Origin of the sequence: Thauera butanivorans NBRC 103042 (assembly GCF_001591165.1) — a bacterium.
Lineage (GTDB): Bacteria > Pseudomonadota > Gammaproteobacteria > Burkholderiales > Rhodocyclaceae > Thauera > Thauera butanivorans.
The window spans coordinates 1-55,138 of the sequence record NZ_BCUG01000028.1; the positions used below are offsets into that span (position 1 = coordinate 1).

55 protein-coding genes and 1 pseudogene (1 of these 56 cut by a window edge) are annotated in these 55,138 nt (G+C 66.8%); 8 read left to right on the plus strand and 48 right to left on the minus strand.

The features are described 5' to 3' along the window. The 10 genes and pseudogenes from TBU01S_RS25100 to coxB form a co-directional block, all read right to left on the minus strand. A pseudogene (locus tag TBU01S_RS25100) lies at positions 1–141 on the minus strand (heme o synthase); the annotation flags it as partial. Continuing rightward, entirely contained in the window at positions 138–1,247 is a 1,110-nt protein-coding gene (locus TBU01S_RS12300) for a COX15/CtaA family protein (protein ID WP_217999613.1), read from the minus strand. The pseudogene TBU01S_RS25100 and the gene TBU01S_RS12300, both read right to left, overlap by 4 nt. Further along, positions 1,247–1,912 carry a redox-active disulfide-containing membrane protein gene (locus TBU01S_RS12305; protein WP_245650915.1) on the minus strand — a complete coding sequence of 222 codons (666 nt, stop codon included), beginning with the start codon at positions 1,910–1,912 and terminating at the stop codon, positions 1,247–1,249. The genes TBU01S_RS12300 and TBU01S_RS12305 overlap by 1 nt, the downstream gene beginning before the upstream one ends. Then, the gene (locus TBU01S_RS12310) at positions 1,881–2,717 is read right to left on the minus strand and encodes an SURF1 family protein (RefSeq protein WP_068636927.1); all 837 of its coding nucleotides are present in this window, start codon (positions 2,715–2,717) and stop codon (positions 1,881–1,883) included. The genes TBU01S_RS12305 and TBU01S_RS12310 overlap by 32 nt, the downstream gene beginning before the upstream one ends. Before the next feature lie 19 nt (positions 2,718–2,736). Then, positions 2,737–3,612, minus strand: coding sequence for a cytochrome c oxidase subunit 3 (locus TBU01S_RS12315; RefSeq protein WP_068636928.1), 876 nt, complete (start codon positions 3,610–3,612; stop codon positions 2,737–2,739). Between the two features lie 34 nt (positions 3,613–3,646). Next, complete coding sequence (locus TBU01S_RS23065; protein ID WP_369404206.1) at positions 3,647–3,871, minus strand: DUF2970 domain-containing protein; 225 nt, start codon at positions 3,869–3,871, stop codon at positions 3,647–3,649. Between the two features lie 3 nt (positions 3,872–3,874). Continuing rightward, positions 3,875–4,480, minus strand: a complete 606-nt coding sequence (locus TBU01S_RS12320; protein ID WP_068636929.1) for a cytochrome c oxidase assembly protein — start codon at positions 4,478–4,480, stop codon at positions 3,875–3,877. Continuing rightward, positions 4,477–4,593, minus strand: coding sequence for a cytochrome oxidase small assembly protein (locus tag TBU01S_RS24505; protein ID WP_217999611.1), 117 nt, complete (start codon positions 4,591–4,593; stop codon positions 4,477–4,479). The genes TBU01S_RS12320 and TBU01S_RS24505 overlap by 4 nt, the downstream gene beginning before the upstream one ends. A 110-nt stretch (positions 4,594–4,703) precedes the next feature. Beyond that, entirely contained in the window at positions 4,704–6,284 is a 1,581-nt protein-coding gene (gene ctaD / locus TBU01S_RS12325) for a cytochrome c oxidase subunit I (RefSeq protein ID WP_068636930.1), read from the minus strand. Positions 6,285–6,321: 37 nt separating this feature from the next. Then, the gene (coxB, locus tag TBU01S_RS12330) at positions 6,322–7,104 is read right to left on the minus strand and encodes a cytochrome c oxidase subunit II (RefSeq protein WP_088178874.1); all 783 of its coding nucleotides are present in this window, start codon (positions 7,102–7,104) and stop codon (positions 6,322–6,324) included. Positions 7,105–7,531: 427 nt separating this feature from the next. On the opposite strand from coxB, the gene TBU01S_RS12335 reads away from it, so the two are divergent. Together TBU01S_RS12335 and recQ are read left to right on the plus strand one after the other, a co-directional pair. Then, positions 7,532–9,139, plus strand: coding sequence for a Na/Pi cotransporter family protein (locus tag TBU01S_RS12335; protein ID WP_068636997.1), 1,608 nt, complete (start codon positions 7,532–7,534; stop codon positions 9,137–9,139). A gap of 109 nt (positions 9,140–9,248) precedes the next feature. Beyond that, complete coding sequence (gene recQ / locus TBU01S_RS12340; protein WP_088178875.1) at positions 9,249–11,114, plus strand: DNA helicase RecQ; 1,866 nt, start codon at positions 9,249–9,251, stop codon at positions 11,112–11,114. Positions 11,115–11,266: 152 nt separating this feature from the next. On the opposite strand, the gene groL is transcribed toward recQ, so the two are convergent. The 5 genes from groL to TBU01S_RS12365 all read right to left on the minus strand — a co-directional run bounded on the left by groL (position 11,267) and on the right by TBU01S_RS12365 (position 15,456). Further along, positions 11,267–12,889, minus strand: a complete 1,623-nt coding sequence (gene groL, locus TBU01S_RS12345; RefSeq protein WP_068636933.1) for a chaperonin GroEL — start codon at positions 12,887–12,889, stop codon at positions 11,267–11,269. Between the two features lie 31 nt (positions 12,890–12,920). Further along, a complete protein-coding gene (locus tag TBU01S_RS12350; protein WP_068636934.1) occupies positions 12,921–13,238 on the minus strand; it encodes a co-chaperone GroES in 318 nt (105 codons plus the stop codon). A 210-nt stretch (positions 13,239–13,448) separates the two neighbouring features. Beyond that, positions 13,449–14,081 (minus strand): diguanylate cyclase, encoded by a 633-nt coding sequence (locus TBU01S_RS12355; protein WP_068636935.1) that lies wholly within the window; start codon positions 14,079–14,081, stop codon positions 13,449–13,451. Positions 14,082–14,205: 124 nt separating this feature from the next. Further along, positions 14,206–14,514 (minus strand): chaperone modulator CbpM, encoded by a 309-nt coding sequence (locus TBU01S_RS12360; protein ID WP_068636936.1) that lies wholly within the window; start codon positions 14,512–14,514, stop codon positions 14,206–14,208. A gap of 3 nt (positions 14,515–14,517) precedes the next feature. Next, positions 14,518–15,456: a DnaJ C-terminal domain-containing protein gene (locus TBU01S_RS12365; RefSeq protein WP_068636937.1), complete on the minus strand. Its 939-nt coding sequence runs from the start codon at positions 15,454–15,456 to the stop codon at positions 14,518–14,520. A 155-nt stretch (positions 15,457–15,611) separates the two neighbouring features. Between TBU01S_RS12365 and TBU01S_RS12370 the strand changes: the two genes are divergently transcribed. Genes TBU01S_RS12370 through TBU01S_RS12380 form a run of 3 tightly spaced genes read left to right on the plus strand, consistent with a single transcriptional unit; the run spans position 15,612 to position 17,005 of the window. Further along, the gene (locus tag TBU01S_RS12370) at positions 15,612–16,043 is read left to right on the plus strand and encodes an Hsp20/alpha crystallin family protein (protein WP_068636938.1); all 432 of its coding nucleotides are present in this window, start codon (positions 15,612–15,614) and stop codon (positions 16,041–16,043) included. Between the two features lie 16 nt (positions 16,044–16,059). Beyond that, positions 16,060–16,443, plus strand: coding sequence for an Hsp20/alpha crystallin family protein (locus tag TBU01S_RS12375; RefSeq protein ID WP_068636939.1), 384 nt, complete (start codon positions 16,060–16,062; stop codon positions 16,441–16,443). 55 nt (positions 16,444–16,498) lie between these two features. Further along, a complete protein-coding gene (locus tag TBU01S_RS12380) occupies positions 16,499–17,005 on the plus strand; it encodes an Hsp20/alpha crystallin family protein (protein WP_068636940.1) in 507 nt (168 codons plus the stop codon). 109 nt (positions 17,006–17,114) lie between these two features. Here the strand turns inward: TBU01S_RS12380 and TBU01S_RS12385 are convergent, their stop codons facing one another. Both TBU01S_RS12385 and TBU01S_RS12390 read right to left on the minus strand, forming a co-directional pair. Continuing rightward, entirely contained in the window at positions 17,115–18,164 is a 1,050-nt protein-coding gene (locus tag TBU01S_RS12385; RefSeq protein ID WP_068636941.1) for a Glu/Leu/Phe/Val dehydrogenase dimerization domain-containing protein, read from the minus strand. Positions 18,165–18,280: 116 nt separating this feature from the next. Next, positions 18,281–21,868, minus strand: coding sequence for an indolepyruvate ferredoxin oxidoreductase family protein (locus tag TBU01S_RS12390; protein ID WP_068636942.1), 3,588 nt, complete (start codon positions 21,866–21,868; stop codon positions 18,281–18,283). Between the two features lie 454 nt (positions 21,869–22,322). On the opposite strand from TBU01S_RS12390, the gene TBU01S_RS12395 reads away from it, so the two are divergent. Then, the gene (locus TBU01S_RS12395) at positions 22,323–23,669 is read left to right on the plus strand and encodes a sodium-dependent transporter (protein ID WP_068636943.1); all 1,347 of its coding nucleotides are present in this window, start codon (positions 22,323–22,325) and stop codon (positions 23,667–23,669) included. 37 nt (positions 23,670–23,706) lie between these two features. Here TBU01S_RS12395 and TBU01S_RS12400 read toward each other — a convergent pair whose 3' ends face one another. The 14 genes from TBU01S_RS12400 to TBU01S_RS24315 all read right to left on the minus strand — a co-directional run bounded on the left by TBU01S_RS12400 (position 23,707) and on the right by TBU01S_RS24315 (position 38,080). Further along, a complete protein-coding gene (locus TBU01S_RS12400; protein WP_068636944.1) occupies positions 23,707–24,165 on the minus strand; it encodes an Lrp/AsnC family transcriptional regulator in 459 nt (152 codons plus the stop codon). Between the two features lie 79 nt (positions 24,166–24,244). Beyond that, on the minus strand, positions 24,245–24,589 hold the full coding sequence (locus TBU01S_RS12405) for an FKBP-type peptidyl-prolyl cis-trans isomerase (protein WP_068636945.1): 345 nt from the start codon (positions 24,587–24,589) through the stop codon (positions 24,245–24,247). 70 nt (positions 24,590–24,659) lie between these two features. Beyond that, positions 24,660–25,229 (minus strand): peptide-methionine (S)-S-oxide reductase MsrA, encoded by a 570-nt coding sequence (gene msrA / locus TBU01S_RS12410; protein WP_169802971.1) that lies wholly within the window; start codon positions 25,227–25,229, stop codon positions 24,660–24,662. A 31-nt stretch (positions 25,230–25,260) separates the two neighbouring features. After that, positions 25,261–29,421 carry a translocation/assembly module TamB domain-containing protein gene (locus TBU01S_RS12415; protein WP_068636946.1) on the minus strand — a complete coding sequence of 1,387 codons (4,161 nt, stop codon included), beginning with the start codon at positions 29,419–29,421 and terminating at the stop codon, positions 25,261–25,263. Between the two features lie 124 nt (positions 29,422–29,545). Next, complete coding sequence (gene trpC, locus TBU01S_RS12420; RefSeq protein ID WP_068636947.1) at positions 29,546–30,343, minus strand: indole-3-glycerol phosphate synthase TrpC; 798 nt, start codon at positions 30,341–30,343, stop codon at positions 29,546–29,548. Beyond that, positions 30,340–31,386, minus strand: a complete 1,047-nt coding sequence (gene trpD / locus TBU01S_RS12425; protein WP_068636999.1) for an anthranilate phosphoribosyltransferase — start codon at positions 31,384–31,386, stop codon at positions 30,340–30,342. The genes trpC and trpD overlap by 4 nt, the downstream gene beginning before the upstream one ends. Positions 31,387–31,400: 14 nt before the next feature. Beyond that, positions 31,401–31,988: an aminodeoxychorismate/anthranilate synthase component II gene (locus TBU01S_RS12430; protein ID WP_068636948.1), complete on the minus strand. Its 588-nt coding sequence runs from the start codon at positions 31,986–31,988 to the stop codon at positions 31,401–31,403. A 572-nt stretch (positions 31,989–32,560) separates the two neighbouring features. Beyond that, the gene (locus TBU01S_RS24790; protein WP_068636949.1) at positions 32,561–32,779 is read right to left on the minus strand and encodes a hypothetical protein; all 219 of its coding nucleotides are present in this window, start codon (positions 32,777–32,779) and stop codon (positions 32,561–32,563) included. A 33-nt stretch (positions 32,780–32,812) separates the two neighbouring features. Beyond that, positions 32,813–33,358 carry a CoA-transferase gene (locus tag TBU01S_RS24795; protein WP_068636950.1) on the minus strand — a complete coding sequence of 182 codons (546 nt, stop codon included), beginning with the start codon at positions 33,356–33,358 and terminating at the stop codon, positions 32,813–32,815. Positions 33,359–33,370: 12 nt separating this feature from the next. Further along, entirely contained in the window at positions 33,371–34,153 is a 783-nt protein-coding gene (locus tag TBU01S_RS12445) for a 3-hydroxybutyrate dehydrogenase (protein WP_068636951.1), read from the minus strand. Positions 34,154–34,355: 202 nt separating this feature from the next. Beyond that, positions 34,356–35,288, minus strand: coding sequence for a 3,5-dioxohexanoate:acetyl-CoA acetone transferase (kce, locus tag TBU01S_RS12450; RefSeq protein ID WP_068636952.1), 933 nt, complete (start codon positions 35,286–35,288; stop codon positions 34,356–34,358). Positions 35,289–35,295: 7 nt separating this feature from the next. Beyond that, complete coding sequence (locus TBU01S_RS12455; protein ID WP_068636953.1) at positions 35,296–36,348, minus strand: ketopantoate reductase family protein; 1,053 nt, start codon at positions 36,346–36,348, stop codon at positions 35,296–35,298. Continuing rightward, a complete protein-coding gene (locus TBU01S_RS12460) occupies positions 36,345–37,937 on the minus strand; it encodes a sodium:solute symporter family protein (protein ID WP_068636954.1) in 1,593 nt (530 codons plus the stop codon). Before TBU01S_RS12460 ends, TBU01S_RS12455 begins: the two co-directional genes overlap by 4 nt. Then, complete coding sequence (locus tag TBU01S_RS24315; RefSeq protein ID WP_169802972.1) at positions 37,934–38,080, minus strand: hypothetical protein; 147 nt, start codon at positions 38,078–38,080, stop codon at positions 37,934–37,936. The genes TBU01S_RS12460 and TBU01S_RS24315 overlap by 4 nt, the downstream gene beginning before the upstream one ends. A 222-nt stretch (positions 38,081–38,302) precedes the next feature. Between TBU01S_RS24315 and TBU01S_RS12465 the strand changes: the two genes are divergently transcribed. Then, entirely contained in the window at positions 38,303–39,328 is a 1,026-nt protein-coding gene (locus TBU01S_RS12465; protein WP_068636955.1) for an AraC family transcriptional regulator, read from the plus strand. A gap of 90 nt (positions 39,329–39,418) precedes the next feature. Here TBU01S_RS12465 and TBU01S_RS12470 read toward each other — a convergent pair whose 3' ends face one another. The 10 genes from TBU01S_RS12470 to TBU01S_RS12515 form a co-directional block, all read right to left on the minus strand. After that, entirely contained in the window at positions 39,419–42,046 is a 2,628-nt protein-coding gene (locus tag TBU01S_RS12470; RefSeq protein WP_068636956.1) for an EAL domain-containing protein, read from the minus strand. 310 nt (positions 42,047–42,356) lie between these two features. Then, positions 42,357–43,829 (minus strand): anthranilate synthase component I, encoded by a 1,473-nt coding sequence (gene trpE / locus TBU01S_RS12475; protein ID WP_068636957.1) that lies wholly within the window; start codon positions 43,827–43,829, stop codon positions 42,357–42,359. 253 nt (positions 43,830–44,082) lie between these two features. After that, the gene (locus tag TBU01S_RS12480; RefSeq protein ID WP_068636958.1) at positions 44,083–44,766 is read right to left on the minus strand and encodes a phosphoglycolate phosphatase; all 684 of its coding nucleotides are present in this window, start codon (positions 44,764–44,766) and stop codon (positions 44,083–44,085) included. Continuing rightward, positions 44,763–45,458 carry a ribulose-phosphate 3-epimerase gene (gene rpe / locus TBU01S_RS12485; RefSeq protein ID WP_068636959.1) on the minus strand — a complete coding sequence of 232 codons (696 nt, stop codon included), beginning with the start codon at positions 45,456–45,458 and terminating at the stop codon, positions 44,763–44,765. Before rpe ends, TBU01S_RS12480 begins: the two co-directional genes overlap by 4 nt. 53 nt (positions 45,459–45,511) lie before the next feature. Further along, the gene (locus TBU01S_RS12490; RefSeq protein ID WP_068636960.1) at positions 45,512–46,279 is read right to left on the minus strand and encodes a 3',5'-cyclic-nucleotide phosphodiesterase; all 768 of its coding nucleotides are present in this window, start codon (positions 46,277–46,279) and stop codon (positions 45,512–45,514) included. A 129-nt stretch (positions 46,280–46,408) separates the two neighbouring features. After that, positions 46,409–47,131, minus strand: a complete 723-nt coding sequence (locus TBU01S_RS12495; RefSeq protein ID WP_068636961.1) for an FHA domain-containing protein — start codon at positions 47,129–47,131, stop codon at positions 46,409–46,411. A 115-nt stretch (positions 47,132–47,246) separates the two neighbouring features. Next, positions 47,247–48,140, minus strand: a complete 894-nt coding sequence (gene sucD / locus TBU01S_RS12500; protein WP_068636962.1) for a succinate--CoA ligase subunit alpha — start codon at positions 48,138–48,140, stop codon at positions 47,247–47,249. A gap of 12 nt (positions 48,141–48,152) precedes the next feature. Next, on the minus strand, positions 48,153–49,313 hold the full coding sequence (gene sucC, locus TBU01S_RS12505) for an ADP-forming succinate--CoA ligase subunit beta (protein ID WP_068636963.1): 1,161 nt from the start codon (positions 49,311–49,313) through the stop codon (positions 48,153–48,155). Between the two features lie 223 nt (positions 49,314–49,536). Beyond that, a complete protein-coding gene (locus TBU01S_RS12510) occupies positions 49,537–50,091 on the minus strand; it encodes a DUF2889 domain-containing protein (protein WP_068636964.1) in 555 nt (184 codons plus the stop codon). A 61-nt stretch (positions 50,092–50,152) separates the two neighbouring features. After that, positions 50,153–50,902 (minus strand): Nif3-like dinuclear metal center hexameric protein, encoded by a 750-nt coding sequence (locus TBU01S_RS12515; RefSeq protein ID WP_068636965.1) that lies wholly within the window; start codon positions 50,900–50,902, stop codon positions 50,153–50,155. Between the two features lie 74 nt (positions 50,903–50,976). On the opposite strand from TBU01S_RS12515, the gene TBU01S_RS12520 reads away from it, so the two are divergent. Further along, positions 50,977–52,134 (plus strand): Do family serine endopeptidase, encoded by a 1,158-nt coding sequence (locus TBU01S_RS12520; protein ID WP_068636966.1) that lies wholly within the window; start codon positions 50,977–50,979, stop codon positions 52,132–52,134. A gap of 117 nt (positions 52,135–52,251) precedes the next feature. On the opposite strand, the gene tatC is transcribed toward TBU01S_RS12520, so the two are convergent. From tatC to hisF, 7 genes are all read right to left on the minus strand, one after another. Next, complete coding sequence (gene tatC, locus TBU01S_RS12525) at positions 52,252–53,067, minus strand: twin-arginine translocase subunit TatC (protein ID WP_068636967.1); 816 nt, start codon at positions 53,065–53,067, stop codon at positions 52,252–52,254. Then, positions 53,064–53,489, minus strand: coding sequence for a Sec-independent protein translocase protein TatB (tatB, locus tag TBU01S_RS12530; RefSeq protein WP_068636968.1), 426 nt, complete (start codon positions 53,487–53,489; stop codon positions 53,064–53,066). Before tatB ends, tatC begins: the two co-directional genes overlap by 4 nt. Positions 53,490–53,580: 91 nt before the next feature. Further along, positions 53,581–53,808, minus strand: a complete 228-nt coding sequence (gene tatA, locus TBU01S_RS12535) for a Sec-independent protein translocase subunit TatA (RefSeq protein WP_068636969.1) — start codon at positions 53,806–53,808, stop codon at positions 53,581–53,583. A gap of 10 nt (positions 53,809–53,818) precedes the next feature. After that, positions 53,819–54,166: a histidine triad nucleotide-binding protein gene (locus TBU01S_RS12540; protein ID WP_068636970.1), complete on the minus strand. Its 348-nt coding sequence runs from the start codon at positions 54,164–54,166 to the stop codon at positions 53,819–53,821. After that, positions 54,163–54,489 (minus strand): phosphoribosyl-ATP diphosphatase, encoded by a 327-nt coding sequence (locus TBU01S_RS12545; RefSeq protein ID WP_068636971.1) that lies wholly within the window; start codon positions 54,487–54,489, stop codon positions 54,163–54,165. The genes TBU01S_RS12540 and TBU01S_RS12545 overlap by 4 nt, the downstream gene beginning before the upstream one ends. Next, on the minus strand, positions 54,486–54,875 hold the full coding sequence (gene hisI, locus TBU01S_RS12550; RefSeq protein ID WP_217999612.1) for a phosphoribosyl-AMP cyclohydrolase: 390 nt from the start codon (positions 54,873–54,875) through the stop codon (positions 54,486–54,488). Before hisI ends, TBU01S_RS12545 begins: the two co-directional genes overlap by 4 nt. Before the next feature lie 2 nt (positions 54,876–54,877). After that, on the minus strand, positions 54,878–55,138 hold the 3' portion of the coding sequence (hisF, locus tag TBU01S_RS12555; protein ID WP_068636973.1) for an imidazole glycerol phosphate synthase subunit HisF. It continues 498 nt past the right edge of the window; 261 of the gene's 759 nt are visible here — the last part of the coding sequence; its start codon lies off the right edge, out of view; the stop codon is at positions 54,878–54,880.

The window sequence follows — 55,138 nt, forward strand, 5'->3', positions numbered from 1 at the left end:
ATCCGGCAGCCCCGCCGGCACGGCGAGAAACATGCCGATCACCGCACAGAACACGATCAGCGTGTTCACCTTGGGCTTGGTCAGAACGTAGAAAGCTCGCAGACGGCCGGCACGCGCCGTTCCCAGGGCAAATGTCTTCATGGTCTCCCCTCCTCGAACACGACCGGCAGCGTGCCATGACGCCGCCGCGCCGGCAGCGCCACGACACCCGGCGCAGCCAGCCGGAAATTCACCCACACCATGATGCCGACCAGCAGGGCGGCACCCGCGTTGTGCGCCGCCGCCAGCGGCAAGGGCAGCGACAGCAGCACATTGGCGATGCCCAGCCCGATCTGCAGCACCAGCGCCGCCAGCAGCGTCGCACCGGCATCGAAAGTGTCCTGCCGCCGGCAAAGCGCCCAACCCAGCAGCAGCAGAGCCCCGCCGGCCACCAGCGCGCCGATGCGGTGCGACCAGTGGATGGCGGTGAGCGCGGCGTTCGACAGCAGTTCGCCATCGGCCGTCATGCCCAGCTCGCGCACGACGTGGAAGGCATTGGCATAATCGGCCTCGGGCGCGAAGCTGCCGTGGCAGGTCGGGAAGTCCGTACAGGCGAGCGCGGCGTAATTGGTGCTGGTCCAGCCGCCGAGGGCAACCTGGATGACGAGCAGCACGAAAGCCAGCCGCGCCCCGACCGACAGCATTGGCGTAGATCGCAGGCCATCGCGCCCCGGGCCGATGCGTCCCGGGCCTTCCCGGCTCGCCCTTGCATGGGCTTGCCCCGCGCCACAGGCGCGCAGCGCCAGCCAGGCCAGCAGCGCCAGCGTGGTCAGCCCGCCGAGCAGGTGTGCAGTGACGATGGCCGGCTTCAGCAGCAGCGTCACCGTCCATTTGCCGAGCAGGCCCTGGAACACCACCACGCCGACCAGCGCCAGCGCCACCCCGGGCGCGGCGCGCGGATGGTCGCGCAGACGCCATGCCAGCACGGCAATGGCAAGGATGAGCAGGCCGAGGCTGGCGGCCAGATAGCGGTGGATCATCTCCTTCCACGCCTTTGCCAGGCTGACCGGCCCGTGGGGTTCGGCGGCATGCACGTCGCGGATGACATCGGCGGCATGGGCCGGCGTCAGCTTGCCATAGCAACCCGGCCAGTCCGGGCAGCCGAGGCCGGCGTCGGCCAGGCGGACGTAGGCGCCGAAGACGACGACGACGAAGGTCAGCAGCAGCGCACCGAGCGCGAGCCGGCGATACCAGGCGAGCATGGCCATCACGGCCGCTCTCCCCTGCCCAGCGCCGAGTACTTCAGCAGGCGCTGCAGATCCTTGGTCAGCGCACGCGCCGCTTCGGTGACGTCGAGCCGGTCGTCGAAACGCATCATCACCTTGCCCAGCGGATCGACGAGATAGATCGTCCCCGTCAGACTGCCGGACGCCGGCGGCGGCAGCGCAGCCAGCCAACCGGCATCGGCGCGGACGACGTGCAGCGCATCGGCCAGCGAGGAACCGGGCAACTGCCCTTCGGCGGGTTTGCCGTCGTCGGTCAGCAGCCATACGCGGGTGACACGCTCCATCTCGCGGGCCTGCGCCAGGCGGGCCTGCCGCGACACGTAGAGCGCACGGGCACACGCACTGTCGCAGATCGACGGCGCCGCGAGCAGCAGGGTCCAGCGCCCCTGCAAATCGGCGCGGCCCAGCGCCGGCTGGCCGTCGACGCCCTGCAGGCGGGAATCCGGCAGCGGCACCGGTTCGAGCAGCGTGCCGTTGTTCACCCGCCCCTCCGGCTGCCAGACGTAGAACATCAGGTAGGACGCGAGCACCGGCAGCACACAAACCAGCGCGAGCAGCAGCAGGGTCCGGCGTGCCCTGCTTCGTTCCTTGGGCGCAAGCGCGGAGCGGCCGTGCTCAGCGTCCGGCGAGGCGAGGCTTCCGTTCATCGTCGGGTCTCCGCAGGAAAAGGCGCCGGGCGTAGGCGCAGCTCAGCACGGTGGCAAGCGCGGCCAGCGCGTACCATTGAAAAGCGTAGCCGTGATGGCGTTCGACGCCGGCCGACGGCGCCGGCCAGTCGCGCACCAGGCCATCGGCCGCTGCAGAGGTCTGCAGCACCAGCCAGGGGGCGAAGCAGGCCCCGGCCTGCCCCCTTTCCCCTGCCCGCGCGCTGCAGAGCGGCAGGCCCGGACGCTCCGTCAGCGTTGTCACGCCGCCGCCGATGTCCGTCCGCGCGGCCAGTCGGGCGATGTCCAGCACCTGCCACAAGCGGCCTTGCTCGAACTCGCCGTCCCGTGCCAGCGTGAACGCGCCTGCTTCCGGTATCTGCGCCCGCCCTTCCAGCGTCACACGGCCCGATCCGGCCGGCACCACGGGCAGGATCGCGCGATCGGCGCCGGCCGGAACCCAGCCCCGGTTGACCAGCACCACCCCGGAAGCGTCGGCCAGCCGCAAGGGCATCAGCACCTGATAGCCGGCGCGGCCGGCATGGGTGCGGTTGTCGAGAAAGATGCCCGCCGCCGGCAGCCATTCGCCTTCGAGCCTGACGCGCTGGCCGGGCATCACGCCCGCGCCTTCCGCCAGGGTGTCGAGCACCAGCGCCGGGCGCTGCGCGGCGGCGTCGAGCACGGCCTGCAGTGCCTGCTTTTCTTCGGCACGGCGCACCTGCCAGTTGCCGAGCGCCAGCGTGACGGCGGCCACCAGCGCGCCTGCCAGCAAGGGCAGCAACAGGCGGAGGCGGGCAGCAGCAGGCATCGCATCGGCTCCCGGGCAGCTACAGCAGGTAGACGACGACGAACAGGATCAGCCACACCACATCGACGAAATGCCAGTACCAGGCTGCGGCTTCGAAACCGAAGTGGCGCTGCGGGCTGAAATGGCCGGCCAGCGCACGGCCCAGCATCACCGTCAGCATGATCACGCCGACGGTGACGTGCAGGCCGTGGAAGCCGGTGAGCAGGTAGAAGGTCGTGCCGTAGATGCCGCTGTCGAGCCGCAGGTTGAGTTCGGCATAGGCATGCCCGTACTCATAGATCTGCAGGCCGAGGAACACCAGGCCGAGCGCGATGGTGAGCAGCAGCCCCAGCTTGAGCTGGCCGCGCCGCTCGGCGCGCAGGCCATGGTGCGCCCAGGTCAGCGTGGCGCCCGAAGTCAGCAGGATCAGCGTGTTGATCGCCGGAATGCCCCAGGCGCCCATCGGCGTGAAAGCCTCGGCGCCGCTCGGCGTGTAAGGCCCGGCGGTGGGCCAGGCGCTGCTGAAGCCCTGCCACAGCAGCGCCTCGTTGTCGCCCGAGGCCAGCCAGGGCACGGACAGCACGCGGGCGTAGAACAGCGCACCGAAGAAGGCGGCGAAGAACATCACTTCCGAGAAGATGAACCAGCCCATCGACCATCGGAAGGACTTGCCCACCCGCCAGCCGTAGCGGCCGGACTCGGATTCCCGCACCACCTGGCCGAACCAGCCGAACAGCATGTAGATCAGGACCGCCACGCCGGCAAGGAAAATCCACGGCCCGGACGGTACGTCGTTGAGCCACAGCGCGGCCCCGGCGCCGAACAGCAGCAGCGCAACCGAGCCGAAGAGGGGATAGGTCGACGGTTCGGGCACGAAGTAGTGGTCGAACCCCCGAGCGGCTGTTGTCTGACTCATGGCTTTCTCCCTGTTCGAACCCCGTTCGGTGCCGCTAGGCGAGCACCACCTGCACGACGACGACGATGGTGATGATGAAGATCGCCCCCGCCAGCACGCCGGCGGCGGCGACCGCAAGCGGATTCAGCGATCCGGCATCGTCCAGCCAGGCCTGCCGCTTGCGCACGCCGAAGAAGGACCACAGCACGGCACGCATCGTCGCCCAGAAACCGGCCTGGCGCGGCGTTCCAGGCCTGGCTCCGTCGCGCCCCGCGCCCACCGCTCAGCCTCCCGGCACCGGTGCTGCCGCTGCGCTGCCCGGCACCGCGGCCGTCGTGTTGCGCCCCTGCAGCTCGAAGAAGGTGTACGACAGCGTGATGACCGTGACCTCCTCCGGCAGCGCGGGGTCGATGACGAACACCACCGGCATGACGCGGCGCTCGCCCGGCGCCAGCGTCTGCTGGGCGAAGCAGAAGCAGTCCAGCTTGTTGAAGTGGCGCCCGGCGACCTGCGGGCCGTAGCTCGGTACCGCCTGGCCGGTGACCGGCACGTCGCGCGTGTTCGACACTTCGTATTCGACCTGGACCAACTGGCCCGGATGCACCTCGATCGAGCGCTGCAACGGCTGGAAACGCCACGGCAGATCGTGCAGATTGGCGTCGAACTGGACCAGGATGCTGCGGCTGGCATCGACCTGCGTATTGACCGCGCGCGCGCCCTGCTCGGCTTCCGGGCGCAGGAAATTGTTGATGCCGGTGACTTCGCAGATCTTCTCGTAGAAGGGCACGAGCAGGAAACCGAAGCCGAACATCACCACCGCCGATATGGCCAGGCGCAACAACAGGCGGCGGTTGTCCGCGGCGAGGCGGCGGTTCGCATGCGCACTCATTGGCCGAACACCTTGTACTTGAGGATCACGAACGCGAAGAAGGCGAAAGCGACCGCGGCCAGCACCAGGCCGGTGCGCCGGTTGGCTGCCCTGCGGTCGTCGCTGCGCGTCATGTCGTCCATCCTCGTCATGCTGGCGGTGAGGCGGAGAGCAAGCCTCCCTCTCCCGGTCGTCTCCACCCTCGCTCTCCGCTCACCCCGAACCCTGTCCATGCGGCGCCGGCTCACTTCACGACCGGCGCCTCCTCGAAGGTGTGGTGCGGCGCCGGCGAAGGCACCGTCCATTCCAGCCCCTCGGCACCTTCCCAGGCACGTGCTGCCGCACGTTCGCCACTGCCGCGCGCGCACTTGAGCACCACGGCGATGAAGATCAGCTGCGACAGCCCGAAGCCGAACGCACCCACCGAAGCCATGGCGTTGAAATCGGCGAACTGCAGCGCATAGTCGGGAATGCGGCGCGGCATGCCGGCGAGGCCGAGGAAGTGCATCGGGAAAAAGGTGATGTTGAAGAACACCATCGAACACCAGAAATGCAGCTTGCCGAGACGCTCGCTGGGCATGCGGCCGGTCCACTTGGGCAGCCAGTAGTAGGCAGCGGCGAACAGCGCGAACAGCGACCCCGCCACCAGCACATAGTGGAAATGCGCGACGACGTAATAGGTGTCCTGCACCTGGATGTCGATCGGCGCGATGGCACAGATGAGGCCGGTGAAGCCGCCGATCGTGAACACGAAGATGAAGCCGGTGGCCCACAGCATCGGCGTCTCGAAGCTCATCGCGCCGCGCCACATCGTCGCCACCCAGTTGAACACCTTCACGCCGGTGGGCACCGCGATCAGCATCGTCGCGTACATGAAGAAGAGCTGGCCTGCGGCCGGCATGCCGGTGGCGAACATGTGGTGCGCCCACACGGCGAAGGACAGGATGGCGATGGAAGCCGTGGCATAGACCATCGAGGCGTAGCCGAACAGCGGCTTGCGCGCGAAGGCGGGGATGATGTGGCTGACGATGCCGAAGGCCGGGAGGATCATGATGTACACCTCCGGATGGCCGAAGAACCAGAAGATGTGCTGGTACATCACCGGATCGCCGCCGCCCGCGGCGTTGAAGAAACTGGTGCCGAAGTGGCGGTCGGTCAGGATCATCGTCACCGCGCCGGCCAGCACCGGCATCACCGCGATCAGCAGGTAGGCGGTGATCAGCCAGGTCCAGCAGAACATCGGCATCTTCATCAGCGTCATGCCGGGCGCGCGCATGTTGAGCACGGTGACGACGATGTTGATCGCGCCCATGATCGAGCTGATGCCCATGATGTGGATGGCGAAGATCGCCATGTCCATGCCCATGCCCATCTGCACCGACAGCGGCGCGTACAGCGTCCAGCCCGCGGCCGAAGCGCCGCCGGGCACGAAGAAGGAGCCGAGCAGCAGGATCGCGGCCGGCGGCAGCAGCCAGAAGCTCCAGTTGTTCATGCGCGCGAAAGCCATGTCGCTGGCGCCGATCATCAGCGGGATCATCCAGTTCGCAAAGCCGACGAAGGCCGGCATGATGGCGCCGAATACCATCACCAGCCCGTGCATGGTCGTGAGCTGGTTGAAGAATTCCGGCTGCACCACCTGCAGACCGGGCTGGAACAGCTCGGCGCGGATCGTCAGCGCCATCACGCCCCCGGACAGGAACATGATGAAGCTGAAGATCATGTACAGCGTGCCGATGTCCTTGTGGTTGGTCGTCGTGAGCCAGCGCATCAAGCCGGTCGGGCCGGGGTGATGGGCCTGGATCTGATCATGTGTGACGGCGGCCATGCGAAGGTCCTCCTGTCAAACGGCGGCGGGACAGCGGCTACAGGGCCGGCGGCTGCGGCGCCAGCGATGCCTGCTCCACGCCGGCGGTCGCGGCCTGCTGCTGGCGTACCCATTCGGTGTACTTCTCGGCCGACACCACGTGGACCTCGATCGGCATGAAGCCATGATCGCGGCCGCACAGCTCGGCACAGTTGCCCCGGTAGACGCCTTCCTTGTCGGCACGGAACCAGGTGTCGCGGATGAAGCCGGGAATGGCATCCTGCTTGACGCCGAAAGCCGGCACCCACCACGAATGGATGACATCGTTGGCCGTCAGCAGCACCCGTACCTTCTTGCCGACCGGCACCACCAGCGGCTTGTCGACTTCCAGCAGATAGGCTTCGCCCTTGGGCGCACCGCCTTCGATCTGCTCGCGCGGCGTGGACAGGCTGGACAGGAAGCGGATGCCTTCGCCTTCGCCCTGCAGGTAGTCGTAGCCCCATTTCCACTGGTAGCCGGTGGCCTTGACCGTGATGTCGGGATTGGAGGTGTCCTTCATCTCGATCACGGTCCGGGTCGCGGGCCAGGCCATGCCGAGCAGGATCAGGATGGGGATGATGGTCCACGCGATCTCGACCGCGGTGTTCTCATGGAAATTGGCCGCGACCGCGCCCCTGGACTTGCGGTGGTTGAACACCGCCCAGAACATCACGCCGAACACGCCGATGAAGATGATCAGGCAGATCACCAGCATCAGGGTATGCATGTCGTTGATCTGCTCGGCGATGCCGGTGACCGGCGCCTGGAGGTTGTAGCGCGCCGGCGTTTCCTGTGCAGACACAGGCCAAGCAGCGCCGGCAGCTAGCAGAGCGCCCGTGATGCGACTGGCACGTTCCATGACCACCCCCTACACAATGTAGTTTCGGCCTGTGCGATCGATGGTGCCATAGCAAAAATCATATCCGCAACATGGGATTTTGATAAAAATCAAGTTTCCGCACTGCAATATTTGCTAGGAGCCGTGGCATACGTGCGCTTTCGCCGCGGCTTCGGGGTTTTCCCATAGGCTCGTTTCCCGCGACGCAGCAATACGGCACGGCATGTGCGTCCGCCCTTCTCGATACCGTGCCCGCTTTGCGGCGGCCGCTATCGGTATTACGCTTGGCTGCCCCAAGCCACGCCGGAGAGCCGTCCTGGAAACCGCCGCCGCCACGCCCTTCGCCCTGTTCGCCGCGCTCGTCGGCGGCATCGGCCTGTTCCTGATCGGCATGAACATGATGACCGAGGGACTGAAGCTGGCCGCCGGCCGCGCCCTGGAAGGCCTGCTCGAACGCGGTACCGCCACTGCTCCGCGCGGCCTGGCGGCCGGCTACCTGATCACCGCGCTGGTGCAGTCATCCACCGCCGTCACCATTGCCAGCATCGGTTTCGTCAATACCGGCCTGCTGCCGCTGAAGAACGCCTTGTGGGTCATATTCGGCTCGAACCTCGGCTCGACGATGAACGCGTGGCTGGTAGCGATACTCGGCTTCGGTTTCAAGATCGACACTTTTTCCCTGCCTTTCGTCGGTATCGGCGCCATGCTGATGCTGGCCGGCCGGACACTGCGCGCGCGCTCGCTGGGGCAGGCGCTGGCCGGCTTCGGCATCCTGTTCCTCGGCATCGGCGTGCTCAAGGATGGTTTCTCCGGCATCGGCGGCATGGTGGACCTGCAGGATTTCATCGCACCGGGTCTTGCCGGCTGGCTGATACTGATCGGCATCGGCACGCTGCTCACCGTCCTGATGCAGACTTCGGCGGCAGTCGTCGCCATCGTCATCACGGCGGCACAAGGTGGCCTGCTCTCGGTGGAAGCGGCCTGCGCGATCGTGATCGGCACCAACATCGGCACCACCTCCACCGCCGTACTGGCGGCCATCGGCGCCACCGCCGCCGCACGCCGGCTGGCGGCGGCGCACGTATTGTTCAATGTGGTGACCGGTATCGCAGCGCTGTTGCTGCTGCCAGCGCTGATCGGCCTGGCGGACTGGCTGCGCGGCGTGCTCGAACAACCGGCGACGCCGGCGCTGATGATCGTGCTGTTCCACACCACCTTCAACGTGCTCGGCGTGCTGCTGATGGTACCGCTGGCGCCCGGCATGCCGCGCCTGCTCGAGCGCCTGTTCCGTACCCGCGAAGAAGAGGCGGCCCGGCCGCGGTACCTGGATGCGAACTCGCTGACGGTCCCCGATCTCGCCATGCGCGCGCTGCGCCTGGAGTTGTCGCGCTCGCAGGAGTTCGCCGTGGCCGGGCTGACGGCGATTACGCACCAGCCACCGGATGAGGCTGGCGTCAGGCGCGAAACCGCGTCCTTGCAGGCTCTGGCGCCGGCAATCAGCGACTATGCCCATCGGCTCAGTGGCGCACGGCTTCCGCTCGCACTCGTCGAACAGCTCGCCCACAGCCTGCGCACGCTGCGCTACCAGGAGACCGCCGTGGTGCTGCTGCAGGAAGTCGCCGGCCTGGCCGGAGAGCTGGACCTCCCGGACTCGACGGTGCCGGGCTTTCGTACCGAGGCCGAAGCCTTCCGCCATGCCCTCACCAATCTGGCCGAGGCTGCCGTCCCCCTGCGCGACGCTTTCAGCTCCGGCGCGGTATCGGTGCGCCTCGACGAAATGGAAACGTCTTATCAGGCCCTGAAGGAAGCCCTGTTCCTCGCCGGCGCGCATGCCCGCCTGGACATCCGAACGATGCAGGACTGGCTACGGCTTGCGAGCCTCACCCGCCGCGCCGCGCGGCAGATCGCCAAAGCCGCACGCATGATTGCGGCCCTGGGAGAAGGCAGCTCGGCTGCGGAGGCGGCACAGAACGCGGAGGCCGAAGAAGGCACGGACTGAGCCGGGCGCACTCTTCCGCGCCTCTCTCCCGCGACAAAAATTGCAGACGTCATGAAATCGACCTGGCGCGCCACCATGCCAGGACCGTGAAGCCGGTACAATACGCGCCATGGACACTGCGTTCGCCTCTTCTCCCCCCGTGCCGTCTTCCCCCCCGACCCAGCCCGGCGGCGCGCTGCACATCCTCGAACACGTCTTCGGCTATTCCGCCTTCCGCGGCGAGCAGCAGGCCATCGTCGAGCAGGTCGCGGCCGGCGGCGACGCGCTGGTGCTGATGCCCACCGGCGGCGGCAAGTCGCTGTGCTACCAGATTCCCGCGCTGCTGCGCGAAGGCACGGCGATCGTGGTGTCGCCGCTGATCGCGCTGATGCAGGACCAGGTCAGCGCCTTGGTCGAGGCCGGCGTGAAGGCGGCCTACCTCAATTCCAGCCTCGGCGCCGACGAGGCCCGCGCGGTCGAGCGTGCGCTGCACGCAGGCGGGCTAGACCTGCTCTACGTCGCGCCCGAGCGCCTGATGACGCCGCGCTTTCTCGACCAGCTCGACCATCTGCGCGACACCGGCCGGCTCGCACTGTTCGCCATCGACGAAGCACACTGCGTCTCGCAATGGGGCCACGACTTCCGCCCCGAATACCTGCAGTTGTCGATCCTGCCGGAGCGCTACCCGGCCATCCCGCGCATCGCGCTGACCGCCACCGCCGACCGCCAGACCCGCGAGGAGATCGCCCAGCGGCTGAACCTGCAGCATGCGCGCCGCTTCGTCTCCAGCTTCGACCGCCCGAACATCCGCTACACCATCGTCGACAAGGACGACCCACGCCGCCAGTTGCTGCACTTCATCCGCGAGGAATGCGCCTCCGAGGCCGGCATCGTGTACTGCCTGTCGCGGCGCAAGGTGGAAGAAACCGCCGCCTGGCTGCAGGAACAGGGGCTGAAGGCCCTGCCCTACCACGCCGGCATGACGCAGGACGTGCGCGCCGAACACCAGACCCGCTTCCTGCGCGAGGACGGCCTGATCATGGTGGCGACGATCGCCTTCGGCATGGGCATCGACAAGCCCGACGTGCGCTTCGTCGCCCACCTCGACCTGCCGCGCTCGATCGAGGGCTATTACCAGGAAACCGGCCGCGCCGGCCGCGACGGCCTGCCGGCGCAGGCCTGGATGGCCTGGGGTGCGCAGGATGTGGTGCAGCAGCGCCGCATGATCGACGAGTCCGAGGCCGGCGAGGAATTCAAGCGCCTGGCGCGCAACCGGCTCGACGTGCTGGTCGGCCTGGTCGAGGCCACCACCTGCCGCCGCCAGCACCTGCTGGCCTACTTCGGCGAGGATTCCGGCCCCTGCGGCAACTGCGACAACTGCCTGAATCCGCCGCAGACCTGGGATGCGACCGAGGCCGCGCGCAAGGCGCTGAGCTGCGTCTACCGCACCGGCCAGCGCTACGGCGCAGGGCACCTGATCGACGTGCTGCGCGGCGAACTGACCGACAAGGTCGTCGAACGCGGCCACCAGGACATCACCACTTTCGGCATCGGCAGCGATCTGGACGAAAAGCGCTGGCGCACGATCTTCCGCCAGTTGGTCGCGCGCGAATTCATCGCTGTGGACCACGAGCGCTACAACGCACTGCGCCTGACCGACGCCGCCCGCCCGCTGCTGCGCGGCGAAGCCGCGTTCCACCTGCGCCTGGAACGCGAAAAGAGCCGCAGCCGCGGCAAGCGCCGCAGCGCCGCCCCGCTCGACATCCCGGGCGGCATCCCGACCACGCTGTTCGACCGCCTGCGCGCCTGGCGCGTGGCAACGGCAAAAGAGCGCAACGTACCGGCCTACGTCGTCTTCCAGGACGCCACGCTGCGCGAGATCGCCATCACCCGGCCGCAGTCGCTGGCCGAACTGGCCGGCATCAGCGGCGTCGGCGACCGCAAGCTGGAAGCCTACGGCGAGGCCATCCTCGGCATCGTCGCCGAGACGACCTGAACCCTGCCGGCCGCTGCGCACGGGAGATGCACGCGCACCGCAGGCCTTGCAGGTGCCCGCACGGACAAAAAAACCCGGGAGGGGCCGAAACCCCGTCCCGGGTCGCGCAGGACTTCACGCCCGCCGCCGCCCACGGGCGGGGGGCAAGACGCTCAATAGTCCATGTCGGGCATGGCCGGCGCCGCGGCCTTGGCCTCCTTCGGCGCCTCGGCCACCGTGGCATCGGTGGTGAGGATCAGGCCGGCGACCGACGCGGCGTTCTGCAGCGCGGTGCGGGTGACCTTGGTCGGGTCGATGACGCCCGTTTCCACCAGGTCGCCGTATTCGCCGCTGGCCGCGTCGTAGCCGAAGTTGCCCTGGCCGGCCTCGACCTTGGCGACCACCACCGAGGGTTCGTCGCCGGCGTTGGCCGCGATCGCGCGCAGCGGCTCTTCGAGCGCGCGCAGCACGATCTTGATGCCGGCATCCTGATCGTGGTTGCTCCCCTTCAGCGCCTTGATCGCGGCGCGGGCGCGCAGCAGCGCGACGCCGCCGCCCGGCACGATGCCTTCTTCCACCGCCGCGCGGGTGGCGTGCAGCGCATCGTCGACGCGGTCCTTCTTCTCCTTCATCTCGACTTCGGTGGCAGCGCCGACCTTGATCACGGCGACGCCGCCGGCGAGCTTGGCCACGCGCTCCTGCAGCTTCTCGCGGTCGTAGTCGGAGGTGGTGTCCTCGATCTGGCGCTGAATCGCCGCCACGCGGGCCTTGATCCTGTCCTCTTCGCCGGCGCCGTCGATGATGGTGGTGCTTTCCTTGTGCACCTCCACCCGCTTGGCGCGGCCGAGGTCGGCCAGCGTCGCCTTTTCGAGCTGCTTGCCGGTTTCTTCGGAGATCACCGTGGCGCCGGTCAGGATGGCGATGTCCTCCAGCATGGCCTTGCGGCGGTCGCCGAAACCCGGCGCCTTCACCGCGGCCACCTTCAGCACGCCGCGCATGCTGTTGACCACCAGCGTGGCGAGCGCCTCGCCATCGACGTCCTCGGCGATGATCAGCAGCGGACGGCCGGCCTTGGCCACTTCTTCCAGCACCGGCAGCAGGTCGCGGATGTTGGAGATCTTCTTGTCGTACAGCAGGACCAGCGGCTCTTCGAGCACGGCGACCTGCTTGTCGGGATCGTTGATGAAGTAGGGGCTGATGTAGCCGCGGTCGAACTGCATGCCCTCGACGACGTCGAGCTCGTTCTCCAGCGACTTGCCGTCCTCGACGGTGATCACCCCTTCCTTGCCGACCTTGGCCATGGCCTCGGCGATGATGTCGCCGATCGCGCCGTCGGAGTTGGCCGAGATCGACGCGACCTGGGCGATTTCCTTGTTGGTCGAGCAGAGCCTGGACAGCTTCTTCAACTCGTCGACGGTGACGGCGACGGCCTTGTCGATACCGCGCTTCAGGTCCATCGGGTTCATGCCGGCGGCCACGTATTTCATGCCCTCGGCGACGATGGCCTGGGCCAGCACGGTCGCGGTGGTGGTGCCGTCGCCGGCGATGTCGGCGGTCTTGGACGCGACCTGCTTCACCATCTGCGCGCCCATGTTCTCCAGCTTGTCCTTCAGCTCGATTTCCTTGGCCACCGAGACGCCGTCCTTGGTGATCAGCGGCGCGCCGAAACTGCGATCGAGCACCACGTTGCGCCCCTTCGGGCCAAGCGTGACCTTGACCGCATTGGCCAGGGTGTTGACGCCCTTCACGATGCGTTCGCGGGCTTCGTCATGAAACTGGACGATCTTTGCTGCCATGTCTGTTGGTCTCCTGCAATGCGTGTGGGGATCAGGCGGCCTTCTTCAGCGCCGCGGCCTCGCGCTCGACGACGCCCATGACGTCGTCCTCGCGCATAACGAGCAGTTCCTCGCCATCGACCTTGATCGTCTGTCCGGCGTACTTGCCGAACAGCACCAGGTCGCCGGCCTTCACTTCCATCGGGATCAGCTCGCCCTTGTCGTCGCGGCGGCCGGGGCCGACGGCGACGACCTCGCCCTGCTCGGGCTTTTCGGCCGCGGAGTCGGGAATCACGATGCCGGATGCCGTCGTGCGCTGCGCTTCGATTCGCTTGACGATAATCCGGTCGCGGAGGGGACGAATGTGCATCTCTATCTCCTTTACGAGTTCATATCACCAATGGGATCGGCCGCTCCAAGGCTGCGCGCATCCGCAGCGGAGCGGCCGATCCGGGGCCGGCTGCCCGCCGGCGGAAATCGATCTGGGGACGTGTCGGAGCGATTTCAAGAGGGGCTGCATGGAAAATGCGAAAGGCCTGGCCAGGCGGCAGACTCCGGCGCCCGGCCTGCGGCATGGGCATCAGGGCAGGACGATGCGGGTCACCCTGCCGAGGCGATACACGAGCGGCACGCCGCGCCGGCCCTGGCCGGACCTGGGCGCCACCGGGCACGGCGGTTCGCGGCCGCCGTCGGGGCGCAGCGTGTCGTCCTCGGCGACCGTGCGCCACACGCCGCCGCGCACCGGACGGAACAGCCAGCGCACATAGCCCTTCGCCGCGGCGAAATGCATCATCTCGCTGCGGTCGGGGGCCTCGGCCAGCAGATGCGATTCGTCGCCGGGCGCCAGCGGATTGGCGCCGAAAGCCTGGCGGCATTCGACCGTCTCCTGCTCGGGCGCACCCACGCGCGCGCAGGCGCGCCGGGCGTGCCGTTCCATGTCCCAGGCACCGAGCTGCCAGGCCGCATCGAGCATCGCGGCATCGATTTCCTCCAGCGCCCACCAGCGCGCATTGAGCTGCAGCGCCGACCCCGGCACCGGCCGCCGGCGCGTCAGCGGGTCGCCGGCGGGCATCCGCTCGTCGCGGCGAAAGCCGTGCCAGTGCAGTATCAGCAAGAGCGGCGTGTCCGGCCGCGGCAGCGCGGTGACCGTCACTGCGTAGAGCGGCAGCCGCACGGTATCGACCTGGGCGATGATGCTTTGCAGTATCTCCATGGCGATCCTCCAAATGGGCAGGGGCGATGAAAACAGCGCAGGGAAACGGCACAGTCTTCATCCTCCGGCGCGCCGAGCGTCAGCGCAAGAAGGTGCCGGCCGGTTGCGCTGGCAGGGCTGCGCTTCAATCGAGGCCCGCGCGGCGCAGCCTCGCACGCGCCGCATCGAGCTCTTCCAGCAGATCGGCCACCAGCGCCGCCAGTTCCGGCACGGCCTCGAAGTCGCGCTCGATCCGGCGCATGCGACGCGCCCTCGTCAGCGCGGCGGCGGAAAACCGCCATACGCCGGACACGCTCTCGGTGTGCGGAAACAGCCCCTCGTCGAGGTGGTGGCGCAGCCAGTCGGGCTCCACCGCGCAGGCGGCAGCGAGCTGCTCCAGGGTCATCCAGGTTTCTTCCAGCAGACTGCCGATCAGGACGTCTTCGTCGCGCATGGCCTAGGCCCTCCCAGCGTCGCGCGGGTCGAATGCGAGCTCCCGCGCCATCGTTTCGTATAGCTGGCGTGCCTTGGGCGTGTCGGCGCGCGGCAGCACCACCTGGATGTCGAGCAGCAGATCACCCGCCGGCGAACCCGGAATGCCCTTGCCGCGCACACGCAGCTGGCGGCCACTCTGCGAGCCTTCCGGGATGCGCACCTTGAGCGTACCGGCAGGCAACTGCACCGGCACAACCGCGCCCAGCGCCGCTTCCCACGGCGCCACCGGCAGCGCCATGTGCAGGTTGCGGCCCTCGGCCCGCAGCCGGGCGTGCGGGCGGAAACGCACTTCCAGCAGCAGATCGCCGGCCGGACCGCCGGTGCCCGGCTCGCCCTGCCCCGCCAAGCGGATGATCTGGCCCTCGCGCACGCCCGGCGGAATTTTCACGTTGAGCGTGCGCGTCGCCAGCGTGACGCGGCCCTGGGCATCGGCCTGCGGCTGCTGCAGGCTGAGCTGGCGGGTGGCGCCGGTGAAGGCATCCTCGATGTCGAGCAGCACCTGGGCACGATGGTCGGCGCCGCGGCTGCGGAAGCCGCGCGGCTGGCGGCCGAAGCCGCCCAGGCCGCCGAACAGCTGGCTGAAGAAATCGCTGAACTCGGTTGCTTCGTCGGGCGAAAAACCGTGGCTGCCGAAGTGAAACTCGCCGCCCCAGTCCGGCGGCGGGCGGAATTCCTCGCCGGCATGCCAGCCCTGGCCGAGGCGGTCGTAGGCTGCGCGCTTTTCCGGATCGGACAGCACGGTGTAGGCCTCGTTGACCTCTTGCATACGCGCCTCGGCGTCGGCTTCCTTCGAGACGTCCGGGTGGTACTTGCGCGCCAGCCGGCGGAAAGCCTTCTTGATTTCCTCCGGCCCGGCGTCCCGGCTCACTCCGAGGATCTGGTAGTAATCCTGGTATTTCATGACAAGAACCCCGCTTGCGTGAGTTTGCCCATCTCTTCTGAAGATGGCGAAAAACACGCTCCGAATCAAGACCTTGAAATTTCTCTCCGATGCCCTAAATAGCCAATCGGGGCGTCGGCGCAAGGCGCCCGTGGCTCTGACGAAAGGAGGCAAGCATGTACTACCGTTCCCTGTTTCCCCGCGACGTGTTCGCGGAACTGGACCGGCTGCAACGCGAAATGCAGCAGGCTTTCGATGTCGGCCCCAACATCCGCGGGCTGACGCGCGGCTTTCCGGCGCTGAACGTGGGCGGCACGCCGCTCACGGTGGATATCTACGCCTTTGCGCCGGGACTGGACCCGGCCACGCTGGATGTCCAGCTGGAGAAAGGCACGCTCGCCATCGCCGGCGAGCGCAAGGCGGCCGAGGTGCCGGAAAAGGCAGCGGTCCACATCGACGAGCGTTTCGCCGGGCGCTTCCGCCGTGTCGTGTCATTGCCCGACGACGTCGATCCCAATGCGATCGAGGCCAAGTACCGCGACGGCGTGCTGCACATCCGCATCCAGCGCAAGGAAGAAGCGCAGCCGCGGCGCATCGCCATCCAGTAAGCGAGGAGGACGAACCATGAACGACAACACCAAGCTCACCCGGACGACGGACGAAACCCCGCGCACCGAACCGGCCCTGCTGCCGGCGGTGGACGTCATCGAGGACGCGAGCGGCATCACGCTGCATGCCGACATGCCCGGCGTGCCGAAGGACAATCTCTCGCTGCAGGTCGAGGCCGACACGCTGACCATCGAGGGCACGCTGGCCCTGGATCTGCCCGAAGGCATGGAAGCGAGCCACGCGGAAGTCAAGCTGCCGCGCTACCGGCGGGTGTTCACCTTGTCGAAGGAACTCGACACCGGGAAGGTAAGCGCCGAATTCCGCCACGGCGTGCTGACGCTGCGCATCCCGAAGGCCGAGCATGCACAGCCGCGGCGCATCGAGGTGCAGGTCGCCTGAGGGGCAGGCAACACGACGGCGGGGCACCGGGTGCGTCCCGCCCAGGAGGCTGAACATGAAACTGGAATCCCTGAAGGAAAACGTCGGTTCGCTGCTGGACAATCTCGCCGAAGGCTGGCGCCACCTCACCCGCTTCGCCGCCAGCGCGCTGACCCGCTTCAAGGCCGGAGAGCAGACGAACCTGCCAGCGAAGGCCGAGGTGGACGATCTGTCCTACCTGCCCACCCGCGGCTGGGCGATCCTGGGCGGTGAACTGTTCGAGGACGGGCAGCGGCTGGTCGTGAAGCTCGAGGTGCCCGGGCTGGAGAAGGAAGACCTCGACATCCGGGTGCAGGGCGATTCACTGGTCGTGGAAGGCGAAAAGCGCTTCGAGCGCGAGAGCACCGAGGGCCGCTGGCGCGTGATGCAATGCGCCTACGGCAGCTTCCGGCGCGTGGTGGCACTGCCCGTGCCGGTACTGGCCGATGCCGCCCGCGCCAGCTACCGCAACGGCGTGCTGCGGGTGGAGATGCCCAAGAGCCGGCCCGGCACGCCACAGCCGGTCACGATCCGGGTGGAATAGATGCGGCGCCGGGCGCCGACGATGGCGTCCGTCGTGCCGGGCTGCAGGCCGTGCAGGCAAAGACGGGAGCCGGACCGGCCCCCGTCGATAGCATGCGCACCGCGGGCAATCAACGCTTGAAGCGTTCCTCCGCGATCGCATCGGCCACTTCGCCGGTGGGGCGTTCCTCCTTGCGGGCGCGCTCGAAGATTTCCATCAGGTTGTCGTGGATGCCTTCGATGTGGCTGAGCAGGGCCTTGCGGTCGAAGCCGATGCGCTCGTGGTAGACGTCGATGATGCCGCCGGCGTTGATGACGTAGTCGGGCGCGTAGAGGATGCCGCGCGTCATCAGTTCGACGCCGTGGCGGGCTTCGGCAAGCTGGTTGTTGGCGGCGCCGGCGACGATGCCGGCCTTCAGTTGCGGGATGGTCTGGTCGTTGAGGACGGCGCCCAGCGCGCAGGGGGCGAAGACGTCGACGTCGAGGCCGAAGATATCCTCCGGCGCGACCACGGTGGCGCCGAGTTCCTTCGCCGCGCGGGTCAGCGCGTCGCGGTGGATGTCGGTCACCCACAGGCTGGCGCCGGCTTCCTTCAGCTGGCGGGCGAGGTCGAAGCCGACGTTGCCCACGCCCTGCACGGCTACGCGCAGCCCTTCCAGCGAATCGCGGCCAAGCCGGTCCTTCACCGCGGCCCTGATGCCGATGAAAGTGCCGTAGGCGGTGGCCGGCGACGGGTCGCCGCTGCGGGTGCCTTCATCGGAAGGCTTGTCGACGATGCCGGCGACGTGCGGCGTGAATTGCGCCATGTACTTCATGTCGGCGACGCTGGTGCCGGAGTCTTCGGCGGCGATGTAGCGGCCGTTCAACTGCTGCAGCGCGCGGGCGAAGGCGGCGAGCAGTTCGGGCGTCTTCTGCGTGCGTGGGTTGCCGATGATCACCGACTTGCCGCCGCCCAGCTTCAGGTTGGCCATCGCCGACTTGTAGGTCATGCCGCGCGACAGGCGCAGCACGTCGCGGATCGCTTCCTCCTCGGTGGCATAGGGCCACATGCGGCAGCCGCCCAGCGCGGGGCCGAGATTGGAATTGTGGACGGCGATGATCGCCTTCAGTCCGCTCCTGTCGTCGCTGACGAATACGACCTGCTCGTGGTCGGCGAAATCGCTCAGTGAAAAAACAGCCATGCTTGTCTCCTTCCTCATGGGAACGTCGAAATGTGCCGCCCGCGCCGGCACCGCTGATGGCGGCGCCGGCAACGGCCAGCGGTTTGAATCGGTGGATGGCGGCGCAGCGGGCCGGCTCAGCCGGCGAGCACCGGAATGACCTTGCGGCCGACGACCACTGCCGGCCCGGCGGCCGGCTGGCGGCGGCGGAAGGCGTCGAGCAACTCCGCCTGGCGCTTGCGCGCGCCGGCCAGGTAGCGTTCGCGGACGTGGCCGAAGCCACGGATCTCCTCGGGCAGGGAAGCCAGCGCCACCGCGGTTTCGTGGTTGGCCGGCTCCAGCCCGGCGAGTATCTCGTCGACCACGCGCTCGTAGTCGGCGATCAGCTCGCGGTCCAGCTTGCGGTCGTGGCTGCGGGCGAAGGGGTCGAGCACCGAGCCGCGCAGGTGGCGGAACTTCGCCAGCACGCGCATCGCCTTCAGCATCCACGGGCCGTAGGTCTTCTTCTGCAGCTCGCCGGTCTGCGGGTCCTTGTCGGCCAGCGTCGGCGGGGCGAGGTGGAAGACGAGCTTGTAGTCGCCTTCGAACTGTTCCTCGACGCGCTCGAGGAAGTCGCTGTCGGTGTAGAGCCGCGCCACCTCGTATTCGTCCTTGTAGGCGAGCAGCTTGTGGTAGCCGCGCGCCACCGCCTCGGTGAGCAGCGTGATGCCGGGGGCGACGCGCGCTTCGGCCGTCTGCACGCGCGCGACCAGCTTCGCATAGCGCCCGGCATAGGCGGCGTCCTGGTAGTCGGCGAGGTGGGCCTTGCGGCGGGCGATCACCTCGTCGACGCTGGTCGACAGCCGGTGGTGTTCCGGCCTGCCGTGCTGCGGCTTCGCGGCGTCGGCCACGGCCTTCGGGTCGACCGCGGCGCGGCGGCCCCACTGGAAGGCGGCCTTGTTGGCCTCGACCGCGGCGCCGTTGATCTCGATGGCGCGCAGGATGGCTTCGCCGCTCAGCGGCACCAGCCCCTTCTGCCAGGCGTAGCCGAGCATGAACAGGTTGGTGGCGATGGAATCGCCCAGCAGCGCGGTGGCGATGTTGGTGGCGTCGAGGAATTCGGCGCGGCCGGCACCGACGGCGTCGACGATCTGCGCCTCCATCGAATGCGCGGGGAACTGCGGGTCGGGGTTGGCGCCGACGTCGCCGCTGCGCGACTGGGCGGCGAAGCCGCGCACGAAGTCGCTGGTCATGGTCTGGTCGCGGTTGATGACGGCGCGGGTGAGGCCGTGCTGCATCTTCGCCAGCGACTCGTCGCTCGCCGCCACCACGAGGTCGCAGCCGATCACCGCGTCGGCTTCGCCGGCGGCGACGCGGGCGGCATGGAGCTGATCGGGACGATCGGCGATGCGCACGTGCGACCACACCGCGCCGCCCTTCTGCGCCAGCCCGGCCATGTCGAGCACCGACACGCCCTTGCCTTCCAGGTGCGCGGCCATGCCCAGCAGCGCGCCGATGGTGACCACGCCGGTGCCGCCGACGCCGGTGACGAGGATGCCCCACGGCGCGGCGGTGTCCGGCAGCTGCGGCTGCGGCAGGTCGGCGAATGCGTTCGCCGTGCCGCCGACGGCCTTGCCCTTCCTGAGCTTGCCGCCCTCGATGGTGACGAAGCTGGGGCAGAAGCCCTTCACGCAGGAATAGTCTTTGTTGCACGAGGACTGGTCGATCGTGCGCTTGCGCCCGAACTCGGTCTCGACCGAGGCCACCGACATGCAGTTGGACTTCTCGCTGCAGTCGCCGCAGCCTTCGCACACGAGGTCGTTGATGACCACGCGCCTGGCCGGATCGGGGAACTTGCCGCGCTTCCTGCGGCGGCGCTTCTCGGCGGCGCAGGTCTGGTCGTAGATGATCGCGGTGGCGCCCGGCACGGTGCGCAGTTCGCGCTGCACCGCGTCCATCTCGTCGCGGTGGCGGATCGGCACGCCGTGCGGCAGGTCGGCCGGGCCGTAGGCGCGCGCCGTGCCGTCATTGACGACGACGACGCTGCCGACGCCTTCGGCGAGCAGCTGGCGGGCGATGATCGGCACCGACAGCGTGCCGTCGTGCGGCTGGCCGCCGGTCATCGCCACGGCGTCGTTGTAGAGGATCTTGTAGGTGATGTTCACCCTCGCCGCCACCGCGGCGCGGATGGCGAGGATGCCCGAGTGCATGTAGGTGCCGTCGCCCAGGTTGGCGAACACGTGCGGCGTCTTCGTGAACGGCGCCTGGCCGACCCAGGGCACGCCTTCGCCGCCCATCTGGCAGAAGGTCTGCGTCGATTCGGGCGACAGCCAGGTCGCCATGTAGTGGCAGCCGATGCCGGCGATCGCGCGCGAGCCCTGCGGCACCTTGGTCGAGGTGTTGTGCGGGCAGCCGGAACAGTAGTGCGGCACGCGCTGGATCGACAGCCGCGGCTTGGCCAGCGCGGCTTCCTTGGCCTCGATGAAGGCGAGCCGCGCCTTGATGCGGTCCGAGGTGTAGAAGCGGGCGATGCGCGCGGCGATGGCGCGGGCGATCATCGCCGGCGTCAGCTCGCCAGCCGCCGGCAGCAGCCAGTCGCCGTGCGGCAGCCCCCATTCGCCCTTCTCGTCGAACTTGCCGATCACGCGCGGGCGCACGTCCTCCTTCCAGTTGTAGAGCTCTTCCTTGAGCTGGTATTCGAGGAACTGGCGCTTCTCCTCGATCACCAGGATCTCTTCCAGACCGTCGGCGAAGCGGCGCACGCCCTCGGCCTCGAGCGGCCACACCATGCCGACCTTGAACACGCGCAGGCCGATCGCCGAGGCGGTGTCGTCGTCGATGCCGAGGTCCTCGAGCGCCTGGCGCACGTCGAGATAGCTCTTGCCGCTGGTGATGATGCCGAGCCGGGCGCTGGGGCTGTCGATCACGCTGCGGTTCAGGCCGTTGGCGCGGCAGTAGGCCAGCGCGGCATACAGCTTGTGGTGCAGCAGGCGCTTTTCCTGAACCAGCGGCGGGTCGGGCCAGCGCAGGTTGAGGCCGTCGGCCGGCAGCGGGAAGTCGTCGGCGGACGGGATCACGGTGCGCACGCGGAACGGGTCGACGTCGACCGAAGCGGAGGTCTCCACCGTGTCGGTCAGCGCCTTGAACGCCACCCAGCAGCCCGAATAGCGCGACAGCGCGAAGCCGTGCAGGCCGTATTCCAGGTATTCCTGGATGCCGGCCGGCGCCAGCACCGGCATCATCAGGGCCTTGAACACGTGCTCGGTCTGGTGCGGCAGCGTGGACGACTTGGCTGCGTGGTCGTCGCCGGCGATCACCAGCACGCCGCCGTGCTTCGAGGTGCCGGCGGCATTGGCGTGGCGGAACACGTCGCCGGTGCGGTCCACGCCCGGGCCCTTGCCGTACCAGATCGAGAACACGCCATCGTAGAGCGCATCGGGGTCGAGATCGACCTGCTGCGTGCCCCACACCGCGGTCGCCGCCAGGTCCTCGTTGAGGCCTGGCTGGAAGCGGATGTGCATCGGCTCGAGGAATTTCTTCGCCTTCCAGAATTCCTGGTCGACGTTGCCCAGCGGCGAACCGCGGTAGCCGGTGACGAAGCCGGCGGTGTTCAGCCCCGCGGCCTGGTCGCGCATGCGCTGCATCATCGGCAGGCGCACCAGGGCCTGGATGCCGGTCATGTAGGCGCGGCCGGTGCCGAGGGTATACTTGTCGTCGAGGGTGACGGGGGGCAGTGTGTTCGACATGGTGGCGTGAACCGCCGCAGGCTTGTGCGCCACGCTGATGGCGTGCGCAAGCGGCCTGTCGGCGTTGTCTCCTTGATGAATGGTTGGTTTGGCACGTTCGCAGCACCGAACGCCAGCTCCGCATGCTACGGAGCAGCGAAGAAAAATTTTTCCTGAATCGACGCCAAAACCCGATCAATAAGAAAAATTTTTTCACTCATCACAAATACTATTCAGCACCGCCCCGGCCACGCCACCTGCGGCCGGGAAGGCCCCGGAACAGGGCGTGGGCACACATCGCCCGGCTCCCAGCGCCATACCGGCGCGGGAAATCATTCAGCCCTGACCACTTCGCGCCACGAGCGCCATCAATAAAACGAGGAGACCACCATGATTCCCATTGCCGCCCGTTCCTGCCGGCCGTCCGGAAGGCCCCGTCCATCCTGCTCCATCAGCCCGGCCGGGGGGCGATGACATGGCGACGACAGCACTTCCCCACGCCCAATGGTCTTCGCGGCTGGGCTTCATCCTCGCGGCCACCGGTTCCGCGGTCGGCCTGGGCAACATCTGGAAGTTTCCCTACATGGTCGGGCAGAGCGGCGGCGCAGCCTTCGTGCTCGTCTATCTCGCCTGCATCGCCTTCATCGGCGTGCCCATCCTGGTCTCGGAATGGCTGCTCGGCCGCCGCGGGCAGAAGAATCCGATCAACACCATGTCGGCCCTGGCCCGCGAGCACGGCCACCACCGCAACTGGGCGCTGGTGGGGGCGATCGGCATCCTCGGCGCCTTCCTGATCCTGTCCTTCTACAGCGTGATCGGCGGCTGGGCGCTGGCCTACATCCGCGATGCCGCCCTCGGCGGCTTCAGCGGGCTCGACAAGGCCGCGATCGGCGCCGCCTTCGACGCCTTCCTCGCCCGCCCGGGCGAACTGCTCGTCTGGCATTCGCTGTTCATGCTGCTGACCATCGGCGTGGTCGCACTGGGCGTCACCGGCGGCCTGGAGCGCGGCTCCAAGCTGATGATGCCGGCGCTGGGCCTGATCCTGATCGTGCTCGTGGGCTACGGCATCACCACCGGCAGCTTCGGCGAGGCCGTGGCCTATCTGTTCAATCCCGACTGGAGCAAGCTCGACGGCAAGGTGCTGCTGGCCGCGCTCGGCCACGCCTTCTTCACGCTGTCGCTGGGCATGGGCGTGATGATGGCCTACGGTTCGTATCTCGGCGAGGAGGTCAATCTGCTGCGCGCTGCCCGCACCGTGGTGATCCTCGACACCACCTTCGCCCTGTGCGCCGGCCTGGCGATCTTCCCGATCGTGTTCGCCAACGGCCTGGACCCGGCCGCCGGCCCCGGCTTGGTGTTCGTCACCCTGCCGCTGGCCTTCGGCAACATCTCCGGCGGTCTGGTACTGGGTACCCTGTTCTTCCTGCTGCTGACCTTCGCCGCGCTGACGTCTTCGATCTCGCTGCTGGAGCCGGTGGTGGAACTGCTGGAAGAGCGCACGCCGCTCAAGCGCATCGGCGCCACCGTCATCGCCGGACTGACGATCTGGGCCCTGGGCATCGCCGCGCTGCTGTCCTTCAATCTGTGGGGCGACGTCAAGTTCGCCGGCTTGAACATCTTCGACCTGCTCGACTACATCACCAGCAAGTTCATGCTGCCGCTCGCCGGCCTCGGCGCGATCGTTTTCGTTGCCTGGAAACTGGAGCAGGAAAGCGTGCGCCGGGAATTGCGCCTGGGCAATGGCGGCTTTGCGATATGGAAGCTGCTGACGCGTTACGTGGCGCCGATCGCCGTGCTGTTCGTGTTCTGGCACAACCTCTGACAGACCGCCGCGGGCCATCCCGGACGGCGCTGCCGCCTCACAGCGGCAGCGCCGTTTCGTTCTTGATCTCGCGCAGCGCCACGCTGGAATGGGTGACGTCGATCTCGGGGATCTTCAGCAGGAAGCTGTGCATGAACACCGACAAGGCTTCGAGATTGGGCAGGTAGAGCTTGAGCAGGCAATCCGTCTCGCCCAGCAGTTCGTAGCATTCGACGACTTCGTCGCAGGCCTTGACCACGCGCTCGAAGCGTTCGAGCACATCGGCGCCGTGCTGCTTGAGCTTGACCCTGACCCACACACAGGTGCCCAATCCCAGCTTCTGCCGGTCGACCAGCGCGACATACCCGCGGATCAGGCCGGCCTCTTCCATTTCCCTGACCCGCCGCCAGCATGGCGTGGGCGACATGCCGACCTTCTCTGCCAGCGACTGGGTGCTGAGGGTGGAGTCCTTCTGCAGCAGGGTGAGGATCTGGCGCTGCGCCTGGTCGAGTTTCATGTTCTCCCCCTTTCTTCTCCACATCGACCGGCCTGCGCCGGTCCCCGTCCGCGGCCGGCAAGGCCGGCCCGGCTGCAACTCACAGCACTTTCAGCAGTTCGACCTCGAACACCAGCGTGGCGTTGGGCGGGATCACGCCGCCGGCGCCGCGGGCACCATAGCCCAGCTCCGGCGGAATCGTCAGCTTGCGCTTGCCGCCTTCCTGCATGCCCTGCACGCCTTCGTCCCAGCCGCGGATGACGTGGCCGGCACCGAGCGGGAAGTTGAACGGGTCGTTGCGATCCTTCGACGAATCGAACTTGCGGCCATCGGTCAGCCAGCCGGTGTAATGCACCGACACCATCTTGCCCTTGACGGCGGTTTCGCCGCTGCCGGTTTCGAGGTCGTCGATGACGAGGCCGCTGGCGGTGGTGGTCTGGGTCATGCTCTTCTCCTGCTCCGGGGGATAAAGGCTGGGATTCTACCTGCCAGTGCGGCCTTCCAGCCGCCGCAGGCTATCTGTCGCGGCGGCGGCCGGCGAAGCGGGCGCGGAACTTGGCCAGCTTGGGCGCCACCACGTACTGGCAGTACGGCTGCTCGCCGTTGCGGGCGTAGTAGTCGTGATGCTCGGCTTCGGCCGGCCAGAACGCAGGCGCGGCTTCCACCGTGGTGACGATCGGATCGGCGAAGACGTGCTCCGCTTCCAGTTCGGTGATCATCGCCGATGCGGCCTGGCGCTGCGCCCCGCTGGTGGCGAAGATCGCCGAGCGGTACTGCGGGCCGCGGTCGTTGCCCTGGCGGTCCGGCGTGGTCGGGTCGTGGATGGCGAAGAAGATTTCGAGCAAATCGCGGTAGGTGATCACTGCGGGGTCGAAGTCGATTTTCACCACCTCGGCATGGCCAGTCGTGCCGGTACAGACCTGGCGGTAGCTCGGCGAGTCGACATGGCCGCCGCAGTAGCCGGACATCACGGCGTGGACGCCTTCGGTTTCGAGGAAGACCGCTTCCAGACACCAGAAGCAGCCGCCACCGAAAATGGCGGTTTCGAAGCCCGGATTCGCATTCGTTTCAGTCGTCATGATCATGCTCCCTTGCCTGGCAGACCCGCCGGCACGCTCAGCGGAAGGAAAAACCGTAGTGGAGGTCCAGCGAGGTATCGGTGCCGCCGCGCGCCACCACCGACAAGCGCCGCGACAACTGGTAGCTGAGCTTGACCAGGGTTTCGGCACCTCCCAGGCTCTGTTCGAAGGACAGGAACAGCTCGGGACTCAGGCGCTTGCCCACGCTCAGCACCTGGCCGGCCACCGACGGATCGCTGGCGACGGTCGAACCGCTGCCGAGCACACGGCTGCTGGCTGCGCGCGAGGTGCTGTTGAGCTCGCCCTGCCCGATCGAGAAGCTGTCGAAGCCCAGGCTGCGCGACAACTCCTCCGTCATGCCGCCGCCCGGACCGCCAAGCAGGGCCTGCGCAGCCGGCAGCAGCAGGCCGAGGTCGGCGCCGGAGCCGGAATCGGGCGCGCGGCCGAGCACGATCCACGACAGCTTGTCGGGGTCGGGCACGTTCGGCTCGGACACCAGTCGTATCTGCGGCCGCTTGGCGCTGCCGGTGACGGCCACGCCCGCCTCGACCGCCAGCCCCTTGCGCAGCGCGACGATGTCCAGCCCCGGCGCATCCAGCGGCCCCTGGAAGTTGACCACGCCGCGGTCGATGACGAGGCTCTGGCCGTAGCCGCGGTAGGAGCCGCCGACGGTGGCGATGCTGCCGATCGCCGACATCGGCAGGCCGGGACGCAGGCGCAGCTTCAATTCGCCCGCCAGCCGGGTCTCCAGCCCCATCGCCGACAGGTAGAGCGCATTGCCCAGGCTGACGCCGACGTCGGCACTGAGCGCGAAGCCGCCCTCTTTCGGCTCCTCGTCGCGGCCGAGCACGACGACGTCGTCCGACAGGCTGGGCGGCGGCGTTTCGGCAAATTCGATGTAGCCGGCATCGGCGCGGAAATCCGCATTCAGCACCAGCGAGGTCCAGGTGCTGCGCGCCGTGCCTTCGCCCGACAGCAGCATCCAGCGGTCGTCGCGCTGCAGCAGCGGCAGGCGGTCGGCGCGGAAGCTGAAATCGCCGTCGCCGCTGTCGAGCCGTACTTCGCCACTGGCGTTGAAACTGCCCGGCGTCGCGGTCAGGCGATCGAAGGGAATGCGCTTCTCGCGCGGGCGCACGCGGTTCGGCGACACGAAGGCCAGCCGTTCGAGACGCACGCGATCGTTGTCGAAGCTGGCATCGAATTCGCCGCCGGACAGGTGCAGCCCCTGATCGATCAGCGCAATCTCCAGCGAGCGGCCGCTGACGCGGCCGGAAGCGCGCGGCGCGGCCAGCGTGCCGCCCAGTTCGACACGGCCCTTCAGGCTGCCGCCCGCCTCGACGCTCTCGGGCGTCAGGCGGCCCAGCCAGCTGATCGAGGGCATGTCGAGTTCGGCCGCGCCCGACAGCGCAGCGTCCGGCGGCAGCGACCACATGCCGTCCGCGCCGCGCTGCGCCTGCAGCCCGGCACTGGCCTGCACGCTGCCGATTTCGCTGCCGCGCGCCTGGGCCGTCAGGCTCAGGCGGTTGCCGCTGGCCTTCAGCACCGCCTCCAGCGTCTCCAGGCCGAGCCGGGTGCGGGTTTCGCCTTCGATGGTGATGTCGCCCGACTCGCGGAACACGCGCGCCTGGCCGTCCAGTGTCGTGCCGACGCTCAGATTCCAGTCGGCACCGAGCACCAGCGGGCCGGGGCCCCGCCTCGGCTGGCCATCGGCGCGGGTCAACGGACCGAAGGCGAGGCCGGTCAGCGTACCGCGCGTCACACTCTGCTGCGGCGACCAGGCGGTTTCCTGCAGGTGCAGACGGCCCTTTTCGCCCAGATCGAGCCGTGCCTCGCCGATGCTGGCGGCCTCGGGCGACAGATCGAGCCGTGCCGGCGCCAGCAGCCGGGCGGCAAAGCGGCCGGCGCTCTCCAGTGCGCTCAGTTCGCCCAGCCAGCGCGGGCCGGGCCGCTGCGCGGTCGGCGTCTGCACGCCCCCCTTCAGGCTCAGCTTCAGCGTGTCGCCGGCACCGTCCAGCTCCGGCGTGGCGAGATCGAGCTCGATGTCGTGGCGCGCCCGGGTGCCCGAGGCGGACAGGCGGGCATTGGCCAGCCAGTCGGGCTGCACCCTGCCATCGGCGTCCCTTGCGGTCGGCCCCAGCCCGGACAGCCCCATCGACAGCTGGAACGGGCCATCGGCGCCGGCATCGAGCCGGCCGACACCATTGACGCCGAGCAGGCGCACGCCGCCCGGCAGCCGCAGCGCCTCGCCGAAGAACTGCAGTTCGCCCGACGGCAGCTCCAGCGTGCCGCCCAGTTGTCCGCTGGCACTGGCCTTGCCGGCCAGGCCATGGCCGAGCGCGTCGAGTTTCAAGGCGTCGAGAGCGAACTTGAGCACATCGCCGGGGGCGCCCCAGGCGCCTTCGGCCACCAGAGAATTGCCGGCGATGTTCAGATCGAGCGCCACTTCGGGCAGACGCTCGCCCTCCAGCCTCAAGCGGCCCTTGCCGCCGAGCGCGAGATCTTCGAGGCTGCTGTCGGGAATCTGGAAGACGAGTCGTACCGCCTGCGGCAGGCCGGCTTCCGGCAGTTCGCCGGAGGCATCGAGATCGAGATTGAGGCGTGCTTTCGGCGCTTCAGGGAGCAGCGCGCGCGGGTCGACTTCGCGCAGGCGGGCGTTGACCGAAAAACGCCGTGGGGGCGCAGCGGCAACGGTTTCGCCTGCGGCCGGAGCGCCGCCGCCGGCCGCCGGTTTGCCGGCCGCCGAAGCGTCGGCCACGGCTCCTCCTGCCGCCTGCGCAAGCAGTTCGGCTCGCGCATCGATCCTGGCTGTACCGAGCGTCAGCGCCAGCTCTGCCTGTTGGCGCTGCGCATCCGCCTCGGCGTCGATGCGGCCCGCCAGGCGCTGCCTGGGCAGGCGGGTATCGAGGGCGCGGGTATCGATGCCGGCAAGCTCGAGCACGGCAACGAGCTGCCCGATGTCCGCCATCCTGGACTGCCCTGCTCGATCCGTCTCCGCGCCCGCATCGCTGGCAGCCGGCGGCTGCCAGGCAAGCCGGCCACCGATGCGGCCATCGCCCGGCAGGCGGATGTCGAGCGCGTCGACGCTGATCGCGGCGGGTTTCAGGTCCAGCCGGCCGGACACTGAAGCGACCGGAATGCCGCCCGCATCCACGGCTGCCGGCTTGCGATTCAGCAGGCGGAACGGCCCGGCCAGGTTAGGCCCGGCCGATTGCGGCTCGGCCGGCAGACTGCCGTCATCGGCGACAGCCGCGAGTTCGGCTTCGAGCCGCAGCACGGCGTGCGGCAAGCCTTCGGCAAAAGCCGAAGGATCGATTTCGCCCGCTTCCAGCTTCAGTGCACGCAGCGGCATCGGCTCGAAGGGCGCGGCTTCGGCCACCGCATGGGCGTTCAGGCCTTCGGCTGCGGCCGTGAGCTCGACGTGCGGTGCGAGCAGTGTGCCGGAAGCGGCAAGCCTGGCCTCGAGCGGGCGCTCTTCGATGACGCCATCGAAACGGATGCCACCCGTCAGCGCGAAAGGCTTGAGGCCGTCGAGCGCGGCTTCGAGCATGACCTGGCCTTGCGGCAGTTTCAGCGCCAGTTCGCGTACCTGGTGGTGCCTGCCGTCGCTGCCGAGCACAGCGCTCAGTTCGGCGATCCAGAAACCTTCCGCGGGCGGCGCATCGCCCTCCTGCGGCTCCGGCGCCCATTCGTGCAGCTCGAAACGCCCCAGCTCCAGCCGGCCCAGCTCGATCGCGAGCGGAATCTGCAAATCCTCGGGCGACACCAGCGGTGCGCGCTCGGCATCGTCCTTTTCCTCGTTGCGCTGGGCGAAATCGATGCGTTCGACCGCAAGGCGATCGACGACCAGCTTGCGCCCGAGCAGGGCTGCGGGCTGCCAGGCCAGCTCCAGCGCCTGCAGGTCCAGGCGCAGATCCTCCGTGTGGTAATGCAGCGCATCGATCTTCAAGGGCCCGAGCAGGCGCCCTCGCGCGCCTTCGATCCGCAGCGCGCCATCCGTCGCGCGCTGGCCGAGGGAGATCGCGGCATCCAGCCCCGAGCGCGTGCCGAGCAGCCAGGCGGACGCGGCCAGCACCAGCGCCACCACGGCGAGCACGGTGATCAGCCCGCCGACCAGCCAGGCGCGCAGGCCGCGCCGGCGGCCGGCCGCCGGCGACGGCCCCGCTTGCGCCTTGGTCGAAGACTGTTCCGGTTTGTCCATGAACTTTCAGACTGACGGTTTGGTGGGACACATGCTGCCGCCGCTGCGGCCCAGGACCAGCCGGGCCGGCACCGATGCACCACCGGAGGCGGCGACCAGCGCCCCCTCGGCGACCGGGCGCGGTTCAGCCGAACAGGGCGCGCAGGCCCTCGCCGGGCTCGTCGACACGCATGAAGGCCTCGCCGACGAGGAAGGTCTGCACCGCGTTGCCGCGCATCAGCGCAACGTCCTCGGGTTTCAGGATGCCCGATTCGGTGACGACGATACGGCCGGCGCCTGCTCTGGCGATGCGCGGCAGCAGGTCCAGCGTGGTCTGCAGCGAGACTTCGAAAGTACGCAGGTTACGGTTGTTGATGCCGATCAGCGGCGTCTGCAGCCGCAAGGCGTTTTCCAGTTCGTCCGCATCGTGTACCTCGACCAGCACCGCCATGCCGAGTTCACCGGCGATCGCTTCCATGTCGCGCATCTGCGCCAGATCCAGGCAGGCGGCGATCAGCAGGATGGCGTCGGCCCCCATCGCGCGGGCTTCGAACACCTGGTAGGGATCGACGAGAAAGTCCTTGCGCAGCACCGGCAAGGCGCAGGCGGCGCGCGCGGCCTGCAGGTATTCGGGCGCGCCCTGGAAGAATTCGCGGTCGGTCAGCACCGACAGGCAGGCCGCGCCGGCCTGCTCGTAGGAGCGGGCGATGTCGGCGGGACGGAAATCGGCGCGGATCACGCCCTTGGATGGACTGGCCTTCTTGATCTCGGCGATCACCGCCGGCCGCCCGGCGACATGGCGGGCGCGGATGGCGCCGACGAAATCGCGCGCGGCCGGCCCGGCCTCGGCCGCAGCCCGGACGACGGACGGCGGCCTGTCGGCAACGGCGGCAGCGACCTCCTCGACCTTGACCGCGCAGATTTTCTTCAGGATGTCACTCATTGCACGTTCCGGAACTGTTGGGTGAAGCGCACGAACTCATCCAGCCGCGCGCGTGCCGCGCCGCTGGCGATGATTTCGCGCGCACGCTGGACGCCGGCGCCGATCGAATCCACCAGATTGGCGGCGTACAAGGCCACGCCGGCATTGAACACGACGATGTCGCGTGCCGGGCCGGGGCGGTTGTCGAGCACGCCGAGCAGCATCTCGCGCGATTCGACGGCATTCCCGACACGCAGGTTGCGGCTGCTGGCCATCGGGATGTCGAAGTCTTCCGGGTGGATTTCGTATTCGCTGACCTTGCCGTCCTTGAGTTCGCCCACCAGCGTGGCGCCGCCGAGGCTGGCCTCGTCCATGCCGTCCAGGCCATGCACGACCAGCACGTGGTTGGCGCCGAGGCGCTCCATGACGCGGGCCTGGATGCCGACGAGATCCGGATGGAACACGCCCATCAGCGTATTGGGCGCGCCAGCCGGATTGGTCAGCGGGCCGAGAATGTTGAACAGCGTGCGCACGCCCATCTCGCGCCGCACCGGGGCGACGTTCTTCATCGCGCTGTGGTGGGCCGGCGCATACATGAAGCCGATGCCGGTGGCTTCGATGCACGCGGCGACCTGGGCCGGCGTGAGGTCGAGATTGACCCCGAGCGCCTCGATGACGTCGGCCGCGCCGGATTTCGACGACACGCCGCGCCCGCCATGCTTGGCGACGCGCGCGCCTGCCGCCGCGGCGACGAAGATCGTGGTGGTGGAAATGTTGAAGGTGTTGGCGCCATCGCCGCCGGTGCCGACGACGTCGAGGAAATGCTCGTGCGGCGGTGCGACCTCGACCTTGGTCGACATTTCGCGCATGACGATGGCGGCGGCGGCGATCTCGCCGATGGTTTCCTTCTTGACCCGCAGACCGGTCAGGATCGCGGCGGTCATCACCGGCGACACCTCGCCGGCCATGATCTGGCGCATCAGCGACAGCATCTCGTCGAAGAAGATTTCGCGGTGTTCGATCGTGCGTTGCAGGGCTTGCTGGGGCGTGATCATGTCGGGCATCGTTTCGTTCGGCATCAGGCGGCAGCGGGCACGGGCGCACTGCGGTCGAGGAAGTTGCGCAGCAGCTCGTGGCCGTGCTCGGTCAGGATCGATTCGGGGTGGAACTGCACGCCCTCGACGTCGAGCGTCCTGTGGCGCACCCCCATGATTTCACCGTCTTCGGTCCAGGCCGTCACTTCCAGACAATCGGGCAGGCTGTCGCGTTCAATCGCGAGCGAGTGATAGCGCGTGCACACCAGCGGATCGGGCAGGCCGCGGAACACGCCGGCACCATGGTGGCGCACCGGCGAAGTCTTGCCGTGCATGAGCTTTTGCGCATGCACCACCCGGCCGCCGAAAGCCGCGCCGATGCTCTGGTGGCCGAGGCAGACGCCGAGAATGGGCAGTTTGCCGGCAAAAGCCTTGATCGCCGACACCGAGATGCCGGCTTCGGCCGGCGAGCATGGCCCGGGCGAGATCACGAGCCGGTCGGGCTTCATTGCCGCGATCTGCTCGAGCGTGATCTCGTCGTTGCGGAACACCTTGACCTCGGCGCCAAGCTCGCCGAAATACTGCACCAGGTTGTAGGTGAAGCTGTCGTAGTTGTCGATCATCAGCAGCATAAGCGGTCTATCCTCTTGATTTCATTAGGGCTTGTGCCGCTCATTCGCGGTTGATACCCACGTGGATACCCGCTTTTTCGTTCGATACCCCGCGCCGATGATCCAGCTGCCCGCAGCAAGCGCCGCATTTTCGCACGTATCGTCCATCGCACAAACCGTCAGTCAATCAGCCCTACAAATGAGCCAGATATGAGTTGATCCGAGCTGATCGGAGAATTACGCACGCTATCGCCTGACGATGGGGCAAGTCCGTCGGTGGCTTACGGCGAGTCGGCTGCAGTAGCCGCCCCGATCCAACTATGTACGCGCACTGCACAGGCGGCAGGGAGCCAGAATCATCATCTGTTCGAACTGCCCGGCGCGAGGCGCTGGCACCAAGGCCGCACCTTGGCCGGCATGGTGGTCGCTACGGATTTGCCTTCAACCGCCCAGGGGCACTTGGGTCGCCTTGCCATGCGACAGCACGGTGTCCGGTTTCCCGCCCCCTTGTCCGACCGAATGCAGATCCGTATTTACTGGATGATTTGCTGCCTCCCGGGCCAAAACGGACTGGCACCGCGTGGGCATGGAAATCATCCGCCATGGGCAGCCGTCTGCATGGCCGCCAGGCTCTCCACCGCCTCCGCTTCACTCTCGAAGATATACGGCGCCAGCTTGCGCCGCGACAGCGTTTCGCCCAGCTTGGCGCGCATGAAGGCGCTGGTGGTGAAGCGCGTGACGCTGGAGTAATAGCGCTGCACGCAGCCGCGCACCATCTCCGCATAGCGGTCCTCGAGGTCGCGGTCGAGCACGAAGCCTTCGTAATTGACGACGGCCCTGCCGGATCAAGGGCTCGCAGACCTGTGCGACCCGGGCGCCAATCGCATCCACGTCTTGCGGCGTCTTGATCTCCAGGTGCTCCACCTGCACGATGACCAGGCCGCCGCTGTGCGCGCGGCCATGGCGATGGACAGCGTCTCCAGTGTCAGCGCCTCGCGTTCCATGGTGATGTTGCCGTCGGGGTCGGCCGTGGAGCCGCGCACGATGGCCACGTCGATCGGCATGGCCGGATAGAACAGGTATTCCTCGCCGCGCACCTGCATCAGGCTCACCAGGTCTTCGGTGGTGCGCGCATTGAGCTTGCCGCCGCCCTGGCCGGCGGCATACAGCAGGGTAAGGCCGCCGGGCTTCTCGTCGGCGGGCACTGCGGGATCGAGGTACAGTTCTTCGAGCGCGGCGGCGACGGCCTCGGGAAAGCCGATGCCGACGAAGCCGCCGGTGGCCACCGTATTGCCGGGTCGGATCAGGCGCACGGCATCTGCGGCAGAAACGACCTTGCTGGAGTCGCCCTTGGAGAGCCCGGCGACCGTTTCTCTTTGCAAACCAGCCATGGCGGTATCCTTTCAGCGCGCGGTCCAGCCGCCTTCCACCGGCAATGCGATGCCGGTAATGGAATCGGCCGCCGGGGAACACAGGAACAGCACGATGTCGCCGATCGCCTGCGATTCGACGAAGCGCTTGTTGAGCTGCGAGGCGAGGATCACTTCGCGCACCACGCGGTCCTCGCTCATGCCATGGGCCTTGGCCTGGTCGCGGATCTGGCCTTCGACCAGCGGCGTCTTCACGTAGCCGGGGCAGATCGCGTTGCAGGTGATCGCAGCCTCGGCGGCTTCCAGCGCCACGGTCTTGGTCAACCCCAGCACGCCGTGCTTGGCCGCCACGTAGGCCGACTTGAACGGCGAGGCCACCAGGCCATGGGCCGAGGCGATGTTGACGATGCGGCCCCAGCCACGCGACTTCATGCCCGGCAGCGCGGCGCGGATGGTGTAGAAATTGGAGGAAAGATTGATCGAGAGGATCTGCTCCCATTTGGCCGGCGGGAATTCATCCACCGGCGAGACGAACTGGATGCCGGCGTTATTGACCAGGATGTCCACCGCGCCGAGTTCGCGCTCGGTCTCCTCGACCATCGCGACGATCTCCTCGGGCTGGCTCATGTCGGCGCCGCTGTAGCGCACCGGCACGCCGAATTCCTGCGCCAGCCCCGCGCGCAGCTTCTCGATCTCGGCGGCATCGCCGAAGCCGTTGAGCATCACCGCCGCGCCCGAACCGGCGAGCTGGCGGGCCACCGCCAGGCCGATGCCGCTGGTCGAGCCGGTGACGAGGGCAACTTTGCCTTGCACCATGGAACGCACTCCTTTTTGAATTCTGCTTTTCTTTCGCACTGAAAGCTGCGCTCTGCATCCTGCAGCCGCAGTCCTTCGCACCCGAGGGCTCCCGTGCCGGGTCCGCACGCACGCCAGCCGTGATCCGGCCGCCGATCGGCCGCGGCGACCGGGGCCGGAATCACAGGCGTGACAGGCATGCGCCCTGCAGGCACCCGCCTTGTCAGAACTTCACGTTCTGCTTCCCCTTGAGCTGCAGGATTTCACGCGCATCATCGGGCGTGGCGATCTCCGCACCCAGTTCCTCGACGATGCGGCGGATCTTGGCCACTTGCTGGGCGTTGGATTCAGCCAGCTTGCCGCGCGAGATCAGCAGCGAATCCTCCAGCCCCACGCGGACGTTGCCGCCCATCTGGCTGGCGGTGGTGGCAAACGGCATCTGCGCCCCGCCCGCCCCCAGCACCGACCAGCGGTAGTCGTCGCCGAACAGGCGGTCGGCCGTGCGCTTCATGAAGATCAGGTTGTCGATGTCGGGACCGATGCCGCCGAGGATGCCGAAGATGAACTGGATGAAGACCGGCGCCTTGTAGAGCCCGATGTCCATGCAGAAGCGCAGGTTGTAGAGGTGGCCGACGTCATAGCATTCATGCTCGAACTTGACGTTGTGGGGCGCGAGCTGACTGGCCGCATTCTCGAGGTCCGCGAAGGTGTTGCGGAAGATGTAGGTGTCGGAGTTGGCGACGTAGTCGCGCTCCCAGTCGAACTTCCAGTCCTTGTAGCGCTTCGCCAGCGGATGGAAGCTGAAGTTCATCGAGCCCATGTTCATCGAGCACATCTCGGGCGAGAAGCGCAGCGTGGGAGCGATGCGCTCGTCGATGGTGTTCATCAGGCTGCCGCCGGTCGAGAGGTTGATCACCGAATCGGTCGCTGCCTTGATGCGGGGCAGGAAGGTAGCGAAGGCGTCGGGGTCGATGGTGACGCCGCCGTCCTCGGGACGACGCGCATGCAGGTGCAGGATCGCCGCTCCAGCCTCGGACGCCGCGATCGCCTGGTTGGCGATGTCGTCGGCCGTATAGGGCAGCGCATCCGACATGGTCGGAGTGTGGATCGCGCCGGTAATGGCGCAAGAGATGATGACGGGTTGTTTCTTTGCCATGATTTCCTCACACGGTCGGGTTGAGAAGCGCCTGGTGCGGACGCAGCAGATCGTCGAAACGTTCGACGTTCGAGAAGTCGGGGACGCTGCGCGCGGCCTGCGCCTCGCTGACCAACTCGACCACCCGGTCATTGAAGGGCGTCGCCACGCCGTGCTCGCGCCCGGTCCGGCAGACGATGCCGTTGATGAAGTTGATTTCGGTATCACGGCCCTTTTCCAGGTCCTGCAGCATCGAGGCGCGCAACTGGCGGTGCCGGGTCCAGATCGTGCGGATCAGCGGAATCACCTCGGGCACGGATGCAGGCGAAGCCAGCAGGAAGCGCTCGAAATCCTCGCCCTGCATGTGGGCCATGCGGTGGCCCGCAGCATGGGCGGCGCGCACCGTCTCGTCGGCGATGAAGGCCACGCACAGCAACGAGCGCGGGTCGTCCATGACGTCGCCGAAGGTGCAGCCCAAGGCGGCAGACATGCCGCTGAAGGTCGCATTCATCAGCACCTTGGACCAGCGGATGCCCATCAGGCCGTCCAGCAGTTCGGTGCGGCCGACGCAGGCGAGATACTCCTGCACCTGGGTCAGGCGCGGGCGCATCACGCCGTCCAGCTCGCCGATCTCGAAGGCGAACTTGCTCACCGCCTCGGCGGTGGTGGTCAGCTTCGATACCCCTGGGCCAATCCAGGTCGCACCGAAGCCCACCGCACCGCCGATGGTGCGCGACGCACCGACGACCGCGGCGACGGACTGCTCGGGAATGCCGTTCTGCAGCGTGCAGACGATGCTTTCCTCATGCAGGAACGGCAGCAGGTTCGACAACACGGCCTGATTGGCGGTCTGCTTGCTGAGCAGGAAGACCAGATCGTACTTGCCGCTCATCTCGTCGGGCGTCAGCGCATTGACCGGCACCAGCAGATCCATCTCGCCGATGACACGGGCGCCCTCGCGGTTCAGCGCATCCACATGCTCGCGGTTGGTGTCGATCAGATCGACCGGCCTCCCCCCTTTCGCCATCAATGCGCCGATGATCGTGCCGAGCGAACCCGCTCCTATGATTGCTGCTTTCATGTATTGGCCTCCTTGGCGATGGGATGGATGGGAGTGGCTGCATGCGCCGCAGGCCCATGCGCATGGTCGCTGTCGCGACGGATGCGCCTGGCCACGGCCAGGGTGGAAGCACTGACCTCGGCATCGAAATAAGCCTCGTAGGCCTCCTTCGGCGGCGGCGCCGTCAGGCGGACCGTAACCAGGGTCGCGACCAGCGAGAGGGTGGCGCCGATCAGGAAGGGATTGTCCGCCCCCATCACCTTGGCCACGATGAAGGCGGTGGCGCCGATGGCGATGCCGGCATAGGCGCCCTCACGGTTCATCCGCTTCCAGAACAGCCCGAACCAGACCGGCCACATGAAGGCCGCGCCGAAAGCGCCATAGACATAGGTGAAGCCCATCGCCAGCAGCATCGGCGGCTTGATTGCGCTGATCACCGACAGCACGCCCAGGCCGATGACCGAGAAACGCAACTGGCGCGTGGCGCGGGTATCGTCGAATTCGCGGTCGGGATAGAGCGAGCGGTAGAGATCGTAGTAGATCGAGGTCGCGCAGTTCAGCAGCATCGAGTTCGCCGTGGACACCGCTGCGGCCAGCAGCGCGATCAGCGTCACGGCGGCGACGAAGGGCGGCGCGTAGTCCTGCATGATCAGCGGCATGATGTAGTCGGTGGTCTTGCCTTCAGGCAGGCTGGGGAACAGCGCCTTGGCCCCGAGACCGATGACGATCAGGCAGGCGAAGATCGGAATCAGCAGGATCAGCGTCCACATCATCTGCAGCACCGCCGCCTTGCTGTTCTTGGGCGCCATGAAGCGGTTGATCCAGTGCGGCGCGACCGAGGCGCCGATGGCATTCGCCATGAAGATGCCCATCAGCACCGACCAACCGAAGGTGCCGGCCGGCGACAGCAGGACGCCCGGCTCCAGCGGCGGGCCGCCGACATTGGTCGGCGCGGTCGTCGTTGCGACAGCCTCCATGATCGGGCCAATGCCGCCGGTCGCGTAAAGAATGGTGCCGGCACCCAGCATCACCCCGATCAGGATCATCGCCGCGTTGAGCATGTCGGTGGCCGCCACCGACCAGAAGCCACCGATCGAGGTCAGCAGCAGCACGATCAGGAAGGCGAAGATCGCGTACTCATAGCGAATGCCGGTGATCGTGTTGAAGACGATGCCGAAGCCCACGACCTGCAAGTGGCAGAAGATGAAATAGCCGATGAACATCAACACCGCGACGATCAGCTGCAGCTTGCTGATGCGGTCGAACGGCTCGAAGCGCATGCGGATGAACTCAGGAAAGGTGCGCGCGGGCAGTTCGGGGCGGCGCACCTTCCAGGCCAGCAGCGGCATGACCGCCGTGGCCATGAACCAGCCTGCGACCCAGCCGATGATCGCCGCGATGCCGTTGCTGTAGAGTTGGCCCGGCACACCCATGACCGAGGCCACGCTGACCCAGGTCGCGACGGAGGTGCCGACGCCCAGCAGCAGCCCCATGCGGTGGCCGCCGGTGGTGAAGTCGGACAGCGATTCGACCTGGCCAAGGCTCTTGAGGCAGCCCCAGATCAAAAAGGCCATGTAGGCCGCAGCGACAATGTAGTGCCAGAAGGTCATTTTGTCTTCTCCTTATAGCCGAGAAGGCTGCCGCTGGCGCCCCAGCGGCGTACGCCGGAGGCCTCGATCTTGCTGCAGAGATAAAGAGAGAGCACGATGCAGAATACGATGCTCGCGCCCCAGAAAAGTAGTGCAATCCCCATTTTGGATTCCTCCTCCATGTACAACTGACGGTTGACCAATCATGCGAAGAATGGATATTCAGTCGTGGCGGGCTTGGCTCATTGATTGTCTCCTGTAGTTTTCATTGGCGCGCTCGTGCCGGCGCTACTCTTGTGCCGATGATGCTGCGATAGAGATTCTTAATTTCGAAAGATCAATTCCGGCCATCAACGAGTCTTAAACGGTCATATTGCAGAGCAGTCATGAAGCCATCACTTCCGCTACCCGATGAGCGCATTTATCCTCCCTACAAGATCGGTGTGATCGTCGACATTCTTGCGGAGCAGGGCATTTCTCCCGAGGACTGCCTCAGGGGAAGCCAGGTGACGGTCGAAGACCTCTCCAATGCATTCGCATTGACGTCGGTAAGCCAGTATCTGACCGTTTGCGAGAATGCGATTTCCCTGTCCCGCGATCCTGCCATTGCTTTCGAGGCGGGAGCCCGCCTGCATCTTTCGGCATATGGGATATATGGCTATGCGCTGATGTCCTGCATGTCGCTGCGCGATTATTTCAGGCTCGCCGTCAAATACCGCCGCCTGACCACGCCGCCCACCATGATCGAATTCGCGGAGCATGCCGACACCGTCGTCTGGACATTTCCAGAGGTCTTTGTCTCGAATCCGTCGCGTGAATTGCGTGAATTCCTGATCGAGCTGCAATTCAGCGTCAACATCACCCATTTGCAAGAGGTTGCAGGCTGCAAATACACCCCTTTGCGGGCCTGTTTCTCCTATCCGCCACCCCGGCATGCCCATATCTATCCGAAATACCTGGGCTGCCCGTGCCTTTTCGGCCAGCCGCGCTGCGAACTGATCTACGACAATTCGATCCTGGATCAAAAGCCGCATATGGCGCATCGGCTCACCGCGGCACTGGTTCAGGAAATGTGCGATCAATTGATCGGACAGACCATGGAACCTGCGGACCTGTCGACCAAGGTCTACCAGATCCTGGTGGGCAAGCCGGGCGAATCGCCATCCATGGACACCATCGCACGCATGCTGAACATGTCCGTCCGGACGCTGCGGCGCCACCTGGAAATGGAGGGGACTTCATTCCAGGCCATCGTCGATGACGTGCGCTGCTCGCTCGCGCTGAAATACCTGAAGACCACCCGGATGAACACCAGCGACATTGCGATGCTGCTGGGATTCAGTGATGCCGCGAACTTCCGCAGGGCCTTGAAGCGCTGGACGGGCAAAGGCGCGGAAGAGCTTCGGCGCTGAGCCGCGCCGGCTCGCCCCCCGGTTCGGCGTTTTCAGTGCGCCCTGCAGGCGCTCCTGGCCAAGCTGGAAGGCGAGCGGCGTTTCCGCCTGTCAGCCATCCCCGCGCGCCTGCCGCTCGAACGCCTCCAGCGCCATCGGACGCCCGAACAGGTAGCCCTGGAAGGACGTGCAGCCGTGCTCCAGCAGAAACCGGTGGTGCGCCGCCGTCTCCACCCCTTCGGCGATCACATCCAGGCCCAGGCTGTCTGCCAGCATGATGATCGTGCGTGCGATGGCCGCATCGCTCGGATGCAGCAGCACGTCACGCACGAAGCCCTGGTCGATCTTGATCTGGTCCAGCGGCAGCCGCTGGAGATAACTCAGCGACGAGTAGCCGGTGCCGAAGTCGTCCAGTGAGAAGCCCAGGCCATGGGCCTGGAGCGCGCTCATGGTGGCGATGGCGTTGTCCACGCTGTGCAGCAGCATGCTTTCGGTCAGCTCCAGCTTGATCCGTGCGGGATCGGCGCCGGTATCGCGCAGCAGCGCCAGGACCTGCGCCACGAAGTCTTCCTGCAGGAACTGGCGCGCGCTCACGTTGATGGCCAGGAGCAGGTGCGCCAGCGCCGGATCATTGCGCCAGCAGGCCTGCTGGCGCAGCGCGGTTTCCATCACCCAATGGCCCAGCGGCAGGATCAGGCCGGACCCTTCGGCCAGCGGGATGAATTCGGCGGGCGACACCATGCCATGGAGCGGATGCTGCCAGCGCACCAGGGCCTCGGCGCCGATCACCCGTCCATCCTGGTCCACCTGGGGCTGATAGAGCAGCAGGAACTGCGACTGGCGCAGGCCGTTGCGCAGTTCGGCCTCCAGCATCGCGCGGCGGTTCACCGCCTGCTGCATGTCGGGGTCGAAGAAGCTCAGCGTATTGCGCCCGGCGTCCTTGGCCCGGTACATGGCCATGTCCGCCTGCTTGAGCACTTCATCCACGGGCTCCGGACGGCCGCTCAGCAGCGTCACCCCGATGCTGACCGAGAGATGATGTTCACGCCCGGCCAGGTTCCAGGGCTGGCGCAGCCGGGCCAGAATCAGCTCGCCCAGCATGCGGGCCTGGGCAGCGGCCTCGGGCGCTTCGCCGCTCAGGTTCTGCGCCACCACCACGAACTCGTCGCCCCCCAGGCGCGCCACGGTATCCTGCTCGCGCACACACTCGCACAGGCAGTCGGCGATCTGTTGCAGCAGCAGATCGCCGACTTCGTGGCCCCGGGTGTCGTTCAGGGTCTTGAAGTTGTCCACGTCCACGAAGAACACCGCAGTGCTCAGCCCCGAACGCATGCCGTTGACCGTCGCCTGCTGCAGACGATCCACCAGCAGGCGACGGTTGGGCAGTTGCGTGAGCGCATCGTAGAACGCCAGGTAGCGGGCCTCCTCCTCGGCAGCCTTGCGGCCCGAGATGTCGATGTCGATGCAGAACACCTCCGGCGGCTGGCCGGGCACGTGGATGAAGGCGTGGCTGGAGAGCACATCCACCAGCGAGCCGTCCTTGCGCTGCAGTTGCACCTCTCCCGCCGGAGCCACCTCGCCGGTGGCGAACATGCGGCGCATTTCCGCGCGTACCGCGTCGTGCATGGAGGGCGGAATGATCAGATCCAGCAGCTTGCTGCCCATCGCCTCCTCTTCCGTGTAGCCGTAAAGCCGCTCCGACGCCTTGTTCCAGTAGGTCGTGGTGCCATCCTCCAGGTAGCCCTGTACCGAGATGGACGGGATGTTGCGCAGCACCGAGCGAAAACGCAGCTCCGACTCACGCAGGGCACTCTCGGCCAGTTTGCGCTCGGTGATGTCGCGCGCCAGAAAGACCACCGCAGCCTGGCCGTTCACCAGCGTGCCCAGGGGCTGGGCACGCCCCTCGTAGTGGCGCACACCCGCATGCGTCCGTATCTCGTACTCGATGCCATGCATGCGGCCCGAGCGCAGAGTGTCGCCGACCAGCGCCCTGAAACGGTCGGCCTGCGCGGCAGGCAGCACGTCATGCAGGCACTTGCCGGCCAGTTGCGGCAAATCGGCCGACAGCACCTCTGCGCAGCGCCCGCGGTCATCGAGCACCAGCAGCACGTCGGGAATGGCCTGGGTGATCGCGCGCAGCCGGGCCGCCGTGTCCGCGAGGGCCTGTGCGGTGGCCAGGCGCTCCTCCACGTCGCGCAGCAGCAGCCCGAGCACCACCGTGGCGACGGTGAAGGTGAGCACGAAAGGCAGGGCGACCGTCTCGTTGACGCTCCGTACCACGTCGGGGGGCAGCAACTGGAACAGGGCCACCACCGCCAGGTGCAGCAGGAAGCCGAAGCATGCCAGCGTGGTCGCCTTCACCCCCAGCCACCCGCGCGCGCGCGCCTGATGATAGGCCAGGCCCGACGCGGTGCACAGCATGATCACCAGCAGGCTCGTCTCCGTTCCCAGTCCGCCCAGCCACAGCCGTACCCCTGCCGCCATGAGCGCCGCGACGCCGGCCACCAGCGGGCCGCCGAACAGTCCGGCCATGCTGAGCACCACCGAGCGCGCATCGAAGATCACGCCCGGCACCAGCACCAGCGGCGTGAGCATGCCCACCGCGCAGACGCCGCCGAAGATGAGTCCGGAGACGAACTGCCCCGCAAGCGGGCGCTGACGCCATAGCCTCACATTGAAGCCGTGCAGAAAACACAGCGCCAGCAGCAGGGCGACACCTTTGGCAAGCTCGATGAACATGGACCGTCGTGAGTTTTTCGGGGAGGCCCATCATGGGGGAGTCGCGAACGACCGTAAATGCATTAATTGGCATGAAGCGGCCATTGATAGCAACTTGCATTCAATGGCCGGACGATGCCCGGTCGGTGAGCGGAGTTGACCGGACAGCTTCCATGCTTTCGAACGCGGATTGGTATGGCTCGAGGACAGGCTCGGCGTGAAGCGGCCCGAACGCCCTGTTCGCGCAGGCCCGTGGCCGGCAGGCGTGTGCGCAGCACGGGCCGTGCATGCCGGCAGGCTTCCGCCTTGCCGGCATGCACGGAATCCCGCGTCAGTTGGGAGTGTCCAGCCCGCCTTCGGCCATCTCGGCGGCACGCAGCATGGCACGCGCCTTGCTGCGGGTTTCCTGCCATTCGGCGTCGGGGTCGGAATCGGCGACGATGCCGGCGCCCGCCTGGACGTGGATCTGGCCGTCCTTGACGATCGCGGTGCGGATCGCGATGGCGAGATCCATGTCGCCATGGAAGCCGAGGTAGCCGGCCGCACCGGCGTAGATGCCGCGCTTGACCGGCTCCAGTTCGTCGATGATCTCCATCGCCCTCACCTTGGGCGCACCCGACACGGTGCCCGCCGGGAAGGTGGCGCGCAACACGGCGAGCGCATTGAGCCCGTCCTTGAGCCGGCCTTCGACGTTGGAGACGATGTGCATCACGTGCGAGTAGCGCTCGATGGTGAACTGCTCGGTGACCTTGACCGTGCCGGTCTGCGACACCCGGCCGGCGTCGTTGCGGCCGAGGTCGAGCAGTTGCACGTGCTCGGCGATTTCCTTGGCATCGGCCAGCAGTTCGTGCTCCAGCGCAACGTCCTCGGCCACCGTGGCGCCGCGCCTGCGCGTGCCGGCGATCGGGCGCACGGTGACGACCTCGTCCTCGAGCCGGGTCAGGATCTCGGGCGAAGCGCCGACGACGTGGAAGTCCTCGAAGTTGAAGTAGAACATGTAGGGCGACGGATTCAGCGAGCGGATCGCGCGATACAAGGCCATCGGACTGGCCGCGTAGGGCTTGCTCATGCGCTGCGACAGCACGACCTGCATGACGTCGCCGTCGACGATGTACTGCTTGGCGCGGCGCACCGCGTCCTTGAAGGCGTCCTCGCCGAAGCTCGACACCGCCTCCGCGGGCTCGGCGCAGCATTCCTCCGGTATCCGCACCGGTGCCCGCAGCCGCGCCAGCAGCTCACGCAAGCGCTTCTGGGCGCGCTTGAAGGCGCCAGGCACTTCCGGTTCGGCATAGACGACCAGGGTCAGCTTGCCGCTGAGGTTGTCGACGATGGCGACTTCCTCGGACAGCAGCAGCAGGATATCGGGCGTGCCGATGGTGTCGGCCTTCTCGGTCTGCGCCAGCTTGGGTTCGATGTAGCGCACGGTGTCGTAGCCGAAGCAGCCGACCAGGCCGCCGGCGAAGCGCGGCAGGTGCTCGCGCGGCGGCACCTTGATGCGGTTCATGAACTCGGCGACGAAGTTCAGCGGATCACCGTAGTCGCGGCGCTCGACCAGGCGGTTGCCGGTGAGCAGCAGCGCGGAACGGCCATAGACTTCGATGCGGGTCGGCGACGACAGGCCGATGAAGGAATAGCGGCCGAAGCGTTCGCCGCCCTGCACCGATTCGAGCAGATAGGTATAGGGCTCGTTGGCGAGCTTCAGGTAGATGGACAGCGGCGTGTCGAGATCGGCAAAGGTCTCGAGCGTGACCGGGATGCGGTTGTAGCCCTGCGAGGCGAGGGCATTGAATTCCTGTTCGAGCATGGGGGCTCCACGTGGGTCGATTCGATCGGAAGGTGCTGCAGCAGGCGGGGCGGTGCGCAAGGCGCAGCCGACACCCCGCGGGGGGAGGTCGCGTCAGTGGCCCAAAGGCCAACGCCAGCCGCCGTGCCAGCCCAGCTGGACGGTTGCGGAAGCGGCGAGGAAGCGATCCCGGAGTGCGAGCATCACGATGTCGAGCATGAGTGGAGTGCCTGGCGAAACTCGCCTGGACCGGCCCATCGGAAGCCCGGGCCGGCTACTGTGCCGGAACGATGTGATCCAGCAGTTGAAGCGCGTCCGATAGTAGCCCATCGCATTCGATGGTGTCCACCGGCACGCCTTCGCTGTAGCCGTAGCTGACGAGCAGCACCGGCATGCCGGCGCCCTGCGCCGACAGCGCATCGTTGGCGGAGTCGCCGACCATCAGGGCTTCGGCCGGGACGACGCCGAGGCGCTCGCAGGCCAGCCGTACCATGGCCGGATCGGGTTTCTTGACCGGCAGCGTGTCGCCGCTGACCACGGTGCCGAAGTAGCCGGCGATGCCCATGCGTTCGAGCAGCGGCAGCGTGAAGGCTTCGGCCTTGTTGGTCACCACGGCGAGCGGGATGGCGCGGGCATCGAGCGCCCGCAGCACCTCTTCGATGCCGGGATAGATGCTGGCGCGCCTGCCGTTGACCACCGCGTAGTGGCGGCGGAAGACGTCGACGGCAGCGTCGATCTCGGTCTCGCTCGCAGTCCTACCCTCGGTCATGCAGCGCCGCACCAGGTTCGGGATGCCCTTGCCGACGAAGCGATGGATCTCGTCCTGGGATCGCTGCGGCCGGCCCAGCTCGGCCAGCATCAGGTTGGCGGCATCGGCCAGATCGCCGATGGTGTCGAGCAAGGTGCCGTCGAGGTCGAACAGCACCGCCCGCGGCGAAAAGCGTGCCGCCCCGCTCATGCCGCCACCCTGACCAGTTCGCCGCGCAGCGCGCCGATGATCGAATCGTAGCGGTTGGGGTCCTCGTCCCTGCCGGCGCCGAACACCGCCGAACCGGCAACGAAGGTGTCCGCTCCGGCACGGGCGATCTCGGCGATGTTGTCGGTCTTCACGCCGCCATCGATCTCGAGCAGGATGCGGCGCCCGCTACGCGCTTCGTAGGCATCGATCCTGTCGCGCGCGGCACGCAGCTTGTTGAGCGTTTCGGGGATGAACTTCTGCCCGCCGAAGCCGGGGTTGACGCTCATCAGCAGCACCACGTCGAGCTTGTCCATGACGTGGTCCATGTGGTGCAGCGGGGTGGCCGGGTTGAACACCAGGCCGGCCTGACAGCCGGAGTCGCGGATCAGGCCGAGGCTGCGGTCGATGTGCTCGGACGCTTCGGGGTGGAAGGTGATGATGTTGGCACCTGCCCTGGCGAAGTCCGGAATGATGCGGTCGACCGGCTTGACCATCAGATGGACGTCGATCGGTGCGCTGGTATGGGGACGGATGGCTTCGCAGACCAGCGGCCCGACCGTCAGGTTGGGCACGTAATGGTTGTCCATCACATCGAAATGGATCCAGTCGGCGCCCGACGCAACGACGTTGCGGACTTCTTCACCGAGGCGGGCGAAGTCCGCGGACAGCAGACTGGGGGCGATGCGGTACATGGGAATCTCCGGGAAGGCGTTCGAACCGGGATTCTAACCGCCAGCCGCAGCAGTCAGAAGTTCAGCACCTGGCCCTGCAGCAGGCGGCGGGGTTTCAGCGGCGAATCGCCCGCCTCGATCTGGGCCATGATGCGATCGTCCACGCCCGGCTTGAGATGGGTGACATGCACTTCCGGCTGCCCGGTCAGCTCCGCCAGCACTTCGAGCAGCATGCTCGGGCACAAGTGGCGCGAGGCGAGCGCAAGCCCTTGCTGCTCGTCGGCGAAGGCGGTCTCGATGATCAGATGGCGCAGCGCCGGCTGCGCGTTGATGGCGGCAATGAGCTCGGGGCAGTAGGCGGTATCGCCCGAGAACACGAGCTGGCCTTCGCCGCTGTCGAGGCAGAAGGCAGCCATCGGCACGGTATGCTGGGCCGGCAAGGCAGTGACGGCGCGCGCGCCGAGCCGGGTGGTTTCCCCCACTTTCAGGGGCTGGAAGCGCATGAAGGGATGGTTCCTGTCCGGTATCGCCGAGAAATCCGGCCACACCAGCCAGTTGAAGATATGCGAGTGCAGGATGCGGATGGTTTCAGGCAGCGCATGCACGATCAGCGGCGTCGTCCGCAGCTCGCCGACGGAGTCGATCAACAGCGGCAGCGAGGCGATGTGGTCGAGATGGGCGTGGGTGATGAAGACGTGATCGATTCCGCACAACGCCTCGAACGGCAGATCCCCCACGCCGGTGCCACAGTCGATGAGGATGTCATCGTCCACGAGCAGTGCGGTGGTGCGCGCCAGCACCCCGCCAATACCGCCACTGCACCCCAGCACCGTCAGTTCCATGCCCGATCACGGCGCGCCTGTCAGGGCGCACGCCGCTACGATTCCCAGTTGTGTCGTCGGAGGAAACCTTATCACTCCGCCGGGGGCATCGATAGGCAAAAAATCACGGCCCTCCGGCCGCCTGCCGGGCTAGGTACGCAGGAAGAATTCCATCTTCACGCCGGCGAGATCGATGATGTCGTGGTCCTTGAGCGGATGTGCCTGGACGTCGATCGATTTGCCATTGACCGTGGGAAAGGCGCCCCCTTCGACATGGGTGATGAAGTAGCCATGCGGACGGCGGGTGATGACGGCCACCTGCCTGCCCGGTTTGCCCAGCGTGGTCAGGGATTTGGTCAGTTCCAGTTCGCGCCCGCTGTTGGCGCCGCTCAATACCTGGATCACGCCGACGCGGCCGGCACCGGCGGCAACGGCCTTTTCCGCACGTTCGAGCGCCCCGGCGGCGGCGATCTGCGTTTCGCTGGGGCCGGGCCTGGGCTCGATGCCGGCTTCGGCCGGAGGCAGTTCGAAAGCCTTCAGCGCAGCGGTATCGATCATTTCGGCAGCCGCCTGGCCGGCCGGCGGCGCACTGACGAGATATTTGATCCGGTACTTGCCGAGCTCGACGACGTCGTTGTGGTGCAGCACATGCTTTTTCACCGGCTGGCCGTTGACGTAGGTGCCGTTGGTGCTGTTCTGGTCTTCGAGAAAGGCATCGTTGAGGATGCAGGTGATCACCGCATGATGGCCGCTGATTGCCAGATTGTCGATCTGGATGTCATTGTCCGGCTTGCGCCCGATCGAAATCCGCTCCTTGTCGAGCTCGATCTCCTTGAGGACGAGCCCGTCCATGCTGAGGATCAACTTCGGCATTGCCTGTTCCCGCTTTGATGTTCGCGGCCCGCAGTTCCACCGGCCGTCCGGGGACATTCTAAAGCAAAAAAAACGCCGGACAGGCCGGCGTTTTTCGGATCGGACGATCAGGCGATCAGAGCATCGCCTTCAGCAGCTTGCCCATTTCCGACGGGTTGCGCGTGACCTTGAAGCCGCACTCTTCCATGATGGCGAGCTTGGCATCGGCGGTATCGGCACCGCCCGAGATCAGCGCACCGGCGTGGCCCATGCGCTTGCCGGCCGGCGCGGTGACGCCGGCGATGAAGCCGACGATCGGCTTCTTCATGTTGGCCTTGCACCACTGGGCGGCTTCGGCTTCGTCGGGACCGCCGATCTCGCCGATCATGATCACCGCATCGGTGTCCGGATCGTCGTTGAACATGCGCATCACGTCGATGTGCTTGAGGCCGTTGATCGGGTCGCCGCCGATACCGACCGCCGAGGACTGGCCCAGGCCGATTTCGGTGAGCTGTGCCACGGCTTCATAGGTCAGCGTGCCGGAGCGCGACACCACGCCGATGCGGCCCTTGCGGTGGATGTGGCCGGGCATGATGCCGATCTTGACTTCATCCGGCGTGATCAGGCCGGGGCAGTTGGGACCGAGCAGCAGGGTTTCCTTGCCACCGGCGGCAACCTTGGCCTTCATCTTGTTGCGCACGACCAGCATGTCGCGCACCGGGATGCCTTCGGTGATGCAGATGGCGAGGTCGAGGTCGGCTTCGCAGGCTTCCCAGATGGCGTCGGCAGCACCTGCCGGCGGCACGTAGATGACAGACACGGTGGCGCCGGTTTCAGCGGCAGCTTCCTTGACCGAGGCGTAGATGGGCACGTCGAAGATCTTCTCGCCGGCCTTCTTCGGGTTCACGCCGGCGACGAAGCAATTCTTGCCGTTGGCGTACTCGATGCACTTCTCGGTGTGGAACTGGCCGGTCTTGCCGGTGATCCCCTGGGTGATGATCTTGGTGTCTTTGTTGATCAGGATGGACATTCGAAGCTCTCCTTACTTGACCGCAGCGACGATCTTGGTCGCGGCGTCCGCCATGGTGTCGGCAGCGATGATCGGCAGGCCCGATTCGGCGAGAATCTTCTTGCCGAGCTCCTCGTTGGTGCCCTTCATGCGCACCACCAGCGGGACGGAGAGGTTCACTTCCTTGGCCGCGGCAACCACGCCTTCGGCGATGGTGTCGCAACGCATGATGCCGCCGAAGATGTTGACCAGGATGCCCTTGACCTTGGGGTTCTTGAGCATGATCTTGAAGGCTTCGGTGACCTTCTCGGTGGTGGCGCCGCCGCCGACGTCGAGGAAGTTGGCCGGCTCGGCGCCGAACAGCTTGATCGTGTCCATGGTGGCCATCGCCAGGCCGGCACCATTCACCAGGCAGCCGATGTTGCCGTCGAGGCTGATGTAGGCCAGATCGAATTTGGAAGCTTCGATCTCGTCGGCATCCTCTTCGTCGAGGTCGCGGTAGGCGACGATCTCGGGATGACGGTAGAGCGCATTGGAGTCGAAGTTGAACTTGGCGTCGAGCGCCTTCACGGTGCCGTTGCTTTCGTGGATCAGCGGGTTGATTTCCGCCAGCGAGGCATCGGTTTCCATGTAGCAGGTGTAGAGCTTCTTCAGCGTGTCGACCGCCTGGGCCATCGAGTTGGCCGGCATGCCGATGCCCTTGGCCAGCTCGGTGGCCTGCTCGTCGGTCAGGCCGACGGCGGGATCGACGAAGACCTTGATGATCTTCTCGGGGGTGTTGTGCGCGACTTCCTCGATGTCCATGCCGCCTTCGGAGGAGGCCATCATGGCGACCTTCTGGGTGGCACGGTCGGTCAGCGCGGCAACGTAGTACTCGTGCTGGATGTCGGCGCCTTCCTCGATCAGCAGGTTGCGCACCTTCTGGCCTTCGGGGCCGGTCTGGTGGGTGATCAGCTGCATGCCGAGGATTTCGCCTGCGTACTTGCGGACGTCGTCGAGCGACTTGGCGAGCTTGACGCCGCCGCCCTTGCCGCGGCCGCCGGCATGGATCTGGGCCTTGACCACCCAGAAATTGCCGCCGAGTTCTTCGGCAGCCTTCACCGCGCCCTCTACGCTGGTGCAATGGATGCCACGGGGCGTCACGACGCCGAACTTTCTTAGAACTTCTTTTGCCTGATACTCATGAATCTTCATGGTTGCCCTTCGTTCGAAGTCACGACGGCAGGCCCGTCGCAAACAGGTTGATGGCATGCTTCGGAGCGTCCCGCTCCACGGCAGGCGTCGTCTCCCTCGACCGCCGCCCGCCGCCTTCGGCCAGCAGAGCCGGCCCGGCCTCGTGACATGCACGCGCGAGCGCTCGCCTGCCGCAAGACTCCGTAATTATAACCAGTTTTGCGCAGTGCACTGCGGGTGCGGATCAGCCGGCCGCACCGGGCTTCCGGTACCACTTGGGATAGTAGCGGCGCACGGCTTCCGCCGACGTATCCAGGGCATGGCAGCGATCGAGCTGGAAGGGCTTCTCGCCGTTGTCCTCGTTGTCCCGCATGAAAGTGGCGATGGTCTGGATCGCCGCCGTCGGCAGCGAATTGAGCATCTCCGTCATGTGCGAACAGCCCCGGACGTCGGCGAACATCTCGCCGATGGTGCGGCGGAAGCCACGCACCAGGTTCAGTCCGATCAATTGCCGGTACGCCGGCCCGATGGTGTCGCAGTAGCCGGGATAGGGCACGCCATCCGAACAGGCCACCGCGTCGCGGATGTTGAAGGTGGTGTCGAAGACGATCCTCAGCCGCATCAGATGGACCGGCACACCCGCAGGGCGGATGCCGGACGCAATCGGATAATCGACATCCTTGACGTCGGTCAGCGAGGCATCGAGTTCGTACAGGCCGTCCTCGCGCAGGAAGCCCTCGACTTCGATGCGCCGGGTGTGAATGCGCCGGCGGGGCGCGGAACTGGCGGGCAGAGGCATCTTCTATTCACGTACGCGGACGTATGGAGAAGCGGATTCTAACCAATCGCGCACGGAAGGCTCAGACCGGATTGGGCAGATCGACGAAATCCGCCGCCAGCCCGAGCTCGCCCGCCAGCCAGGCCGCGATCGACTTCGCGCCGTAGCGCTCGGTCGCATGGTGGCCGGCGGCGATGTACGGGATACCCGTCTCGCGCGCCAGATGCACCGTCTGTTCGGAAATCTCGCCGGACACGAATACATCGGCGCCCGCCGCGATCGCCTGCTCGAAGTAACCCTGGGCACCACCGGTGCACCACGCCACCCGCCGCACCGGCCGCGACGCATCCCCGACCAGCAGCGGCTCGCGCTGCAGCCGCTCGGCCAACGCGCGGGCGATCTGCCCGGCTGGCTCGGCCGGCCCGGCCGGACGGCCGAGCCAGCCAAGATCCTGGTCGGCGAAACGCCCTTCCGGCACCCAATCCATCAGCTTGCCCAGCTGGGCATTGTTGCCGTGCTCGGGATGGGCATCCAGCGGCAGATGATAGGCGAGCAGGCTGATGTCGTTGGCCAGCAGGCCCTTCAGCCGTTGCCGGCGGATGCCGGTGACGCGCCCGTCCTCGCCCTTCCAGAAATAACCGTGATGGACAAACACGGCGTCATAATCACCGGACACCGCGAGATCGACGAGCGCCTGGCTGGCGGTCACTCCGCACAGCACCCGCGCCACTTCGGCACGTCCTTCCACTTGCAGACCATTTGGGCAATAATCCTTGAAACGCGTCGCGTCGAGCAGTGCGTCCAGACGCGCCGTGAGCTCACCGAGTTGCATGCGGCCTCCTGTCGTTCCGGCCTGGCCGGGCATCCCGCCCGCCAGGCTCCACCCTCTTTCGAACCCATCACATTATGCGCCGTCTGTGGCTCATCTTCGCCCAGGCCGTGACCATCAGCGTCGCCGGCCTGTTCGTCCTCAGCACACTCAAGCCCGAGTGGCTGCGCGACACCGCGCCCGCTTCCGTCGTCGCCATCCTGGAGGCGCCCGCCGACAGCGGCACGCGTGCCGCCGCCTCCGGCTCCTACGCCGCAGCCGCGCAGCGCTCGATGCCCGCGGTCGTCCATATCTTCACCAGCAAGGCCGGCGCCGGTACCCGCCATCCGCTGTTCGACGACCCGATGTTCCGCCACTTCTTCGGCGAACGTCCGAACAGCGGCCCCAGCCAGCGCCCCTCGGGCCTGGGTTCGGGCGTGATCGTCAGCCCCGACGGCTACATCATCACCAACAACCACGTCATCGAGACCGCGGACCAGATCGAGATCGCGCTCAACGACGGGCGCAAATTCAGCGCACGCCAGATCGGACGCGACCCCGAGACGGATCTGGCGGTGCTGAAGATCGACACCGACGACCAGTTGCCGGTCATCACCCTGGCCGGCGGCGACGCCCTGAGCGTGGGCGATGTCGTGCTGGCGATCGGCAATCCCTTCGGCGTCGGCCAGACCGTGACGATGGGCATCATCTCCGCGCTGGGACGCAGCCAGCTGGGCATCAACACCTTCGAGAACTACATCCAGACGGATGCCGCGATCAACCCCGGCAACTCGGGCGGCGCGCTGGTCGACAGCGCCGGCAACCTGGTGGGCATCAACACCGCGATCTACTCGCGTTCCGGCGGTTCGCTCGGCATCGGCTTCGCCATCCCGGTCTCCATTGCCCGCAACGTGCTCGAACAGATCGTCGCCACCGGCGAGGTCACGCGCGGCTGGGTGGGCGTCGAGATCCAGGACATCACCCCCGAACTGGCGGAATCCTTCGGCCTGCGCGGCACGCAGGGCGCGCTGATCGCCGGCGTGCTGCGTGCCAGCCCGGCCGATCGTGCCGGCATCCGGCCGGGCGACGTGCTGATCGCGGTCGATGGCACCAGCGTCCGCGATCCGCGTTCCATGCTCGACATGGTCGCCGCGCTGCCGCCCGGGCACACTGCGGACTTCCGCGTGCTGCGCGGCGACAAGGAAGTGGAGCTGAAAGTGACCGTCGGCCGCCGTCCCACTCCTGCCAATCGCTGAACTTTCGCAAGCGGCTTCAGCCGCGAAAGCAGCAGTGTTCGCGGCTGAAGCTCCGGTATTCCCGTGCTACCCGATGATGAATCGGTGCCGGCGTCGCCTTGATCGGTGGCCGCGCACTCAGCGCTTGTCGGCGCCCTCGCCTGCTTCGATGCGGTCCAGCTCCCTGTCCATGTCCTCGATAGACGGTGGAACGTAGCCGTCCTCGGCAGCGGCAGGCGCAGGCTTCGCCATCCAGTTGGCAAGGATGATGCCCAGTTCGTAGAGCAGGCACATCGGAATCGCCAGCATCAGCTGCGAGACGACGTCCGGCGGGGTGACGATGGCGGCAACCACGAAAGCGCCGACGATGACGTAGGGGCGCGCCTCGCGCAGCTTCGCCACACTGACGATGCCGGCCTTGGCCAGCACGATCACCACCACCGGCACTTCGAAAGTGATGCCGAAAGCGAGGAACATCGACATCACGAAGGACAGGTACTGTTCGATGTCCGGCGCCGGCACGATGCTCTTGGGGGCGAATTCGGCGATGAACTTGAACACCATGCCGAACACGAAGAAATAGCAGAAGGCCATGCCGGCGATGAACAGCAGCGTGCTGCCGGCCACCAGCGGCAGCGCCAGGCGCTTCTCGTGCGCATACAGCCCCGGCGCGATGAAGGCCCAGGCCTGGTACAGCACCCAGGGCAGGCACAGCACGAAGGCGACCATCATCGTGACCTTGACCGGCACGAAGAACGGCGTCACCACGCCGGTGGCAATCATGTTCGTGCCTGCCGGCAGGGTATCCATCATCGGCTTGGCGAGGATGTCGTAGATGTCGCCCGCCCACGGCATCAGGCAGACGAACACGATCACCAGCGCGAGCAGCGCGCGGATAAGGCGGTCGCGCAGCTCGATCAGGTGGGAGATGAAAGTTTCTTGTTGGGTGCTCATGCCTGGGTCTTGTCCGCCGCGCCGGCCTGGCGCTTGGCATCGAGTCCGAGTTCGAGCTGGCCTTCGCTCGCCTCCGCGGGGACAGCGGCAGACTCGGATGATGCCTTCAGCGACGCCGCATCCGGCAGACTGGAGCGCAGATCATCGACCGTGCTGCCGATCTGGTTCTCGACATCAGACACGCCGGTGCGCACCGAGCTTTCGAGTTCCTGCGCCTGCTGCTTGACCTGCTCCTGCAGCTTCTTCAGTTCCTCGAGCTGCATCTCGCGCTGGATGTCGGACTTGACGTCCGACACGTAGCGCTGCAGCCGTCCCAGCAGGTGCCCGGCCGTACGCGCGACCTTGGGCAGGCGCTCGGGGCCGACCACGATCAGGAGTACCACCCCGATCACAACGAGTTCAGAAAAGCCGAAATCGAACATGTTTCGCCGCTATGGAGGCACATCATGCATGTGCCGCACGAAAACGAAGGGGCGCTCCCTGATGGGCGCCCCCTCCATCCGGACGCAAGACTCAGGAAGCGGACTTGTCGACCTTTTCCCGCGCCTCGCCTTCGATCGTCTGCCCTTCGGCGATCTTCTGCTGCGCGGCGGCGTCGGCGTCGCCTTCCTTCATGCCTTCCTTGAAGCCCTTGACCGCGCCACCCAGGTCGGAGCCGATGTTGCGCAGCTTCTTCGTCCCGAACACCAGCAGGACGATGACCAGCACGATCAGCCAGTGCCAGATGCTCAATGAACCCATACCGCTCTCCTCAATGCTTCAACATGGGCGGCAGGGGATTGGGGCCACCCAGAATATGAAGGTGCAGATGATACACCTCCTGCAGTCCCACCCTTCCGGTGTTGACGATGGTCCGGAAACCGTCGGTGCAGCCCTGCTCGCGCGCAATGCGCCCCGCCGCTACCATCAGACGCCCCATCGCCGCCTCGTGTTCCTCACCGAGCTGCGCCATCGAATCGACGTGGACCTTGGGGATCACCAGCACATGCACCGGCGCCGCGGGATTGATGTCGTGGAAGGCGAAGACGTGCTCGTCCTCATAGACCTTCTTCGACGGAATCTCGCCGCGGGCGATGCGACAGAAGATGCACTCGCTCATTGCGCCGTCCGCGACTTCTTCTCGTCGATGCCCGACACGCCTTCGCGGCGGCGGAACTCGGCCAGCACGTCCTCGACCGACAGGCCGTGGTGGGCCAGCAGCACCAGCGAGTGGAACCACAGGTCGGTGACTTCCCACACCAGGTGCAGCCTGTCCTGGTCCTTGGCCGCCATGATGGTCTCGGCAGCCTCCTCGGCGACCTTCTTGCAGATCTCGTCCGTACCCTTGGCGTACAGGCTGGAGACGTAGGAGGCGTCGGGGTCCGCCTTCTTGCGCGCGACCAGGGTATCGGAAACACGGCGCAGCACTTCGATATCGATCACTTGTAGATCTCCTTCGGGTCTTTCAAAACCGGTTCGACGGCTTCCCAGCGGCCGTCGGCAAAATACTTCTGGAAGAAGCAGCTGTGGCGTCCGGTATGGCAGGCGATGCCGCCGACCTGCTCGATCTTCAGCAGCACGACATCGTTGTCGCAGTCGATGCGGATGTCGAGCACCTTCTGCACGTGGCCGGACTCCTCGCCCTTGTGCCACAGCTTGCGCCGCGAACGTGACCAATAGATGGCTTCGCCGGTTTCCGCCGTGCGCTGCAGCGCCTCGCGGTTCATCCAGGCGAACATCAGCACGTCGCCGCTGGACGCTTCCTGCGCGATCACCGGCACCAGGCCGTTCTCGTCCCACTCGATCTCGTCCAGCCAGGCCGCGTTCATGCTCACAGTCTCACCTCGATTCCGCGTGCGCGCATCAGCTCCTTGGCTTCGCGCACCGTGTGTTCGCCGAAATGGAAGATGCTCGCCGCCAGCACCGCGTCGGCGCGGCCTTCGGAAACGCCGTCGGCCAGATGGTCGAGCGTGCCGACGCCGCCGCTGGCGATCACCGGGATGCGCACCGCGTCCGACACCGCGCGCGTCAGCGCCAGGTCGAAGCCGCTCTTGGTGCCGTCGCGGTCCATGCTGGTCAGCAGGATCTCGCC

Excerpts from the sequence above, each read along its gene's own strand:
- TBU01S_RS12455 (WP_068636953.1), bottom strand. The coding sequence starts at position 36,348 with ATGAAAGCAGCAATCATAGGAGCGGGTTCGCTCGGCACGATCATCGGC.
- TBU01S_RS12495 (WP_068636961.1), bottom strand. The coding sequence starts at position 47,131 with ATGCCGAAGTTGATCCTCAGCATGGACGGGCTCGTCCTCAAGGAGATC.
- TBU01S_RS12400 (WP_068636944.1), bottom strand. The coding sequence starts at position 24,165 with ATGAAACTCGACCAGGCGCAGCGCCAGATCCTCACCCTGCTGCAGAAG.
- TBU01S_RS24315 (WP_169802972.1), bottom strand. The coding sequence starts at position 38,080 with ATGGGGATTGCACTACTTTTCTGGGGCGCGAGCATCGTATTCTGCATC.
- tatC (WP_068636967.1), bottom strand. The coding sequence starts at position 53,067 with ATGAGCACCCAACAAGAAACTTTCATCTCCCACCTGATCGAGCTGCGC.
- TBU01S_RS12360 (WP_068636936.1), bottom strand. The coding sequence starts at position 14,514 with ATGCGCGACGAAGACGTCCTGATCGGCAGTCTGCTGGAAGAAACCTGG.
- TBU01S_RS12355 (WP_068636935.1), bottom strand. The coding sequence starts at position 14,081 with ATGGAGATACTGCAAAGCATCATCGCCCAGGTCGATACCGTGCGGCTG.
- TBU01S_RS12300 (WP_217999613.1), bottom strand. The coding sequence starts at position 1,247 with ATGGCCATGCTCGCCTGGTATCGCCGGCTCGCGCTCGGTGCGCTGCTG.
- TBU01S_RS12470 (WP_068636956.1), bottom strand. The coding sequence starts at position 42,046 with ATGTTCATCGAGCTTGCCAAAGGTGTCGCCCTGCTGCTGGCGCTGTGT.
- rpe (WP_068636959.1), bottom strand. The coding sequence starts at position 45,458 with ATGTACCGCATCGCCCCCAGTCTGCTGTCCGCGGACTTCGCCCGCCTC.
- TBU01S_RS12415 (WP_068636946.1), bottom strand. The coding sequence starts at position 29,421 with ATGGACAAACCGGAACAGTCTTCGACCAAGGCGCAAGCGGGGCCGTCG.
- sucD (WP_068636962.1), bottom strand. The coding sequence starts at position 48,140 with ATGTCCATCCTGATCAACAAAGACACCAAGATCATCACCCAGGGGATC.
- tatB (WP_068636968.1), bottom strand. The coding sequence starts at position 53,489 with ATGTTCGATTTCGGCTTTTCTGAACTCGTTGTGATCGGGGTGGTACTC.
- TBU01S_RS12520 (WP_068636966.1), top strand. The coding sequence starts at position 50,977 with ATGCGCCGTCTGTGGCTCATCTTCGCCCAGGCCGTGACCATCAGCGTC.
- TBU01S_RS12365 (WP_068636937.1), bottom strand. The coding sequence starts at position 15,456 with ATGAAATACCAGGATTACTACCAGATCCTCGGAGTGAGCCGGGACGCC.
- TBU01S_RS12480 (WP_068636958.1), bottom strand. The coding sequence starts at position 44,766 with ATGAGCGGGGCGGCACGCTTTTCGCCGCGGGCGGTGCTGTTCGACCTC.
- TBU01S_RS12540 (WP_068636970.1), bottom strand. The coding sequence starts at position 54,166 with ATGAGCGAGTGCATCTTCTGTCGCATCGCCCGCGGCGAGATTCCGTCG.
- tatA (WP_068636969.1), bottom strand. The coding sequence starts at position 53,808 with ATGGGTTCATTGAGCATCTGGCACTGGCTGATCGTGCTGGTCATCGTC.
- TBU01S_RS12335 (WP_068636997.1), top strand. The coding sequence starts at position 7,532 with ATGAACATGATGACCGAGGGACTGAAGCTGGCCGCCGGCCGCGCCCTG.
- TBU01S_RS12375 (WP_068636939.1), top strand. The coding sequence starts at position 16,060 with ATGAACGACAACACCAAGCTCACCCGGACGACGGACGAAACCCCGCGC.
- TBU01S_RS12350 (WP_068636934.1), bottom strand. The coding sequence starts at position 13,238 with ATGCACATTCGTCCCCTCCGCGACCGGATTATCGTCAAGCGAATCGAA.
- TBU01S_RS12320 (WP_068636929.1), bottom strand. The coding sequence starts at position 4,480 with ATGAGTGCGCATGCGAACCGCCGCCTCGCCGCGGACAACCGCCGCCTG.
- TBU01S_RS12465 (WP_068636955.1), top strand. The coding sequence starts at position 38,303 with ATGAAGCCATCACTTCCGCTACCCGATGAGCGCATTTATCCTCCCTAC.
- msrA (WP_169802971.1), bottom strand. The coding sequence starts at position 25,229 with ATGATCATGACGACTGAAACGAATGCGAATCCGGGCTTCGAAACCGCC.
- TBU01S_RS12430 (WP_068636948.1), bottom strand. The coding sequence starts at position 31,988 with ATGCTGCTGATGATCGACAACTACGACAGCTTCACCTACAACCTGGTG.
- TBU01S_RS12390 (WP_068636942.1), bottom strand. The coding sequence starts at position 21,868 with ATGTCGAACACACTGCCCCCCGTCACCCTCGACGACAAGTATACCCTC.
- TBU01S_RS12405 (WP_068636945.1), bottom strand. The coding sequence starts at position 24,589 with ATGACCCAGACCACCACCGCCAGCGGCCTCGTCATCGACGACCTCGAA.
- trpC (WP_068636947.1), bottom strand. The coding sequence starts at position 30,343 with ATGAGTGACATCCTGAAGAAAATCTGCGCGGTCAAGGTCGAGGAGGTC.
- groL (WP_068636933.1), bottom strand. The coding sequence starts at position 12,889 with ATGGCAGCAAAGATCGTCCAGTTTCATGACGAAGCCCGCGAACGCATC.
- TBU01S_RS12445 (WP_068636951.1), bottom strand. The coding sequence starts at position 34,153 with ATGGTGCAAGGCAAAGTTGCCCTCGTCACCGGCTCGACCAGCGGCATC.
- trpE (WP_068636957.1), bottom strand. The coding sequence starts at position 43,829 with ATGCTCGAACAGGAATTCAATGCCCTCGCCTCGCAGGGCTACAACCGC.
- TBU01S_RS24795 (WP_068636950.1), bottom strand. The coding sequence starts at position 33,358 with ATGGCTGGTTTGCAAAGAGAAACGGTCGCCGGGCTCTCCAAGGGCGAC.
- TBU01S_RS12385 (WP_068636941.1), bottom strand. The coding sequence starts at position 18,164 with ATGGCTGTTTTTTCACTGAGCGATTTCGCCGACCACGAGCAGGTCGTA.
- TBU01S_RS12490 (WP_068636960.1), bottom strand. The coding sequence starts at position 46,279 with ATGGAACTGACGGTGCTGGGGTGCAGTGGCGGTATTGGCGGGGTGCTG.
- trpD (WP_068636999.1), bottom strand. The coding sequence starts at position 31,386 with ATGCCCGACATGATCACGCCCCAGCAAGCCCTGCAACGCACGATCGAA.
- TBU01S_RS12515 (WP_068636965.1), bottom strand. The coding sequence starts at position 50,902 with ATGCAACTCGGTGAGCTCACGGCGCGTCTGGACGCACTGCTCGACGCG.
- hisI (WP_217999612.1), bottom strand. The coding sequence starts at position 54,875 with ATGAACGCGGCCTGGCTGGACGAGATCGAGTGGGACGAGAACGGCCTG.
- TBU01S_RS12510 (WP_068636964.1), bottom strand. The coding sequence starts at position 50,091 with ATGCCTCTGCCCGCCAGTTCCGCGCCCCGCCGGCGCATTCACACCCGG.
- kce (WP_068636952.1), bottom strand. The coding sequence starts at position 35,288 with ATGGCAAAGAAACAACCCGTCATCATCTCTTGCGCCATTACCGGCGCG.
- TBU01S_RS12315 (WP_068636928.1), bottom strand. The coding sequence starts at position 3,612 with ATGAGTCAGACAACAGCCGCTCGGGGGTTCGACCACTACTTCGTGCCC.
- ctaD (WP_068636930.1), bottom strand. The coding sequence starts at position 6,284 with ATGGCCGCCGTCACACATGATCAGATCCAGGCCCATCACCCCGGCCCG.
- TBU01S_RS12370 (WP_068636938.1), top strand. The coding sequence starts at position 15,612 with ATGTACTACCGTTCCCTGTTTCCCCGCGACGTGTTCGCGGAACTGGAC.
- TBU01S_RS24505 (WP_217999611.1), bottom strand. The coding sequence starts at position 4,593 with ATGACGCGCAGCGACGACCGCAGGGCAGCCAACCGGCGCACCGGCCTG.
- sucC (WP_068636963.1), bottom strand. The coding sequence starts at position 49,313 with ATGAAGATTCATGAGTATCAGGCAAAAGAAGTTCTAAGAAAGTTCGGC.
- TBU01S_RS12395 (WP_068636943.1), top strand. The coding sequence starts at position 22,323 with ATGGCGACGACAGCACTTCCCCACGCCCAATGGTCTTCGCGGCTGGGC.
- TBU01S_RS12380 (WP_068636940.1), top strand. The coding sequence starts at position 16,499 with ATGAAACTGGAATCCCTGAAGGAAAACGTCGGTTCGCTGCTGGACAAT.
- recQ (WP_088178875.1), top strand. The coding sequence starts at position 9,249 with ATGGACACTGCGTTCGCCTCTTCTCCCCCCGTGCCGTCTTCCCCCCCG.
- TBU01S_RS12310 (WP_068636927.1), bottom strand. The coding sequence starts at position 2,717 with ATGCCTGCTGCTGCCCGCCTCCGCCTGTTGCTGCCCTTGCTGGCAGGC.
- TBU01S_RS12460 (WP_068636954.1), bottom strand. The coding sequence starts at position 37,937 with ATGACCTTCTGGCACTACATTGTCGCTGCGGCCTACATGGCCTTTTTG.
- TBU01S_RS12305 (WP_245650915.1), bottom strand. The coding sequence starts at position 1,912 with ATGAACGGAAGCCTCGCCTCGCCGGACGCTGAGCACGGCCGCTCCGCG.